The 46,621-nt window shown below is 69.2% G+C and carries 43 protein-coding genes; 25 read left to right on the top strand and 18 right to left on the bottom strand.

The genetic code is table 11. From position 1 onward, the window contains the following. Both AC6LJ9_RS18150 and lpdA read left to right on the top strand, forming a co-directional pair. Positions 1-764: 2-oxo acid dehydrogenase subunit E2 (locus tag AC6LJ9_RS18150; RefSeq protein WP_498148644.1), on the top strand; the 764-nt coding region annotated here is incomplete at its 5' end. Positions 765-772: 8 nt separating this feature from the next. Beyond that, positions 773-2,170 carry a dihydrolipoyl dehydrogenase gene (gene lpdA, locus AC6LJ9_RS18145; protein ID WP_498148643.1) on the top strand — a complete coding sequence of 466 codons (1,398 nt, stop codon included), beginning with the start codon at positions 773-775 and terminating at the stop codon, positions 2,168-2,170. Between the two features lie 144 nt (positions 2,171-2,314). Here the strand turns inward: lpdA and AC6LJ9_RS18140 are convergent, their stop codons facing one another. Continuing rightward, positions 2,315-3,148, bottom strand: a complete 834-nt coding sequence (locus tag AC6LJ9_RS18140) for an aldo/keto reductase (RefSeq protein WP_498148642.1) — start codon at positions 3,146-3,148, stop codon at positions 2,315-2,317. 103 nt (positions 3,149-3,251) lie between these two features. On the opposite strand from AC6LJ9_RS18140, the gene AC6LJ9_RS18135 reads away from it, so the two are divergent. Beyond that, a complete protein-coding gene (locus AC6LJ9_RS18135) occupies positions 3,252-4,133 on the top strand; it encodes a LysR family transcriptional regulator (RefSeq protein ID WP_212319312.1) in 882 nt (293 codons plus the stop codon). A 54-nt stretch (positions 4,134-4,187) separates the two neighbouring features. Here AC6LJ9_RS18135 and AC6LJ9_RS18130 read toward each other — a convergent pair whose 3' ends face one another. The 4 genes from AC6LJ9_RS18130 to AC6LJ9_RS18115 form a co-directional block, all read right to left on the bottom strand. Continuing rightward, complete coding sequence (locus AC6LJ9_RS18130; RefSeq protein WP_498148641.1) at positions 4,188-5,114, bottom strand: PLP-dependent cysteine synthase family protein; 927 nt, start codon at positions 5,112-5,114, stop codon at positions 4,188-4,190. Positions 5,115-5,189: 75 nt separating this feature from the next. Beyond that, on the bottom strand, positions 5,190-6,197 hold the full coding sequence (locus tag AC6LJ9_RS18125; protein WP_498148640.1) for an aldo/keto reductase: 1,008 nt from the start codon (positions 6,195-6,197) through the stop codon (positions 5,190-5,192). Positions 6,198-6,306: 109 nt separating this feature from the next. Further along, a complete protein-coding gene (locus AC6LJ9_RS18120) occupies positions 6,307-7,230 on the bottom strand; it encodes a LysR substrate-binding domain-containing protein (RefSeq protein ID WP_498148639.1) in 924 nt (307 codons plus the stop codon). Positions 7,231-7,252: 22 nt separating this feature from the next. Next, positions 7,253-8,248 (bottom strand): LysR substrate-binding domain-containing protein, encoded by a 996-nt coding sequence (locus AC6LJ9_RS18115; protein ID WP_498148638.1) that lies wholly within the window; start codon positions 8,246-8,248, stop codon positions 7,253-7,255. A gap of 128 nt (positions 8,249-8,376) precedes the next feature. On the opposite strand from AC6LJ9_RS18115, the gene AC6LJ9_RS18110 reads away from it, so the two are divergent. Beyond that, the gene (locus tag AC6LJ9_RS18110) at positions 8,377-9,003 is read left to right on the top strand and encodes a glutathione S-transferase family protein (protein WP_212322261.1); all 627 of its coding nucleotides are present in this window, start codon (positions 8,377-8,379) and stop codon (positions 9,001-9,003) included. Between the two features lie 124 nt (positions 9,004-9,127). Further along, on the top strand, positions 9,128-10,171 hold the full coding sequence (locus tag AC6LJ9_RS18105; RefSeq protein ID WP_498148637.1) for an LLM class oxidoreductase: 1,044 nt from the start codon (positions 9,128-9,130) through the stop codon (positions 10,169-10,171). Positions 10,172-10,821: 650 nt separating this feature from the next. Here the strand turns inward: AC6LJ9_RS18105 and ilvD are convergent. The 3 genes from ilvD to AC6LJ9_RS18090 form a co-directional block, all read right to left on the bottom strand. Beyond that, positions 10,822-12,684, bottom strand: coding sequence for a dihydroxy-acid dehydratase (gene ilvD / locus AC6LJ9_RS18100; RefSeq protein ID WP_498148636.1), 1,863 nt, complete (start codon positions 12,682-12,684; stop codon positions 10,822-10,824). Between the two features lie 133 nt (positions 12,685-12,817). Continuing rightward, positions 12,818-13,711 carry an AraC family transcriptional regulator gene (locus AC6LJ9_RS18095; RefSeq protein ID WP_249205363.1) on the bottom strand — a complete coding sequence of 298 codons (894 nt, stop codon included), beginning with the start codon at positions 13,709-13,711 and terminating at the stop codon, positions 12,818-12,820. Positions 13,712-13,745: 34 nt separating this feature from the next. Beyond that, complete coding sequence (locus AC6LJ9_RS18090; RefSeq protein WP_212320994.1) at positions 13,746-14,636, bottom strand: LysR family transcriptional regulator; 891 nt, start codon at positions 14,634-14,636, stop codon at positions 13,746-13,748. A 173-nt stretch (positions 14,637-14,809) separates the two neighbouring features. Here AC6LJ9_RS18090 and AC6LJ9_RS18085 point away from each other — a divergent pair, with 173 nt between their 5' ends. Together AC6LJ9_RS18085 and AC6LJ9_RS18080 are read left to right on the top strand one after the other, a co-directional pair. Further along, a complete protein-coding gene (locus AC6LJ9_RS18085; RefSeq protein ID WP_212320996.1) occupies positions 14,810-15,355 on the top strand; it encodes a GNAT family N-acetyltransferase in 546 nt (181 codons plus the stop codon). Between the two features lie 26 nt (positions 15,356-15,381). After that, positions 15,382-16,596, top strand: coding sequence for an MFS transporter (locus AC6LJ9_RS18080; RefSeq protein WP_498148645.1), 1,215 nt, complete (start codon positions 15,382-15,384; stop codon positions 16,594-16,596). Between the two features lie 100 nt (positions 16,597-16,696). Here the strand turns inward: AC6LJ9_RS18080 and queC are convergent, their stop codons facing one another. Continuing rightward, positions 16,697-17,416 (bottom strand): 7-cyano-7-deazaguanine synthase QueC, encoded by a 720-nt coding sequence (gene queC, locus AC6LJ9_RS18075; RefSeq protein WP_498148635.1) that lies wholly within the window; start codon positions 17,414-17,416, stop codon positions 16,697-16,699. Between the two features lie 252 nt (positions 17,417-17,668). On the opposite strand from queC, the gene ppc reads away from it, so the two are divergent. The 4 genes from ppc to AC6LJ9_RS18055 all read left to right on the top strand — a co-directional run bounded on the left by ppc (position 17,669) and on the right by AC6LJ9_RS18055 (position 24,726). Further along, entirely contained in the window at positions 17,669-20,524 is a 2,856-nt protein-coding gene (gene ppc / locus AC6LJ9_RS18070) for a phosphoenolpyruvate carboxylase (protein ID WP_498148634.1), read from the top strand. Between the two features lie 136 nt (positions 20,525-20,660). Then, the gene (locus tag AC6LJ9_RS18065; protein ID WP_498148633.1) at positions 20,661-21,185 is read left to right on the top strand and encodes a sigma-70 family RNA polymerase sigma factor; all 525 of its coding nucleotides are present in this window, start codon (positions 20,661-20,663) and stop codon (positions 21,183-21,185) included. 6 nt (positions 21,186-21,191) lie between these two features. Continuing rightward, positions 21,192-22,163, top strand: a complete 972-nt coding sequence (locus tag AC6LJ9_RS18060; RefSeq protein WP_498148632.1) for a FecR domain-containing protein — start codon at positions 21,192-21,194, stop codon at positions 22,161-22,163. A 106-nt stretch (positions 22,164-22,269) separates the two neighbouring features. Beyond that, on the top strand, positions 22,270-24,726 hold the full coding sequence (locus AC6LJ9_RS18055) for a TonB-dependent siderophore receptor (RefSeq protein WP_498148631.1): 2,457 nt from the start codon (positions 22,270-22,272) through the stop codon (positions 24,724-24,726). Between the two features lie 33 nt (positions 24,727-24,759). Here AC6LJ9_RS18055 and AC6LJ9_RS18050 read toward each other — a convergent pair whose 3' ends face one another. Further along, entirely contained in the window at positions 24,760-25,269 is a 510-nt protein-coding gene (locus tag AC6LJ9_RS18050) for a hypothetical protein (protein ID WP_498148630.1), read from the bottom strand. A 467-nt stretch (positions 25,270-25,736) separates the two neighbouring features. On the opposite strand from AC6LJ9_RS18050, the gene AC6LJ9_RS18045 reads away from it, so the two are divergent. The 3 genes from AC6LJ9_RS18045 to AC6LJ9_RS18035 all read left to right on the top strand — a co-directional run bounded on the left by AC6LJ9_RS18045 (position 25,737) and on the right by AC6LJ9_RS18035 (position 29,241). Continuing rightward, positions 25,737-26,672, top strand: a complete 936-nt coding sequence (locus AC6LJ9_RS18045; RefSeq protein WP_498148629.1) for a 3-hydroxyacyl-CoA dehydrogenase family protein — start codon at positions 25,737-25,739, stop codon at positions 26,670-26,672. Between the two features lie 179 nt (positions 26,673-26,851). Further along, complete coding sequence (locus AC6LJ9_RS18040; RefSeq protein WP_498148628.1) at positions 26,852-28,192, top strand: short-chain fatty acid transporter; 1,341 nt, start codon at positions 26,852-26,854, stop codon at positions 28,190-28,192. Positions 28,193-28,512: 320 nt separating this feature from the next. Continuing rightward, a complete protein-coding gene (locus AC6LJ9_RS18035) occupies positions 28,513-29,241 on the top strand; it encodes an SDR family NAD(P)-dependent oxidoreductase (RefSeq protein ID WP_498148627.1) in 729 nt (242 codons plus the stop codon). Positions 29,242-29,291: 50 nt separating this feature from the next. Here AC6LJ9_RS18035 and AC6LJ9_RS18030 read toward each other — a convergent pair whose 3' ends face one another. Beyond that, on the bottom strand, positions 29,292-30,074 hold the full coding sequence (locus AC6LJ9_RS18030) for an IclR family transcriptional regulator (RefSeq protein ID WP_212315562.1): 783 nt from the start codon (positions 30,072-30,074) through the stop codon (positions 29,292-29,294). Between the two features lie 148 nt (positions 30,075-30,222). On the opposite strand from AC6LJ9_RS18030, the gene AC6LJ9_RS18025 reads away from it, so the two are divergent. The 6 genes from AC6LJ9_RS18025 to AC6LJ9_RS18000 all read left to right on the top strand — a co-directional run bounded on the left by AC6LJ9_RS18025 (position 30,223) and on the right by AC6LJ9_RS18000 (position 34,171). Then, on the top strand, positions 30,223-30,912 hold the full coding sequence (locus tag AC6LJ9_RS18025) for a 3-oxoacid CoA-transferase subunit A (protein ID WP_498148626.1): 690 nt from the start codon (positions 30,223-30,225) through the stop codon (positions 30,910-30,912). Then, on the top strand, positions 30,909-31,556 hold the full coding sequence (locus tag AC6LJ9_RS18020; protein WP_212315558.1) for a 3-oxoacid CoA-transferase subunit B: 648 nt from the start codon (positions 30,909-30,911) through the stop codon (positions 31,554-31,556). The genes AC6LJ9_RS18025 and AC6LJ9_RS18020 overlap by 4 nt, the downstream gene beginning before the upstream one ends. 106 nt (positions 31,557-31,662) lie before the next feature. Beyond that, entirely contained in the window at positions 31,663-31,938 is a 276-nt protein-coding gene (gene catC / locus AC6LJ9_RS18015) for a muconolactone Delta-isomerase (RefSeq protein ID WP_212315556.1), read from the top strand. 12 nt (positions 31,939-31,950) lie between these two features. Next, positions 31,951-32,247 (top strand): YciI family protein, encoded by a 297-nt coding sequence (locus AC6LJ9_RS18010; protein WP_498148625.1) that lies wholly within the window; start codon positions 31,951-31,953, stop codon positions 32,245-32,247. An 83-nt stretch (positions 32,248-32,330) separates the two neighbouring features. After that, positions 32,331-33,113 carry a 3-oxoadipate enol-lactonase gene (gene pcaD / locus AC6LJ9_RS18005; protein ID WP_498148624.1) on the top strand — a complete coding sequence of 261 codons (783 nt, stop codon included), beginning with the start codon at positions 32,331-32,333 and terminating at the stop codon, positions 33,111-33,113. Between the two features lie 17 nt (positions 33,114-33,130). Next, a complete protein-coding gene (locus AC6LJ9_RS18000) occupies positions 33,131-34,171 on the top strand; it encodes a cyclase family protein (protein WP_498148623.1) in 1,041 nt (346 codons plus the stop codon). 114 nt (positions 34,172-34,285) lie between these two features. Here the strand turns inward: AC6LJ9_RS18000 and AC6LJ9_RS17995 are convergent, their stop codons facing one another. Then, entirely contained in the window at positions 34,286-34,627 is a 342-nt protein-coding gene (locus tag AC6LJ9_RS17995; RefSeq protein ID WP_103271335.1) for a PsiF family protein, read from the bottom strand. 444 nt (positions 34,628-35,071) lie between these two features. On the opposite strand from AC6LJ9_RS17995, the gene AC6LJ9_RS17990 reads away from it, so the two are divergent. Then, entirely contained in the window at positions 35,072-35,410 is a 339-nt protein-coding gene (locus AC6LJ9_RS17990) for an FxLYD domain-containing protein (protein ID WP_212315548.1), read from the top strand. 270 nt (positions 35,411-35,680) lie between these two features. Further along, positions 35,681-36,331 (top strand): carbonic anhydrase, encoded by a 651-nt coding sequence (locus AC6LJ9_RS17985; RefSeq protein WP_498148622.1) that lies wholly within the window; start codon positions 35,681-35,683, stop codon positions 36,329-36,331. 115 nt (positions 36,332-36,446) lie between these two features. Here AC6LJ9_RS17985 and AC6LJ9_RS17980 read toward each other — a convergent pair whose 3' ends face one another. The 5 genes from AC6LJ9_RS17980 to AC6LJ9_RS17960 form a co-directional block, all read right to left on the bottom strand. Continuing rightward, a complete protein-coding gene (locus AC6LJ9_RS17980; RefSeq protein ID WP_498148621.1) occupies positions 36,447-37,070 on the bottom strand; it encodes a hypothetical protein in 624 nt (207 codons plus the stop codon). A gap of 56 nt (positions 37,071-37,126) precedes the next feature. Further along, entirely contained in the window at positions 37,127-38,449 is a 1,323-nt protein-coding gene (locus AC6LJ9_RS17975) for a M48 family metallopeptidase (RefSeq protein ID WP_498148620.1), read from the bottom strand. Positions 38,450-38,825: 376 nt separating this feature from the next. Then, positions 38,826-40,325 carry a c-type cytochrome gene (locus tag AC6LJ9_RS17970; RefSeq protein WP_498148619.1) on the bottom strand — a complete coding sequence of 500 codons (1,500 nt, stop codon included), beginning with the start codon at positions 40,323-40,325 and terminating at the stop codon, positions 38,826-38,828. Next, positions 40,322-41,977, bottom strand: a complete 1,656-nt coding sequence (locus AC6LJ9_RS17965; protein WP_212319074.1) for a GMC family oxidoreductase — start codon at positions 41,975-41,977, stop codon at positions 40,322-40,324. Before AC6LJ9_RS17965 ends, AC6LJ9_RS17970 begins: the two co-directional genes overlap by 4 nt. Further along, positions 41,974-42,588, bottom strand: a complete 615-nt coding sequence (locus AC6LJ9_RS17960; protein ID WP_498148618.1) for a sugar dehydrogenase complex small subunit — start codon at positions 42,586-42,588, stop codon at positions 41,974-41,976. The genes AC6LJ9_RS17965 and AC6LJ9_RS17960 overlap by 4 nt, the downstream gene beginning before the upstream one ends. Before the next feature lie 170 nt (positions 42,589-42,758). Here AC6LJ9_RS17960 and AC6LJ9_RS17955 point away from each other — a divergent pair, with 170 nt between their 5' ends. Beyond that, complete coding sequence (locus tag AC6LJ9_RS17955) at positions 42,759-43,409, top strand: DsbA family oxidoreductase (RefSeq protein WP_498148617.1); 651 nt, start codon at positions 42,759-42,761, stop codon at positions 43,407-43,409. Between the two features lie 82 nt (positions 43,410-43,491). Here the strand turns inward: AC6LJ9_RS17955 and AC6LJ9_RS17950 are convergent, their stop codons facing one another. Beyond that, positions 43,492-44,199, bottom strand: coding sequence for a GntR family transcriptional regulator (locus tag AC6LJ9_RS17950; RefSeq protein ID WP_498148616.1), 708 nt, complete (start codon positions 44,197-44,199; stop codon positions 43,492-43,494). A 214-nt stretch (positions 44,200-44,413) separates the two neighbouring features. Between AC6LJ9_RS17950 and AC6LJ9_RS17945 the strand changes: the two genes are divergently transcribed. Both AC6LJ9_RS17945 and AC6LJ9_RS17940 read left to right on the top strand, forming a co-directional pair. Further along, positions 44,414-45,205 carry an SDR family NAD(P)-dependent oxidoreductase gene (locus tag AC6LJ9_RS17945; protein WP_212319080.1) on the top strand — a complete coding sequence of 264 codons (792 nt, stop codon included), beginning with the start codon at positions 44,414-44,416 and terminating at the stop codon, positions 45,203-45,205. A gap of 165 nt (positions 45,206-45,370) precedes the next feature. Then, on the top strand, positions 45,371-46,582 hold the full coding sequence (locus tag AC6LJ9_RS17940; RefSeq protein WP_498148615.1) for an ABC transporter substrate-binding protein: 1,212 nt from the start codon (positions 45,371-45,373) through the stop codon (positions 46,580-46,582). Positions 46,583-46,621 lie beyond the last annotated feature (39 nt).

Below are 46,621 nucleotides of genomic sequence, written 5' to 3'. Positions count from 1 at the left end.
GCCGCATCCTGCGCCGCGACGTGGAAGCGGCGCGCAACGCCACGCCGGCCGCCGGCCAGCCGCAAGCCGCCGCGCCGCGCGCCGCCGGCCGCCGCGTGCCGCACAGCGGCATGCGCCGCGCCATCGCCCGCCGCCTGAGCGAAAGCAAGCAGACCGTGCCGCACTTCTACCTGACGGTGGACTGCCGCATGGACGCGCTGCTGGCGCTGCGCGCGCAGGCCAACCAGGCCGGCACCATCAAGCTGTCGGTCAATGACTTCATCGTGCGCGCCGCCGCCCAGGCGCTGCGCGACGTGCCGGAAGTCAACGCCAGCTGGCAGGACGACGCCATCGAGTACCACGCCGGCGCCGACATCTCGGTGGCCGTGGCCACCGAGGGCGGGCTGGTGACGCCCATCGTGCGCGACGCCGACGACAAATCGCTGTCCGCCATCGCCGCCGAGATCGTCGAGCTGGCCGGCCGCGCCAAGGTCAACCGCCTGAAGCCCGAGGAATTCACCGGCGGCTCGCTCACGGTGAGCAACCTGGGCATGTACGGCATCAAGCAGTTCGCCGCCATCATCAATCCGCCGCAGGCCGCCATCCTGGCCGTGGGCGCGGCCGAGCGCCGCCCCGTGGTCGGCCCGAACGGCGAGCTGGAAGCCGCCACCGTCATGACGGTGACGCTGTCGGCCGACCACCGCGTGGTCGACGGCGCCGTCGGCGCGCAGTGGCTGGCCGCGTTCCGCGCCCGCATCGAAAACCCCGTCCGCATCCTGCTGTGAGCCACGCCATGACCAAGACGAGTTTCGATGTGGTGGTGGTGGGCGGCGGCCCCGGCGGCTACGTGGCCGCCATCCGCGCCGCTCAGCTGGGCTTGTCGGCCGCGCTGGTCGAGCGCGCCGAGCTGGGCGGCATCTGCCTGAACTGGGGCTGCATTCCGACCAAGGCGCTGCTGCACAGCGCCACCGTGCTGCGCGCCTGCCGCGAGGCCGCGCACTACGGCGTGGCCGGCGCCGACGCCGCGCGCCCGGACCTGCCCGCCATGGTGGCGCGTTCGCGCAAGGTGGCCGGCCGCCTGGGCCAGGGCGTGGCGCACCTGATGAAGAAGAACGGCGTGACGGTGATCCAGGCCAGCGCCCGGCTCGCCGGCGCGGGCAAGCTGGCGCTGGACAACGGCAGCACCCTGTCGGCGCGCCACATCATCCTGGCCACCGGCGCGCGCGCCCGCGAGCTGCCGGCGCTGCCGCTAGGCGAGCGCATCTGGGCCTATCGCCAGGCGCTGGTGCCCGAGGCCGCGCCCAGGTCGCTGCTGGTGGTGGGCGCCGGCGCCATCGGCGCGGAGTTCGCCAGCTTCTATCGCGCGATCGGCGTCGAGGTCACGTTGATCGACATGACCGCCGAGATCCTGCCGCAGGAAGACGCCGAGATCTCGCAGCTTGCGCGCAAGGCCTTCGAGAAACAAGGCATCCGCGTGCTGACGCAGTGCGCCGTCACGGCTTCCCGCCCCACCGCCACCGGCGTGCAGGTCACGCTGGAACAGCAAGGCAAGCGCAGCGAGCTGGAAGTCGAACGCGTCATCGTCGCGGCCGGCATCGTCGGCAACGTCGAGAACCTGGGCCTGGAAGGCACGCGCGTCAAGGTGGAAAAGAGCCACATCGTCACCGACGGCCTGTGCCGCACCGGCGAGCCGGGCGTCTACGCCATCGGCGACGTGGCCGGCGCGCCCTGGCTGGCGCACAAGGCCAGCCACGAGGGCGTGCTGTGCGTGGAAGCCATTGCCGGCAAGCCGGCGCACGCCATCGACCCGCTGCGCATTCCCGCCTGCACCTACTCGCACCCGCAAGTGGCCAGCATCGGCATGACCGAGGCGCGCGCGCGCGAGCATGCCGCCAGGCATGGCGGCGAGATCCGCGTGGGCAAGTTCACCTTCGCCGGCAACGGCAAGGCCATCGCCATGGGCGAGGACCAGGGCCTGGTCAAGACCGTGTTCGATGCGCGCTCCGGCGAGCTGCTGGGCGCGCACATCATCCACCCGGAAGCCTCGGAGCTGATCACCGGCTACGGCGTGGCGACCGCGCTGGAAGCCACCGAGGAAGACCTGATGCACGCCGTCTTCGCGCATCCGACGCTGTCGGAAACGCTGCACGAATCGGTGCTGGCGGCCTTCGGGCGGGCGCTGCACGGCTGAACGCGGCGCAACGCGCAAGATCAACGGGGAATGGCTCGCGCCATTCCCCGTTTGCCTTGCATGTCCCGGCGTTGCGCTCCGGCTTCAAACCCAGGTTTCAAGCCAGGGATTCAAACGCGGACGCGGCCGCCTGATGACACACGATCAATCCCAGTCAGGCGCCAGCCCGTCCGGCGACACCAGCCGGCCGTCCGGCCGCGCCAACGCGGCGATGCGCGCCATGTCGTCGGCGGACAGCGCGAAATCGAACACGCGCGCATTGGCTTCGGCGCGGTCGCGCTGCAAGGTCTTGGTCAGCGTCACCACGTTGTCCTGCTGCACCAGCCAGCGCAACGCGATCTGCGCCGGCGTCTTGCCCAGGCGCGCGGCGATCTCGCCGATCACGGGATCGGTCAGCACCTTGCCGTCGGCCATGCCGAAATAGGCCGTCACCGTCATGCCCAGCGCGGCCGCCTCGGCGCGCACCGCGTCCTGGTCCAGGTAGGGATGGAACTCGATCTGGTTGGTGACCAGCGGCGCGGCGCTCAGGGCGGCGGCCTCGCGCATCAGCTTGATGTTGAAGTTGCTGACGCCGATATGCCGCGCCCAGCCGCAAGACACGGTCTGGTTCAGCGCGTCGATCTGCTCGGCCAGCGGCGCCTTGTCGCCGGGCCAGTGCAGCAGCAGCAGGTCCACGTAATCGGTGCGCAGCCGCGTCAGGCTTTCCTCGACCGAGCGCAGCAGGTCGGGCGTCCGGTAGTGGTCCACCCAGACCTTGGTGGTCAGGAAGATCTGCTCGCGCGGCACGCCGGCCTCGGCCATGCCACGACCCACGTCGGCCTCGTTGCCATAGATCTGCGCGGTGTCGATGTGGCGGTAGCCCAGCTCCAGCGCGGTCCGGGTCATGCGGGCGGTGTCCTCGGCAGGCATGCGGAACACGCCCAGGCCCAGCGCGGGAATCTCGGCGCCGTCGCGGCCCAGGGGTTTGGTGGGGATCATTCGGTTTGCTCCAGCGGGTATCTCAATGGCCGCACATTCTGCGCGCGTGGATCATTGAGAAAAACACCGATAAACTCACAATACTTATGCCCTGGAGTCACGAATGTCCCTGAATTCCGACGCCCTGCGCCTGTTCCTGGCCGTGGTGGACGCGGGCACCATGAGCGCGGCCGCCGAGATGCTGGGCCAGACCGCTTCCGGCGTCAGCCGCGGCCTGTCGCGGCTGGAGGAAGACCTGGGCGTGACCCTGCTGACCCGCACCACGCGGCGCATGGAACTGACCGAGGAAGGCGCGCTGTTCCTGCAGAAGGCGCGCGGCATCGTCGCGTCGCTGGAAGAGGCCGAGGAATGCATGCGCATGGTGCACCAGCAGCCCGCCGGCCGGCTGCGCGTCGACGCCTCGGCGCCGGTCATGCTGCACTGCGTGGTGCCGCATGTGGCCGAGTTCCGCCGCGCCTATCCCGCGATCACGCTGGAGCTGACCAGCAACGACCGCATCGTCGACCTGATGGAACACCGCAGCGACGTGGCGCTGCGCGCCGGCCCGCTGACCGATTCCACGCTGCACGCCCGCCCGCTGCGCCCCGCGCCGCGCTGGCTGCTGGCCAGCCCCGACTACATCGCGCGCCGGGGCGAGCCGAAGGACGTGGACGAGCTGCTGCAACACGAGCTGCTGGGCTTCACGCAGCCGGAAAGCCTGAACGTCTGGCCGCTGCGCCACGCGGGCGGCTCCAGCTTCGCCATCACGCCCACGCTGGCCACCTCCAGCGGCGAGACCCAGTACCAGCTGGCGCTGCGCGGCGTGGGCATCGCCTGCCTGTCCGACTTCATGGTGCGCGACGAGCTGGCCGACGGCCGGCTGGTGAAGGTGATGGAACACGCGTACACCGACTACCTGCAGCCGCTGAACGCGGTGTACTACCGCAACACGCAGCTGTCGCGGCGCATCGCCTGCTTCCTGGATTTCATCGCGGCGCGGATGTAGGCGCGGAGCCGGGCACGAACGCAGGCGCGGATCCAGGCGAGGCTGGCGCGGCGCTCAATATTTCAGGCCCGTATCGCACAACACGGTGGCCACCACCGCATCCGCGCGCAGCCGGCCCGATTGCAGCAGCTTCACCGCCGCGCACACATTGGCGGCGGCGGAATAGCCCACGTACAGCCCTTCGCGCACGGCCAGCTTCCGGCGCCACGCCTCGGCTTCCTCGTCCGTCACGGCCAGGCTCAGGTCCATCAGCGACGCGTCCCAATGCGGCGGCACCGCGCCGTAGCTGGTGCCCTGGATCAGGTGCCGCGCCTTCGAGACCGGCTGGCCGGCCAGCACTTCGCAGCCCAGCGGCTCGACGGCCGCGCACACGGTCGCCGCGCTGGCGGCCTTCATGGCCCGCGCCACGCCCATGAAGGTGCAGCCCGTGCCCACCGCCGCGACCCAGCCATCGGCGGGCCGGCCCAGCTGTTCCAGGATCTCGCGGCCCGTGCCGGCCTCGTGCGCCGCGATGCACTCGACCGCGTTGAACTGGTCCACATAGAATCCGCCGCGCTCGCGCGCCAGCGCGGCGGCCATGTCCGCCGCCGCCTGCACGTCCGCGCCCGTGACCTGGCCGGGCGCGCCATCGACCTGCGGCACCAGGATCACCTCGGCGCCCAATCCTTCCAGCATGCGGGCGCGCGCCGGGCTGTTGCCGGCGGACATGGTGACCAGCAGCGGATGCCCCAGCGCCGCGCAGGCCACGGCCAGTCCCGCGCCCATGTTGCCGCTGGTCATCTCGACCACCGGCATGCCCGGTTTGAGCCGGCCATCCGCGCGCGCCGCCAGCAGGATGGCCTTGGCGGCGCGGTCCTTCACGCTGCCGCCGGGCTGCAGGAACTCGGCCTTGGCGACCAGCCGGCCGGGGCCGGCGTGGATCCGGTCCAACGAGATCAGGGGCGTGTTTCCTATCAAATCCAGCGCGGAGGTCGCGAGCATGTCCGTTCCAAGTGCGTGGCAGGCGCGGCGGGCCTGCTTCCAGGACAGAGATTGTAGGAAACGCCGGCGTCGGCGTCAGTCTCGCGGCGCCGCGCCGTCCACCGCCGCTTCGATCCGCGCCACCGCCGCCGCGTCCAGCCTGGGCAGCAGATCCAGCGCGCCCAGGTTCTCGCGCAGCTGCGCCACGCCGGACGCGCCCAGCAGCACCGTGCTCACGTCCGGATTGCGCAGCGCCCACGCAATCGCCAGCTGCGCGCGCGTGGCCCCCAACTCATCGGCCACGTCTCGCAAACGGCGCGCGGCGGCCTGCATCGCCTCCTGGCGGTCGGCGTAGACGAAGTCCCTGAGCCAGCCGAAACCCTCCGCCGCCAGCCGCGAATCCGCCGGCACGCCCTCGTCATACCGGCCGGCCAGCACGCCCGAGGCCAGCGGCGACCAGGTCGTCAGCCCCAGCCCTCGCCGCTCGACCAGCGGACGGTACTCGCGCTCCACGCGCTCGCGATGGAACAGGCTGTACTGCGGCTGCTCCAGCTGCGGCGGCACCAGGTTGTGGCGTTCGGCGAAGGCGCACAGCGTCTCGATATCGGCCGCCGGCCATTCCGAGGTGCCCCAGTACAAGATCTTGCCCTGCTGCACCAGCGTGTGCATGGTCCAGGCGATTTCCGGGATCGACATGTCCGGATCCGGGCGATGGCACAGGTACAGGTCCAGATAATCCAGCCCGAAGCGCCGCAGCGCCTGCTCGCAGGCCTCGACCAGGTGCTTGCGGCTCAGGCCCTGCTGCGTCGGGCGCGGCCCGCCTCCCGGCGCATGATTGTCGGCGGCGCCGTACAGCGCCTTGCTCGACACGCAATAGCCGTCGCGCGGCCAGCCCAGCGCCTTGATGGCGCGGCCCAGCATGCGCTCGGCCTCGCCGCCGAGATAGACCTCGGCGCTGTCGAAGAAATTGATGCCGTGGTCATAGGCGCAAGCCAGGCAGTCGCGCGCGGCGCGGTCGTCCAGCGTGGTGCCGAACGTGATCCAGCTGCCATAGGACAGCGCGGACAGTTTGAGGGCCGACTGGCCCAGGCGACGGTATTGCATGACGGTCTTCCTGATATCCCGTGGAAAACGTCATGGTGCGGCGCTCGCGGCCATCCGTAAAATATCGAATTCATGCGCCTGCGAGACGCGCCGGATATCGCCGTGACCGCTATGCGGCGTCGGCCTGGCCCACGGGCCGCGTCGCCTCGCGCAGCGCGGCGATCAGCGAATCCCGTATCGGCGATGCGTCACAAGCCCGCCAGGCCATCAGCAGATCCAGTCGCCGCAGCGCGTCCGGCGCTTCCACCGCGATCGGCCGGAACACCACATCGCCGCGCGGCTCCCGCGCCAGCGAGGCCGGTAGCAGGGCCGCGCCGAAACCCCCGGCCACCAGCGCCACCACCGTCTCCAGCCGCCTCGCTTCCTGCGCCACGCGCGGCGCGAAGCCCGCCGCCAGGCACAGCGACACCAGCTGGTCATGGAAACCCGGGCCGAGCGTGCGCGCCGATGCCACGAACGCATCTTCCCTGAGCGCGGCCAGTTCCACTACGTCGCAATCAGCCAGACGGTGCGAGGCCGGCAAGGCGATCAGCACCGGCTCGCTCAGCAAGGTCTCGAAATGCAGTCTCGGCGCGCTGGCGCCCGGATGGCGCATGAGGCCGATGTCGGCGCGCCCCAGTTCCAGCGCCTCGACCTGCTCGCGCGTGGTCGCCTCGCGCAGCGTGAATGACACGGCGGGATGCGCCGCACGAAAGCGCCGCAACCCGCGCAGCAGCGATTCATAGGGAGAAATATTGACGAAGGTCGCCGTCAGGTGGCCTTCCATGCCCTGCGCCACGCGCCGCGCCTGCGCCACCCCTTCGTCCAGCGCCGCCAGCATGCGTCGCGCCGTCTCCAGGAATGCCGCGCCCGCCGGCGTCAGCGCCACGCTGCGGTTGGTGCGCGCCAGCAAGGGCGCGCCCACCTGCGCCTCCAGCCGCTGGATCGCCTGGCTCAACGGCGGCTGCGCCATGTGCAGGCGCTGGGCCGCGCGGTTGAAATGCAGCTCTTCCGCCACCGCGATGAATTGCCGCAGCAAGCGCGTCTCGATCATGCCTGGCTCCCGCTCATGTGAATCAGCTCCTGCGCTTCGCGGCGCCGCTGGCCGCCGAAGGCCGCTTGCCGCGCGCCGGCGCGGCGGCATGCGCTACGCCTGGCGCCTTGTCCGCGCCTTCCCGCGCCGCATCGTCCAGCGCCGCCTCTTGCGCCACCCACTCCACAAAGGCCCGCACCTCCGGCCGTTCCAGCGCATCGGGCAGCGTCACCGCGTAATACGCGAAGCGCGCCGGCCAGGGCTTGTGCAGCACCTGCACCAGCCTGCCCGCCTCGATCTCGGCGCGCGCATGCTCCTGCGGCACCAGCGCCAGCCCCTGCCCCGCCTCGGCGGCGCGGATCAGCAGGAAGTCATCATCGAAGGACGAACCCTGCCGCGCGCGCGCATCGACCGCCACGTCATGCGCCGCCAGCCACAGCGGCCAGTCCGCGCGGTCGGCATCATGCAGCAGGGGATGGTCCAGGCAATCGGCGGGCGACTTCAAGCCCTTGCGTCGCCCCAGCAGCGCCGGACTCGCCACCGGCACCAGCACCGGCGCCATCAGCCACACCGCGCGCAGGCCGGGATAACGCCCGAGTCCGTGGCGCAGCGCCACGTCCACGCGGTCGCGGCGCAGATCCACCACCGACGACGAGGCCTCGACCCGCAGCTCGATGCGCGGATGTTGCGCGCGAAAACGCGCCAGCCGGGGCACCAGCCACGACGCCGCGAACGACGCCATCGTGCTCACCGTCACGGTCTGCCGCGACGGCGCCCGCGCCAGCATGTCCACCGCCGCCTCGATCTGCGAGAACGCCTGCCGCAGCAGCGGATGCGCCGCCGCGCCGTCCGCCGTCAGGCGCAAGCCCAGGCGCTCGCGCGTGAACAGCGCCACGCCCAGCCGGTCCTCCAGCAAGCGCACCTGCTGGCTGACCGCGCCTGGCGTCACATGCAGGGCCTCGGCGGCCGCCTTGATGCTGCCACGCCGGCCCACCTCGACGAAGGCGCGCAGCGCCGCCAGCGGAATCGAAGAGCTCATGAATATAGTTTTCCTAAATCCAGCGCGCAGAAATCATCGTTTCCCAATGCCGCTGTCACTGACGATGATAGCTCCTGAAAAGCTCAATACAAGTCGTGGCATCGCCGACAGAAATATAGGAAACCTTCATGCTAACGCTCTACACCGACAGCTCACCCAACGGCTTCAAGGCCACCATCGCCCTGGAAGAACTCGGCCTGCCCTACACCCTCAAGCACATCCACATCAACCAGGGAGAACACCGCCAGCCCGACTTCCTGCGGCTGAATCCGCATGGCCGCATCCCCGTCCTCACCGACGACGAGACCGGCATCACCCTGTTCGAATCCGCCGCCATCCTGCTCTACCTGGCCGAGAAAACCGGCCGCCTGCTGCCCGCCGACCCGCGCGCCCGCTGGCAAGCCACGCAATGGCTCATCTTCCACGCCGCCAGCGTCGGCCCGCTGATCGGCCAACGCGTCCACTTCGAAATCTTCGCCACCCACAAAGACCCCATCGCCATCGAACGCTACCGCCGCCTCACGCGCGAAGCCTACGCCACCCTGGACCAGCACCTGGCCAGCGGCCAGCCCCATTTCGCCGGCGACGAATACAGCATCGCCGACATCGCCCACTTCGGCTGGACCCACATCGCCCGCCTCATCGGCTTCGACTTCGACGCCTACCCGCACCTGAGCGACTGGCACGAACGCATCGCCCTCAGACCCGCCGTGCAGCGCGGCATCATGCTCCCGGAGCCTGCCACCGGGGCATGAGTAGGCCCACCCCCGAAGCGCTTGCGCGCTTCCCCCCCCAGGGGGCATGCCTGCGGACCGGCAAAGCCGGCTCCGCGGCATCCGGCTGGCGGATGCACTGATCATCATCATCATCATCATGAATATGAACGCGACTACTACCAACTCTATCGACATGCCGTCCGGCGCCTCCTGGCCCGCGCACGCCCGTCATCCCGGCTACCGCCGCATGTTCGCGCCCGACGCGCTGACGCTGGGCATCTTCCTGCCGCTGCGCTTCTACGAAGGCGACATGCGCGTGCTGGCCGGCCAGTCCCGCCTGGTCAGCGACATCGACGCCCGCGGCTTCGCCGCCGCCTGGGTTCGCGACATCCCGTTGTACGACCCGCGCTTCGGCGACGCCGGCCAGCTCTTCGACCCCTTTACCTACCTGGCCTACCTCGCCGCCAGGACGCAGCGCATTTCCCTGGTAACCGGCAGCGCCATCTTCTCGCTGCGCCACCCGATCGACCTCGCCAAATCCGCCGCCACCATCGACCAACTCTCCGGCGGCCGCCTCGTCATGGGCATCGCCTCCGGCGACCGTCCCATCGAATTCCCCGCCTACGGCCTGCAACACGACCAGCGCGCCGAGCGCTTCGCCCAGGCGGTCGCCGACTTCCGCCGCCTGCTCCAACCCGGCCGCCGCGCCCTGTCCTCGCCGCTCGGCCACATCACCGACGCCGAACTCCTGCCCAAGCCCGCCGCCGGCCCCATCCCCCTGCTCGTCACCGGCGCCAGCGGCCAATCCCCGGACTGGATCGCCGCACACGCCGACGGCTGGCTCACCTATCCCGGCTCGTCCGTCGTCCCCGCAGGCCCCAAGGCCCTGGGCCAGAAAATCCAGGCCTGGCGCGACCGCATCCCCGACGGCGGCTTCCGCCCTCACGCCACCAACGAATGGATAGACCTGGTCGACGACCCCACGCACCCGCCCACTCTGCTGCACGGCGGTTTCATCCTGCAGATCGGCCGCCACGCGCTCATCGATCTGCTCTCACAATGGCAGACTGCCGGCGTCAACCACGTCGCCCTGGGCATCCAGTTCTCGCGCCGCCCCGCCGCCGAAGCCATCCAGGAATTGGCGGAGGAAGTACTGCCGCGCTTCCCGTCGCATGAGGAGGTGCCGCCACTGGATATGGATTGGTAGGCGTGATTGCGAAAGCAGCGTGGGAACTGCTATACGCATGAACGGCGAACAGCAGGCCACGCAGCACACGCCAACACGCACTGCCAGGCAATGCACGCTCTCCCCGCCACACTAGGCAAGACCAGGAGAGGCAAGACAAGACAAGACAAGGCATGCCCCTCAAACAACCAACACCCCACGACGCAAGCCACCACGTAAGCAGAAACTGGCCGCCCGCGCGGCCGGTTTCTGCGGGCGACGCAAGCCTCGCCACCGACCACGGCTCCAGCAACGCCGCATCCTTCGAAACCCGTAGCTCCTCGGGCGGGGCGGCGCGGCTGCGAGCAACCTCGATGCGCCCGAGGGAATCCGAAGGCAGCCGCCGCAGGCGGCAACGAGGATGACAACGGGGAAGTCCGGAGCGAAGGCTCCGGACCGCAATCGTGGGCGCGAGCAGCCGCGACGCCCCGCCCGAGGGGCGGCCCACGAAGCGCCAGCACACAACGCTCAACCAAGCAGCAGCAGCAGCAGCAGTAGCAGTAGCAGTAGCAGCAGCAGCAGCAGCAGTGAAGACAACAGCCTCACAAACCGCCAACACTCAAGCCCTCCCCAAAAAAGACCCAAAAAAAAACGGCGCCACAAAGGCGCCGTCTTCTTCAAACCCAAAACCCTCAACGCTTCTGCTTGAGCTGCGAAAGATCCCGCACCGCCCCCCGATCCGCCGAAGTCGCCAGCGCCGCATAAGCCTGCAAGGCCAGCGACACCACCCGCTCCCGATCCACCGGCTCCCAGGCCTTCTCCCGCGCGTTCATCGCCTCGCGACGCCGCGCCAGCACCTCATCCGACACCGCCAGATGCATCTTGCGCTGCGGAATATCGATCTCGATCACATCGCCGTCTTCCACCAGCCCGATCGTGCCGCCCTCGGCCGCCTCCGGCGAAGCATGCCCGATCACCAGTCCCGACGAGCCACCCGAGAAACGCCCGTCCGTGAACAGCGCGCACACCTTGCCCAGCCCCTTGGACTTCAGATAGGACGTCGGATACAGCATCTCCTGCATCCCCGGCCCGCCCTTCGGCCCTTCGTAGCGGATCACCACGACATCGCCGGCGACGACCTTGTCGCCCAGGATGCCTTCCACCGCATCGTCCTGGCTCTCGAACACCCGCGCGCGTCCCGTGAACACCCACTGCGACTCATCCACGCCCGCGGTCTTCACGATGCAACCCTTCTCGGCCAGGTTGCCGTACAGCACCGCCAGCCCGCCGTCCTTCGAATACGCGTTTTCCTTGCTGCGGATGCAACCCGTCTTGCGGTCCGTGTCCAGCGTCAGGAACGTCGCGTCCTGGCTGAACGCCACCGTCGTCGGAATGCCGCCAGGCGCCGCCCGATAGAACTTCTGCGCCTCCTCGCCGGCATCGCCCGCCACGTCCCACTGCGCGATCGCATTGCCCAGCGTGCCGCTGTGCACATTGCCGCAGGACAGGTCCAGCAGATCCGCGCGCGCCAGCTCGCCCAGGATGCCCAGGATGCCGCCCGCGCGATGCACGTCTTCAATGTGGTACTTGTCGGTTGCCGGCGCCGCCTTGCACAGGCACGGCACCTTGCGCGAAATGCGGTCGATGTCGGCCATCGTGAAATCCACGCCCGCTTCCTGCGCCGCGGCCAGCAGGTGCAGCACCGTGTTGGTCGAGCCGCCCATCGCCACGTCCAGCGCCATCGCGTTCTCGAACGCGCTCTTGGTGGCGATGTTGCGCGGCAGGACCGACGCGTCCTCTTCCTGGTAATAGCGGCGGCACAGATCCACCACCAGGCGGCCGGCCTGCTCGAACAGGCCCTTGCGCCATGCGTGCGTGGCCACGATCGTGCCGTTGCCCGGCAGCGCCAGGCCGATGGCCTCGGTCAGACAGTTCATCGAGTTGGCGGTGAACATGCCGGAACAGGAACCGCAGGTCGGGCAGGCGCTGCGCTCGACCTCGGCCACGTCCGCGTCCGACACATTGGGATCGGCCGCCTTGATCATGGCGTCGATCAGGTCGATCTTGGCGATCACCGTGCCGTCCGTCGGCGACTTCACCTTGCCCGCTTCCATCGGGCCGCCCGACACGAACACCACCGGAATGTTCAGACGCATCGCGGCCATCAGCATTCCCGGCGTGATCTTGTCGCAGTTCGAGATGCAGACCATCGCGTCGGCGCAGTGCGCGTTCACCATGTACTCGACCGAGTCGGCGATCAGCTCGCGCGACGGCAGCGAATACAGCATGCCGCCGTGGCCCATGGCGATGCCGTCGTCCACGGCGATGGTGTTGAATTCCTTGGCGACGCCGCCGGCGGCCTCGATTTCCTTGGCGACCAGCGCGCCCAGGTCGCGCAGGTGCACGTGGCCCGGCACGAACTGCGTGAAGGAGTTGACCACCGCGATGATCGGCTTGCCGAAGTCTCCGTCCTTCATGCCGGTGGCGCGCCACAGGGCGCGGGCGCCGGCCATGTTGCGGCCGTGGGTCGAGGTGCGGGAACGGTAGTGCGGCATGATCTTTCTCAGGCGGTTAGCGGGCGGCGAAACGCTAAATAATACGCCGGTTCCGCGCCCGCGCGCCTGAGGACATGCCCGGGAGGCCGCCGTGCGGCGGGTTTGCGTCCGGCCCGCGCCCGGCAGGCGGCCGTCAGGCGGACGCCGCGCCGCGCGCCGCGAAGGCGCTGGGCGGCTCGCCCAGGGCCTTGCGGAACATGGCCGCGAAGGCGCTCGGACTCTCGTAGCCCAGGTCCAGCGCCACGTCCAGCACCCGCTCGCCGCGCGCCAGCCGCTCCATCGCCGCCAGCAGCCGCGCCTGCTGGCGCCAGCGGCCGAAGGTCATGCCGGTATGGCGCAGGAACAGGCGCTGCACCGTCTTGGGATCCACCCCCAATTCAAGGGCCCAGTCGGCCACGCCGTCCTGCCGCTCCGGATGCCGCACGATGGCGCGGCAGATGCGCGCCAGCCGGGGCTCGGCCGGCTGCGGCAAATGCAGCGGCAGCACCGGCTCCTGGCGCAACTCGTCCAGCAGCAGCATCATCAGGCGGCCGTCGCGCGTGCCCGGCTGCCAATCCAGCGGCACCTCGGTCGCCGCCGCCATCAGCTCGCGCAGCAGCGGCGAGATCGACAGCACGCAGCATTGCGTGGGCAGGTGCGCGGCCGCGCCCGGCTCGACGAACACCGTGCGCATGCGCGGCTCGCCGCTCATGCGGATGCCGTGCGCCACCCAGGCCGGCACCCACACGCCGCGCGTGGGCGGCACCACCCAGATGCCCGCCTCGGTCTCCACCACCATCACGCCCGAAATCGCGTAGAGCAGCTGCGCGCGGCGATGACGATGGCGGCGCACGCGGTGGCCGTCCTCGTAGTCCACCGCCAGTCCGGCCACGGGCCGCGCCGAGGCTTCGTAGGGGAACAGGTCCAGGTTCGCGGGCGTGCGCGGACCGTTGCGTGGCGCGTCGCCGGCACCGCTGGCGGCGGCGCGACTGCGCGCCGGCGCGGCGCTGGCGGCCGGCGGGGGGATGTCCGTTTTTCGACGATTCATGGATGGATGCCGTTGAACACCCCATTCTAGGCGTTCAGGCCCGCAAGCCCAGCAAAGCCTCGCGCAAGTGCCGCAGCCCGCGGCTGAGCGGCTTGTCGCCGCGCATGACGATGGCCAGCGTGCGCGCCAGGCGCGGTGCCAATGGCAACACGGTCAGCGCGTCGCGCCGGCCCGCGCCCGACACCGCCAGCCTGGGCAGCACGGCGCAGCCCAGGCCGGCGGCCACGATCTCCTTCATGGCCTCGGTGCTGCCCAGCTCCATCACCGGCTTGGCCGCCAGGCCGGCCTCCTCGAACCAGTCATCCACCAGCCGCCGCGTGCGTGCGCCCGGCTCGAACAGCACCAGCGGCAGCGCCGCCAGCGCCTGCGGCGTGGCGCTGGCCGGAATCGCGATCGGTCCGCGCGCCGGGAAGATCGCCACGAACTCGTCCTCCAGCAGCGGCTCGACCTGGAACATGCGGCCCGGCGCCGGCATCGTCACCAGGCCGATATCCAGCGTGTTGTTCTCCAGCCCGCGCAGCATGTCGGCCGTGTTGCCCGTGCTGGCCACGACCTCCAGCGCCGGGAAGCGCCGCCGCAGGTCCGCCAGCAGCGGCGGCAGCAGGTAGGTGCAAGCGGTGGCGCCCGTGCCCAGCCGCAACCGGCCGCTGACCTGCGAGGCATGCGCCGTCATGGCCTGCTCGGCCTGGGCCAGCGTCGCGTCGATGGCGCGGATGTGCGTGAGCAGTTCCAGCCCGGCCGCCGTCGGACGGGCGCGCCGGCCGACGCGCTCGACCAGCTTCAGCCCGTAGCGCCGCTCCAGCTGCCGCACCTGCAGGCTGACCGCCGGCTGCGTCACGCCGTTGCGCTCGGCGGCGGCGGAAAAGCTGCCCAGTTCCGCCACCTGCGCGAACATGCGCAAATGATCCAGGTTCAATCCACGCATGATCCCAAATCCAAAATTTTTCTTATGTAATTCATAATAGACCAAAGCTTTATTAATAGGTCTGCTTGCCTCACACTGACGGCTTATGGATTGCGCCGTCGGCCCGGATGCCGGCGGTCCTTGATCCGACGGCACTTCCTCCGCCGTTTTTTTATTCCTGCGTCGAGCCCTTCATGCCTGCCCCCGCCCCCGCCATCCTCGTTCGCGACAGCGTCGACGCCGACCTGCCCGCCATCAAGGCCATCTACGCCCATCACGTGCAGCACGGCACGGCCTCCTTCGAGCTGGATCCGCCGTCCATCGAGGAAATGCGCCAGCGCCGCGCCGCCGTGCTGGCCCAGGGCATGCCCTACCTGGCGGCCGAGATCGACGGCGAGGTGGTCGGCTATGCCTACGCCACGCCGTACCGCCCGCGCCCGGCCTACCGCCACACGGTGGAAGACTCGGTCTACGTGAAGACCGGCCGCGGCGGACTCGGCATCGGCGGCAAGCTGCTGGCCGCGCTGGTCGAGCGCTGCGCGGCCGAGGGCTGGCGCCAGATGCTGGCAGTGGTGGGCGACAGCCGCAACGCGGCCTCGCTGGCGCTGCACGCCAGCCAGGGCTTCCATCCCGTGGGCACGCTGCGGTCGGTCGGCCACAAGCATGGCGAATGGCGCGACACGGTGCTGATGCAGCGCGCGCTGGGCGACGGCGACGCCACGCCGCCGGGCCGGCCGTGAGCCCGCCCCGGGACGCGGCCGGCGGCCTGCCTGCCGTCGCTCCCGTCCGTCCGCCGGTCGGCGCCCGGGCCATCGTCTGCCTGGGCCTGTCTCAGCTGATCGGCTGGGGCGTCACCTTCTACCTGATCGGCGCGCTCGGTCCGGCGATCACCGCCGGCCTGGGCTGGAACTCGGCCGCCGTCTATGGCGGCTTCTCGGCCGCCATCGTGACCATGGCGCTGGTTTCGCCCATCGCCGGCGTGGCGGTGGATCGATGGGGCGGCCGCCGCGTGATGCCGGCCGGCGCGCTGCTCTCGGCGCTGGGCTGCGTGGCGCTGGCCTCGGCCCATGCGCTGCCGCACTATTACCTGGCCTGGGCCGTGCTGGGCACGGGCATGCGGCTGAGCCTGTACGACGCGGCCTTCGCCTCGCTGGCCCGCGCCGCCGGGCCGACCGCCCGCCGGCCCATGTCGCAGATCACCCTGTTCGGCGGGCTGGCGTCCACCGTGATGTGGCCGGTCGGGCACCTGCTCGCCGAATGGCTGGGCTGGCGCGGCGCGGTGCTGGCCTATGGCGCGCTGGCGCTGGCGACCGCGCCGCTGTTCCTGGCGCTGCCGCGCCAGCGCTACGCCGCGTCCGCGCCGCAGGCCGGCGCGGCGGCTGGCGGCCTGGCGCGCAGCCAGGGCGAGCGCCGGCTGGCCGGCGCCTTGTACGCGCTGATCGCGATGCTGACGAATTTCCTGGCGGCGGGCAACGCCGCCCATCTGATCTCCATCCTGACCGGCCTGGGACTGGCGGCGGCGGCGGCCGTGGGCGTGGCCGCGCTCTGGGGCGTGGGCCAGTTCTCCGGCCGGCTGGTCGATGTGGCGCTGGGCGGGCGGCTGCATCCGCTGACAATGACGCTGATCGTGTGCCTGCTGCTGCCGCTGTCCTTCGCGCTGGCGCTGGCCTCGGATGGCGACGTGGCCATGCTGGCGGTCTATGCGCTGGCTTACGGCGCCTGCAACGGTCTGCTGACCATCGCGCGCGGCACGCTGCCGCTGGCGCTGTTCGACTACCGCAGCTACGGCGCGGTGGTGGGCGGACTGCTGATCCCCAGCTTCCTGCTGACCGCCGCCGCGCCGGTGGCCTATGCGCAGATGGTCGAGCGTTATGGCGCGCGCGGCGCGATCGGCCTGTCGACCGCACTCGCGGCCGGCATCCTGGCCTGCGCCGCGGTCCTGCGCTGGCGCTTCATCGGCCGGGCCAGGCAAGGCGGCTGAGCCGCGTCACCGCGCGCGCCGGAAACACAGAGCGCCGGAAACACGGAATGCGCGTAATCCCTGGACCGCGCCGGCGCGCAAGCCCCGACGCGTCCGGACGTCAGCCGGCCTGGCGGCCGCCCGCGTCCCACTTGGCCCAGCCGGCCTTGCGCAGCTTGCAGGCCGGGCATTCGCCGCAGCCGTAGCCCCAGTCGTGGCGCGCGCCGCGCTCGCCCAGATAGCAGGTGTGGCTGTCCTCGACCACGATGTCCACCAGCGCGTCGCCGCCCAGCTTGCGGGCCAGCGCCCAGGTCTCGGACTTGTCGATCCACATCAGCGGCGTCTCGATGGTGACGCGCGCGCCCAGGCCCAGGCCCAGCGCCACCTGTTGCGCCTTGATGGTGTCGTCGCGGCAATCGGGATAGCCGGAAAAATCGGTTTCGCACATGCCGCCCACCAGCACGTCCAGCTGGCGGCGATAGCCCAGCGCGGCGGCCAGCGTCAGGAACAGCAGGTTGCGGCCCGGCACGAAGGTATTGGGCAGGCCATTGGCCTGCATCTCGATGGCGCGGTCGCTGGTCATGGCGGTGTCGCCCACCTGGCCCAGCACTTTCAAGTCCAGCAGATGGTCCTCGCCCAGGCGCGGCGCCCAGTCGGGAAAGCGGTCGCGGATGCGGGCCAGCACGGTCAGGCGCGCGTCCAGCTCGATACGGTGGCGCTGGCCGTAGTCGAACGCCACGGTTTCCACATGCGCATAGCGCTCCAGCGCCCAGGCCAGACAGGTGGTGGAATCCTGCCCGCCGGAAAACAGCACGAGCGCGCGACGTTGATGGTTTTGCATAAAGGGGGTTTATCGAATTACGAAGGGATCAGTCGCACTTTAACGCAGCGCCCGGCGTTTCCCGTAAGGATCGCTGCGTAAAATCGAAGCGCTTTTCCTTTCTGGTGTTGTTGCTCCACGCGTTTTTCGTCGCCGGGCCATCCCAAGACGAAAACCGCCGCCCCGCCGGGGCGGCAGGCGCACATGGCGCGCGGCGTGGAGCCCCGATCCCCCTCCCTGTTCCATCCACCCCGTCCGACGGATACCCGCCCGATGAATGCCAGCAGCAGCCGCCCGCAGTCCGATTCCGCTGAACCCTTGCGTCACGATATCCGGCTGTTGGGCCGGCTGTTGGGGACAGTCATCGCGGAATGCGAGGGCAAGCGGGTGTTCGACACCATCGAGACGCTGCGCCGCACCGCGGTGAAGTTCCGCCGCGAGGGCAACGACGCCGACGGCAAGCTGCTGCAGGAGCGCGTCAAGCGATTGCAGGGCAGCGACCCGAACTCGGTGGCGCGCGCCTTCAGCTACTTCCTGCACCTGTCCAACATCGCCGAGGACCGCGACCAGAACCGCCGCCAGCGCGCCCGCGCCCTGGCCGACCCGGCGCCGTCGCGCGGCAGCCTGCGCGAGACCGTGCAGACGCTGGGCCGCCACGGCGTCGGTCCGGCCCGCATCCGCCGCCTGCTGGCCGAGGCCTGCGTGATGCCGGTGCTGACCGCCCACCCCACCGAAGTGCAGCGCAAGAGCACGCTGGACGAACACCGCGAGATCGCCCAGGCGCTGGCCCACCGCGACGCCACGCTCACCCCCGAGGAGCTGGCCGAGATCGACGCCACGCTGCTGGGCCGCGTGGCCACGCTGTGGCAGACCCGCATGCTGCGCTACACCCGCCTGACGGTGGCCGACGAGATCGAGAACGCGCTGTCCTATTACCGCAGCACCTTCCTGCAGGCGATTCCGCGCCTGTACGGCGACCTGTCGCGCCTCTTGAACCGCGAATCGGCCAAGCCCTTCGCCGCGCCGCCCCCGCCGCTGGAGCCGTTCCTGCGCATGGGCAGCTGGATCGGCGGCGACCGCGACGGCAATCCCAACGTCGACGCCGGCACGCTGGAACGCGCGCTGCTGCGCCAGGCCACGGTGCTGTTCGAACACTATCTGCAGGAGGTCCACGCGCTGGGCGCGGACCTGTCCATGACCACGCTGCTGATCGCCGCCGACCCGGACCTGCAGGCGCTGGCCGACCATAGCGGCGACGACTCGCCGCACCGCGCCGACGAGCCCTACCGCCGCGCGCTGGTCGGCGTGTACGCCCGCCTGGCCGCCACCGCCCAGGCCCTGACCGGCCAGAACCTGGCCCGCCGCAGCACCGTGGCGGCCCAGGCCTATGACGGCCCCGAGGCCTTCGCCGCCGACCTGGCGCTGGTCGCCAAGTCGCTGGCCGCCCACCACGGCGCGCCCATCGTGCGGCTGCGCCTGGCCGGGCTGCTGCAGGCGGTGGAGGTGTTCGGCTTCCATCTGGCCACGGTGGACCTGCGCCAGAGTTCCGACGTGCACGAGCGCGCGCTGGCCGAGCTGTACACCCGCGCCGGCACCCAACACGAAGGCCAGCCGCTGGACTACCTGGCGCTGGACGAGGACGCGCGCGTGGCGCTGTTGCGCGCCGAGCTGGCGCAGGCGCGCCCGCTGGCCTCGCCCTGGATCGCCTACAGCGAGGACACCACCCGCGAGCTGGCGGTGCTGCGCGCCGCCGCGGCCGGCCGGGCGCGCTACGGCAAGCAGGCCGTGCGCCAGACCATCGTGTCCCACACCGAGACGCTGAGCGACCTGCTGGAAGTGATGGTGCTGCAGAAGGAAGCCGGCCTGATCGCGCCGGCCGGCGCGCCGATCCAGGACGACGACGGCCTCATGGTGGTGCCGCTGTTCGAGACCATCCCCGACCTGCAGCGCGGCGCGGCCATCATGGCGGCCTGGCTCGACCTGCCCGAGATCCGCGAACGCGTGAAGCGCGCGCAGCACGGCGCGCAGGAAGTCATGCTGGGCTATTCCGACAGCAACAAGGACGGCGGTTTCCTGACCTCGAACTGGTCGCTGTACCAGGCCGAGCGCGAGCTGGTGGACGTGTTCTCCGCGCGCCATGTGCGCCTGCGCCTGTTCCACGGCCGCGGCGGTTCGGTGGGACGCGGCGGCGGCTCCAGCTTCGACGCCATCCTGGCCCAGCCGCCGGGCACGGTGGCCGGCCAGCTGCGCCTGACCGAGCAGGGCGAAGTGATCCAGAGCAAGTACAAGGACGCCGAGATCGGCCGCTGGCACCTTGAGCTGCTGGTCGCGGCCACGCTCGAATCCAGCCTGGCGCCGCGCGCCGAGGCCGCCAGCGCCGAAGACGCGCACATGGCGCGCCACGGCCAGGCCATGTCCTTCATGTCCGAGACCGCGCAGCGCACCTATCGCGGCCTGGTCTACGAAACGCCGGGCTTCGCCGAATACTTCTTCGCGTCCACGCCCATCAGCGAAATCGCCGGCCTGAACATCGGCTCGCGCCCGGCCTCGCGCAAGAAGGGCCAGCGCATCGAGGACCTGCGCGCCATACCCTGGGGCTTCTCTTGGGCGCAATGCCGGCTGATGCTGACCGGCTGGTACGGCATGGGCTCGGCCATCGAGGCCTATCTGGAAACCGGCGCGCCGGGCGCCCCCGCCTCGCGCCGCGCGCGGCTGGCGCAGCTGCGCGAGATGGCGCGCGAGTGGCCGGCCTTCCGCACACTGCTGTCGAACATGGAAATGGTGCTGGCCAAGTCCGACCTGGCCATCGCCGCGCGCTACGCCCAGCTGGTGCCCAAGCGGGCGCTGCGCGAGCGCATCTTCGGCGCCATCAGCGCCGAGCACGGCCGCACGCTGGCCATGCTCAAGCTGCTGACCCAGCGCGAGCTGCTGGCCGACAATCCCATGCTGCAGGCCTCGCTGCGCGAACGCTTCGCCTACATCGATCCGCTGAACTACCTGCAGATCGAACTGATCCGCCGCCACCGCGCCGCCCAGCGCGAACCGGACGCGGCCGTGGACGAACGCGTGCAGCGCGCCATCCACCTGACCATCAACGGCATCGCGGCGGGGCTGCGCAACTCGGGTTGAGGCTCGCGCCCCTCGGCGGGCCCGCCTTCCGCGCGGCGGCGCCGGCATTGCCGGAGCCGCCACTCGCGCTATAGAATGAGGATTATTCTCATTTTCAGCGCAAGGCCCTCGGCGCCGCCGCGCCGGAGGCATCCCCATGTCGGTCCAAGAATCCGCCCTGCCGCGCCAGGGCATCGAAGGCCTGTATGCCGAACACCACGGCTGGCTGCGCGGCTGGTTGCGCAGCCGGCTGGGCAATGCCTTCGACGCCGCCGACCTGGCGCACGACACCTACCTTCGCATCCTGAGCAGCGGCCGCATGCCCGAGCCGCAGCAATCGCGCCAGCACCTGGCGCAGATCGCCAAGGGACTGGTGATCGACCTGTACCGCCGCCGCCAGATCGAGGCCGCCTACCTGGAAGCGCTGGCCCGGCTGCCGCAGCCGCTGGCGCCGTCCGCCGAGGATTGCGCGCTGGCGGTGCAGGCCCTGGTCGATATCGACGCCGTGCTGAACGGCCTGCCGCCCAAGGCGCGCGAGGCCCTGCTGCTGTGCAAGCTGGACGGCCTGAGCTACCGCGACATCGCCGCGCGCCTGCGCGTCTCGGTCTCGTCGGTGGAAAAGTACGTGGCGACCGCCCTGCTGGCCTGCTGTCAGGCCCAGCTGGCGCTGCCGCGCGACTAGCCGGCCATGCCCGCCGCCACGCTTGCTGTCGATCCCGCCATCGCCCGGCGCGCCGCCGAATGGATGGCCCGCCTGTGGTCGGATGACGCCAGCGAGCAGGACCGCGCCGACTGCGCGCGCTGGCGGGCGCAGCATCCCGATCATGAACGGGCCTGGCAAACCCTGTTGGCGTTCGAGGACAAGCTGGCGGGCGTGCAGCCGCAGGCGGGCGGCCATGCCTTGCGCCGCGCCGTATCCGGCACGGGACGGCGCCGCGCCATGCGCATGCTGGGGCTGGGCGCGCTGCTGGCGGGTTCCGGCTATGCCCTGCGCGGCACCGACGCCTGGCGCGGCGTCACGGCCGACTACCACAGCGGCACCGGGGAAATCCGCGCGCTGACGCTATCCGACGGTACGCGCCTCACGCTGTCCACCGGCACGGCGATCGACCTGCGCTTTGACGCGAACGAGCGCCTGGTGGTGCTGCTGGCGGGTGAAATCCTGGTCGCCACCGCGCCCGATCCCGCCGCCACGCCGAGGCCGTTCCGGGTGCGCAGCCGGCACGGCACCGTGCAGGCGCTGGGTACGCGCTTCACGGTCCGCGAATACGACGAGGATGCGCGCGTGGCGGTGTTCGAGGGAGCGGTTGAAATCCGCCCCGCCGGCGCGCCCGACGCCGCCATCCGCCTGGATGCGGGCCAGGGCTCGCGCTTTTCCCGCCACCGGGCCGACACGCCCGCCCCTGTCAGCGAGGACGCGGCATCCTGGAGCCAAGGCGTGCTGGTGGCCGACGCCTGGCGGCTGGACGACTTCCTGGCCGAGCTGGGCCGCTACCGGCCCGGCCTGCTGCGCTGCGACCCCGCCGTCGCGGACCTGCGCGTGAGCGGCGTCTTCCCGCTGCGCGATACCGACCGGGCGCTGCACAACCTGGAACGCGGCCTGCCCGTGACCGTGGTGTATCGGACGCGCTACTGGGTGACGCTGCGGCCGGCGGACTGAACGCGGCGGTTACAAAATTTCCGACGACCCGATTGAGGATCCGGCCATCTCGTCCGGGATACAGGGACTTCCCTCCACTTCCCGCACGCAAGCAAGGCACGGAACCATGTCCCCGCTATCTCCTCCCGCCCTTTCCCCCCAGGCCGCCCGGACGCGCCGCAAAGCGCCTCTCTCCCAGGATCTGGCGCGGGCCGCCGCCAGCCTGGCGCTGATCGCCGGCGCCGCGCTCGCCGCCGCGCCCGCGGCGGTCCTCGCCCAAACCACGGAAAGCCGGCGCGGCGTCGCGATCGCCGCCGGCCCGCTGGGCCAGGCGCTGAACGCCTACGCCAGCGCGGCCGGCGTCGAGCTGACCATGGACGCCAGCCTGCTGCAGGGCAAGCGCAGCGCCGGGCTGTCCGGCAGCTACACCGTGGCGGAAGGCTTCGCCGAACTGCTGCGCGGCCAGGGACTGCGCGCCGCGCGCGAAGCGAACGGCAGCTACACGCTCAAGCCCGCGCCGCCGCAGGACGCCGCCTTGCTGGAGCCCGTGACCGTCACCGGCGCCCAGGCGGAAACCGCCGCCGGCCCGTTCCCCGGCTATGCGGCACGCCTTAGCGCCACCGGCACCAAGACCGACACCCCCCTCATCGAAACGCCGCAATCGATCACCGTGATCGGCGCGCAGGAAATCGAAACGCTGAAGTCTCAAAGCATGCAGGACGCGCTGGGCTATGTGGCCGGCGTGAGTCGCGCCGAGGGCATCGACCGGACGACGGACAGCCTGTTCCTGCGGGGTTTTCGCTCGAACCAGGGCAGCTACTACCGCGACGGCTCGCTTTACACCGTGAACATCTACAACGGCAGGCAGGAACCCTACGGCCTGGAACGGATCGAGTTCCTGAAGGGCGCCTCGTCCGTGCTGTATGGCGCGATGCCGCCGGGCGGTGTCATCAATACGGTCAGCAAGCGTCCGACCGTCGAGCCGCTGCGCGAGCTCAATGTGGAAGCGGGCAGCTTCCGGCGCAGGCAGGTGTCCGCCGACTTCGGCGGCGCGCTGGATCAGGACGGCACCTGGTCCTATCGCCTGACCGCGCTCAGGCGCGACAGCGATACCTTCGTCGACCACGTGCCCGACGACCGGACCTACGTCGCGCCGGCCATCAAGTGGCAACCGAACGAGGCGACCTCGCTGACATTGCTGGCCGAATACCAGCAAGACCGGACCGTCTACGTCTATGGCCTGCCGGCGCAGGGTACGGTGCTGCCGAACCCCAACGGCCGCATCCCGCGCAACCGGTACACCGGCGAACCCGGATTGGACGAGTTCAAGATGAAGCGCTATTCGGTCGGCTACCTGTTCGAGCATGCGTTCTCCAGCCAGTTGAAGCTGCGGCACAACCTGCGCTACATCAACGCGAAGAGCGACTATGGCTCCACCGATATCTGGCAACTGATGCCGGACGGACGTCGCACCGCGGACCGCGGTTTCTCCCCGCGCGTGGATCGCTCATCGGCCGTGTCCACCGACACGTCGCTGCAATACCAGGCACGCACGGGCATCGTCGAACACACGCTGCTGGCCGGGCTGGACTATTCCACGCCCAGGCACGAAACCCGGCGCTATCTCCAGACGCTGGACAACCTGGATCTCTATGACCCGGTCTATGGCAGCCCGCTGGGACCCGTCACGCCCAACATCAACTCGTCGACAAAATCCGACACGAAGCGCCTGGGCATCTATCTCCAGGACCAGATGAAGATCGCCGACAAATGGGTCGTGCTGCTGGGCGGCCGCCAGGACTGGGTGCGCGCCAACGAGCGCAATCTGTTCACCGGCGAGCAATACGCGCAAGACGAGAAGAGCAAGGCCTTCACCGGCCGCGCCGGCCTGGTCTACCTGGCCGACAACGGCCTGGCGCCGTTCCTGAGCTACAGCCAGTCCTTCGAGCCGACCACCGGCCAGGACCGCCAGGGCAGCCGCTTCAAGCCCACCGAAGGCGAGCAATACGAAGCCGGCCTGCGCTACCAGCCGGCGGGCTCCGACACCATGCTGTCGGCCGCCGTGTACCAGCTGACGCGCAAGAACCTCACCGTGCCGGACCCCATGGACACGTCGTACCAGATCCAGGCCGGCAAGGCCCGTTCACGCGGGTTGGAGCTGGAAGCGCGCACCCGCGTCGGCCGCAACGCCAACCTGATCGCCGCCTACGCCTACACCGACGCGCGCACGCTCAAGGCCAGCCCCTTGCAGCCCGACGCCGAAGGCCGGCGCCTGGATTCGGTGCCCTTCAATCAGTTCTCGATCTGGGGGGATTACGGGTTCGGCGATTTCGGCCTGCCGGGCCTGCGCGTCGGCGCCGGCCTGCGCTATGTGGGCAGCACCCGCGGCATGGCGCATGGCACGGCGGTCGAGGTGCCGTCCTTCACGCTGCTCGACGCCATGGTCAGCTACACCACGGGACCGTGGCGCTTCGCGCTGAACGCCACCAACCTGGCCGACAAGACCTACATCGGCAGCTGCACCTACGGCTGCTTCTACGGCGAACCCCGCCGCATCATCGGCACCGCCACCTATCGCTGGTAGCGCACGCGGCGGGCCCGGAACGCCGGGTCCGCGTCAGGACGCCGGGCCGCGCGATTCCATCGCGGCCCGCCACGCGCCATTGACCAGGCGCGCGCGGTACACGTTGCCCTGCGCGCTCAGGTTGCCTTCGTAATAGCTGCCGCGAAAGCGGCAATCGGATTCCGACACGCAATCGATCAGGTCCAGGCCGAACAGCAGCGCCGGCTTGCCGCTGGCGCGGTCCACCACCCGTTCGCCGTTCTTGCCGGCGTCGCAGGCCGAGGCGGGCTTGACCCGCGCCTCATCGCGCAGCGCCTCCAGCACGGACTTGGCCGGATCGCGCAGGTTCCAGCCCACGCCAATGCCGACGCAGAAGGCGGCGGCTCCGCCCTGGATCGCCGAGCCGTTGTCCGCGAACATGGCCTGATAGACCGCGGCGCGGGCGCCAGCTGGCGCCGATGCCGTGGGCGGGCGCTTGGCCATCGAACTGGAGCAGCCCGCGAACGTCAGCGCGGCCGCCAGGATGGCGCAACGCCAAGGCATGGATTGATGTGGGGAATGCATGATGCCCTCCTTTCTGTAGTGCCCGGATCCGGCCGAAGCCGGAAGCGGGCTCGCGCGCAGGCCGGGTCCAGCGCGGCCAGGTCCGCAAGCGCCTCAGCTTACACAGCCACGCGGCTCGCTCCAAGAATATTGACCGGCCTGCACGGCCTGCGGTCCGCGCCTGAATGTGCCGGCAAGGACCGGCTTGGTCGCGGCGACCACGGGCGTGAACGATCTGCGGACCGCTCGGCATCTCCTGATCCCGCCTCCAGACTGTCCACTTGATGAACGCTTGAAAAAGCCGATTTGTCCACCTGCCGCCACTTTTAGTACTATCTTCGACAGAAATTCTATATACGCACAAATGTTCGTATATAGAACAAAAGATTTTTCTGGCCGCGCGCACAGGAAGACGCCACGGAAGAGACAGTCCCAGGTTCCGCGCGCGTCCGCCTCACAGCCGGTCGCCAGCAAGGCAGCGAACCATCATGAATACTCCCCTCAAGCATCTGGCCGTGGTCGGCGCGGGCGGCATGGGCAGCGGCATCGCCGCGCTGTTCGCCGCGCGCGGCGCGCAAGTCGTGCTGATCGACCCGGTGGACGGGGCGCTGGACCGGGCCCGCGCCAGCATCGCGCGCCAGCTTGGCGTGTATGCCGCCGGCGGCGAGGGCGAGGCGATGGCGCGCATCCGCATGTCGCCCGACCTGGAAGCGGCCGCCGATTGCGATCTGGTGATCGAGGCGGTGCCGGAAAACCTGGAACTCAAGCGCGGCATTTTCGCGAAGCTGGACGCCATCTGCGCGCCCGGCGCGATCTTCGCCACCAATACCTCCGGCCTGTCGATCAACGCCCTGGCCAGCGCCGTGACGCGCCGCGAACGCTTCGTCGGCACGCACTTCTTCACGCCCGCCGACGTGATCCCGCTGGTGGAAGTGGTGCGCAACGACGACACCTCGGAAGCCACCGTCGCCGCCGTGATGGACGCGCTGCGCGCCGTCGGCAAGCGGCCCGTGCTGGTGCGCCGCGACATCCCCGGCTTCATCGCCAACCGCATCCAGCACGCGCTGGCGCGCGAAGCGATCTCGCTGCTGGAAAAGGGCGTGGCCAGCGCCGAGGACATCGACGAGGTGGTCAAGTGGAGCCTGGGCATCCGCCTGGCGCTGTCGGGTCCGCTGGAACAGCGCGACATGAACGGCATCGACGTGCACCACGCGATCGCCAGCTATCTGTACCAGGATCTGGAAAACCGCCAGGAGCCGTCCGAGCTGCTGCGCGGCAAGGTCGAGCGCGGCGAGCTGGGCGCCAAGAGCGGCCAGGGCTTCTATGCCTGGAGCCCCGAACGCCGCGAACGCGTGCTGCGCGAGAAGAGCGAGGCGCTGGCCGAACTGGCCTCCTGGCTCGAACGCAAGGCCGGCGGCGGCTGACCGCAGCCGCCACGGCCGCACCGAATATCCACATATAAGGCGCAGGGCACCGACCACTGCCGCCACCGGGCCACGAGTCCGACCACACAAAGAAGACCGCTGTCCCGTCGCCAGGCGCATGCGCCCGGCGTTGGAAACGGCACAGAACCACGCCCTACCCGGAGTTTGCTGGAGGCAACATGAATAAATTGGCGTCCTTTTTCACGGAGCTGATGCGCAAGTATCTGCCCGACCCCTTCGTCTTCGCGATCGCGCTGACGCTGCTCACCGTGCTGCTGGCCATCGGCGTCGAGGGCAAGAGCCTGACGGCCATGACCACGGCCTGGGGCAAGGGCTTCTGGAGCCTGCTGGCCTTCACCACGCAGATGGCCGTGATCCTGGCGATGGGCTACGTGCTGGCCACCGCGCCGCAGACCGACCGCCTGCTGGACCGCATCGTCAGCCACGTGCATCAGCCGCGTACCGCCATCATCGTCGCCACGCTGGTCGGCGGCATCGGCAGCTACCTGAACTGGGGCTTCGGCCTGGTGATCGGCGGCGTGGTCGCCAAGAAGCTGGCGCTGAAGGTCAAGGGCGTGCACTACCCGCTGATCATCGCAGCAGCCTATAGCGGCTTCACCATGTACGGCCTGGGCCTGTCGGCCAGCATCCCCGTGCTGGTCGCCACGCCGGGCCATCCGACTTCCGGCCAGATGGGCGTGATCCCGCTGACCGAAACCATTTTCTCGGTACCCATGCTGATCACCAGCCTGGTCATCATCGTGACGCTGCCGCTGCTGAACGCCTGGCTGCATCCCAAGCTGGGCGACAAGGTCGTGGAAGTGGATCCCGCCATCGACCGCGACGCGACGCAGGCCGGCAGCGCCGACGACATGCTGGAAAAGAACACCATCGCCACCCGCCTGAACAACAGCCGCATCCTGAGCCTGCTGATCGGCCTGATGGGCGTGGGCTACGTGGTGCTGCACTTCACGGGCGGCGGTTCGCTGGACCTGAACCTGATCAACTTCATCATCCTGTTCCTGGGCATCATCCTGCTGGGCACGCCGGCCGCCTACGTGGCCAAGCTGACCGAAGGCATCAAGACCATCTCCGGGATCATCCTGCAATACCCGTTCTACGCCGGCATCATGGCCATCATGGCGGCCTCGGGCCTGGTGACCACCATTTCGAAGATCTTCGTCGACGTGGCCACGCCCGAGACGCTGCCCTTCTGGGGCCTGATCAGCTCCTTCGTCATCAACTTCTTCGCGCCGTCCGCCGGCGGCCACTGGGTGATCCAGGGTCCGTTCATGATCGACGCCGCCAAGGAAATCGGCAGCGCGCTGAACCAGACCACCATGGCCGTGATGCTGGGCAACGCCTGGAACGACCTGGTGCAGCCCTTCTGGATCCTGCCGGCGCTGGCGCTGTCCAAGCTCAAGCTGCGCGACGTGATGGGCTACACGGTGATCATGATGTTGTGGGTGGGCGTGATTCACATCGCCGCCGTCCTGCTTTGGGGCTACGCCACGCATTAGGCCCCCCCGTACGCGCTACGCGCGCCCCCCAGGGGGCGTCACCTACAGACCGGCGGAGCCGGATCTGGTGGTGACCCCGCTTGGGGAGGGTGGCTCGAAATGGAAAGGCCGGTTCTTGCGGAGGATAGGCCCGCCCTACGCGCTCACGCGCGCTCCCCAAGGGCGTCACCTACAGACCGGCGGAGCCGGATCTGGTGGTGACCCCGCTTGGGGAGGGTGGCTCAGATTGGAAGGGCTGGTTCTTGCGAAGTACCAAACGGCCCGAGCAGATTGGCGTGATGCGTTTGCGGGATTTTTGAACTGAAGATATGGGAGCGGATATGAGCAAACCACGGGCTTACCTCGTCACCGGCGGCAGCGCCGGGATCGGGGCGGCGATTGTCCGCATGTTGCTGGATGCGGGCCACGCGGTGGTGAACATCGATTACCGGCTGCCGGACGCGCCGCCGGCGGGGCTGGTGTCTTACCAGGCCGACCTGACCGATGAGGCGCGCACGAAGGAAGTGGCGCGCGAGGTGACGGCGGCGTATGACATCGTGGGGCTGGTGAACAACGCGGGCGCGACGCGGCCGGGCACGGCCGACACGGCGACGCTGGAAGACCTGGACTACGTGGTCAACCTGCATCTGCGCACCGCGCTGATCCTGGTGCAGGCGGCGCTGCCGGCCATGCGCGCGGCGGGCTTCGGCCGCATCGTCAACATGTCGTCGCGCGCGGCGCTGGGCAAGCCCGACCGCGTGGTCTATTCGGCCACCAAGGCCGGGCTGGTGGGCCTGACGCGCACGCTGGCCATGGAACTGGGCGGCGACGGCATCACGGTCAACGCCATCGGCCCCGGCCCCATCGCCACGGACCTGTTCACGAAGAGCAATCCGGCGGGCGCGCCGCAGACCGAGCGCATCATCAACAGCATCGTGGTCAAGCGCCTGGGCACGCCCGAGGACGTGGCGCGCGCGGCGATCTTCTTCCTGTCGCCCGACAACGGCTTCGTCACCGGACAGATGCTGTACGTGTGCGGCGGCACCACGCTGGGCGTGGCGCCGATCTGAGTTCCATCATGATGCCCGCCGTCTTCCGCAACCCGACCCGCCCGCGCCGCCTAGCGGCGCAGCAGCGCGTGGTTGATCTGGTCGGCGGCGCGGCGCAGGGGCGGCAGGAAGGCTTCCAGCATCGCCTCGCGCGTGTAGCGGTTGGCGTGGCCGCTGACATTCATGGCCGCGATCACGCGGCCGCTGCGGTCGACGATGGGCACGGCCACCGATTGCAGCCCCGGTTCCAGTTCCTGCGCCACGCAGGCGTAGCCGTCGGCGCGTACGCCGTCCAGCAGGCGCCTGAGTTCCGCCACGTCGGTGACGGTGTGCGGCGTGTAGGCCTGGATCTGGCTCATGGCCAGCACGCGGTCGCGTTCGGCGGCGGGCAGGCCGGCCAGCAGCACGCGGCCCATGGACGTGACCCAGGCCGGCAGGCGACTGCCCACGGCCAGGTTGATGGTCATGACCTTGTGCGTGGACAGGCGCAGGATGTAGACCACGTCGGCGCCTTCCAGCACCGACACGGAACAGGACTCGCGCGTCTGCTCGGCCACTTCCTCCATGTACGGCAGCGCCAGGTTCCACAGCGGCGTGGCGGACAGGTAGGCGTAGCCCAGCTCCAGGATGCGCGGCGTGAGCGCGAACCTGCGGTCCTCGACGGTGACGTAGCCCAGGTGCTCCAGCGTCAGCAGGATGCGGCGCGCGCCGGCGCGCGTCAGGCCGGTCACGGCCGCGACTTCGGACAGCGTCATCTGCGCGCGGTCGGGGCCGAACGCCCGGATCACGGACAGCCCGCGCGCGAAGGATTGCACGTAGCTGTCGCTGGGTTGCTGGGCGTCCTGCTCGGCCATCGGTCTGCTGCCACCTATGAAAATCCTGGGGACGACGCCGTGCCGGCTCGCCTTGACGCTCGCGTCGGCCCCATGAAACGATGTTCTTCAGAAGAACGAATGTTCTATAGAAGAACAAATTATGACATGCCACCTATGAGCGAATACCATGATCTCTAAGCTTGTTGCCAACGCGGCGGCCGCCCTGGCGGACGTACCCGACGGCGCGACCGTCATGATCGGCGGCTTCGGCACGGCCGGCCAGCCGATGGAGCTGATCGACGCGCTGCTCGAACAGGGCGCCAAGGACCTGGTCATCATCAACAACAACGCCGGCAACGGCACCGCCGGCCTGGCCGCGCTGCTGGGCGCGAACCGCGTGCGCAAGATCATCTGCTCGTTCCCGAGGCAGGTGGACTCGCAGATCTTCGACGGCCTGTACCGTAGCGGCAAGATCGAGCTGGAGCTGGTGCCGCAGGGCAACCTGGCCGAACGCATCCGCGCCGCCGGCGCCGGCATCGGCGCCTTCTTCACGCCCACGGGCTACGGCACGCCGCTGGCCGAGGGCAAGGAAACCCGCGAGATCAACGGCCGCCAGTACGTGCTGGAATACCCGCTGCACGCCGACTACGCGCTGATCAAGGCCGAGCGCGGCGACCGCTGGGGCAACCTGGTGTACCGCAAGACCGCGCGCAACTTCGGCCCCATCATGGCCAGCGCGGCGCGCGTGGCCGTGGCGCAGGTGCGCGAGATCGTCGAACTGGGCGAGCTCGATCCCGAGAACGTGGTCACCCCCGGTATCTTCGTGCAACGCGTGGTGCGGGTCGACGCCGCCCCGGCCGCCAAGGAACAGCAATGAGCCAGAACAAACTGAGCCGCGACGAGATCGCCGCGCGCGTCGCCCGCGACATCCCCGAGGGCGCCTACGTGAACCTGGGCATCGGCCTGCCGACCCTGGTCGCCAACCACCTGCCGGCCGACCGCGAAGTCATCCTGCACACCGAGAACGGCATGCTGGGCATGGGCCCGGCGCCGGCCAAGGGCGAAGAGGACTACGACCTGATCAACGCCGGCAAGCAGCCCGTGACCGAGCTGCCCGGCTGCGCCTTCTTCCACCATGCCGATTCCTTCGCCATGATGCGCGGCGGCCATCTGGACATCTGCGTGCTGGGCGCCTTCCAGGTGTCGCAGCACGGCGACCTGGCCAACTGGCACACGGGCGCCCCCGACGCGATTCCCGCGGTGGGCGGCGCGATGGACCTGGCCATCGGCGCCAAGGACGTGTTCGTCATGATGGAACTGCTGACGCGCGAAGGCCAGAGCAAGCTGGTGCAGGCTTGCACCTACCCGCTGACCGGCGTGCGCTGCGTGTCACGCGTGTACACCGACGTGGCGGTGTTCGACATCCGCGCCGACGGCGTCACCGTGACCGACCTGTTCGGCGGCGTCACGCCCGACGAGCTGCTGCGCCTGACCGGCCTGCCGCTGAAGTTCGCGAACTGAACCCGGGCCGGGCCGCTGCGCCCGCGCCCCTTATCGACACCCCGGGCCGCGCCGCGCGGCCCGACCAGGCTCCGCGATGCCGGGGCCGCAACCCGGAGAGTCCATCATGTTGTTCATGGTTCAAATGCAAGTCAATCTGCCCGTCGACATGCCGGCCGAGCGCGCCGACAAGCTCAAGGCCGACGAGAAGGCCCTGGCGCAACAGCTGCAGCGCGACGGCAAGTGGAAGAGCCTGTGGCGCGTGGTCGGCCGCTACGCCAACGTCAGCATCTTCGACGTGGAAAGCAACGACGAGCTGCACACCCTGCTGGCCTCGCTGCCGCTGTTCCCGTACATGGACATCCAGGTGACGGCGCTGGCGCGCCATCCCTCGGCCATCTGAGGCGAGGCCGCCATGCCCTACATCATCGAAACCTTCGACAAGCCCGGCCACCAGGCCGTGCGCCAGCAGCAGCGCGCCGCGCACCTGGAATACCTGGACGCCAACAAGGGCCTGCTGCTGGCCTGCGGCGCCAAGCTGCAGGACGACGGCACGGATGCCGGCGGCGGCCTGTACCTGGTCGACCTGGACACGCGCGAAGCCGCGCAGCAGTTCATCGACGCCGATCCCTTCGCCCAGGCCGGCCTGTTCGAGCGCGTGGCCATCACGCGCTGGCGCAAGGCCTACGTCAACGGCGTCTGCCACCTGTAAGCCCGCCGCCCGCCCGCGCGGCGCGGCCACCCCATGCGCCGGACGGCATCGCCGCCGTCCGGCTTCACCCTCGAGGAACATCCATGTCTTATGCCGATCTCAGCCAGGCCCGGCTGTACTACGTCATCGACGGCCCCGCCGACGCGCCCGTGCTGGTGCTGTCCAATTCGCTGGGCACCTGCGCCGACATGTGGGCGCGCCAGGTGCCTGAGCTGAGCAAGCATTTCCGCGTGCTGCGCTACGACACGCGCGGACACGGCAAGTCCTCGATCCCCGACGGCGAATACCGCTTCGAACAGCTGGCCGGCGACGTCGCCGAACTGCTGGACGGCCTGGGCATTACGCGCGCCCACTTCTGCGGCCTGTCCATGGGCGGCCCCACCGGCATCGCGCTGGCGCTGGCCCGCCCGGAACTGGTCGACGGCCTGATCCTGTGCAACACCGCCGCCCGCATCGGCTCGGCCGAAGGCTGGACCACGCGCATCAACGCCGTGGCTGAACAGACGCTGGAAAAAATGGCGCCGGCCCTGGTCGAGCGCTGGCTGACCGACGGCTACCGCGCCGCCGAGCCGGGCCTGTCGCAGGTGCTGGTGGACATGCTGCGCCGCACGTCGGACGCCGGCTACTCGCGCAACTGCGCCGCGCTGCGCGACGCCGACTACCGCGACCGCGTCGCCGCCATCCGCGCGCGCACGCTGGTCATCTCCAGCACCCACGACCTGGCCGCCACGCCGGCCCAGGGCCGCGAGCTGGCGGCCGCCATCCCCGGCGCGCGCTACGTCGAACTGGACACGTCACACATCTCCAACTGGGAACGGCCCGAGGAATTCAACCGCGCCGTGCTCGGCTTCCTGCTGGCCCAGTGAATCCGGGAGGACACCGCATGCAACGCTGGAAACACCGGCCCGAGGGCTCGAACTGGGGCGACTTCGGCCCCGACGACCAACTCGGCCGCCTCAACCTCATCACCGACGAACAGGTGCTCAAGGGCGCCCGCGAGATCCGCGCCGGCAAGACCTTCTGCCTGTCGCTGCCGCTGGACCTGCCCGGCGGCAACGTGCTCAACCCGCGTCGCCATCCGCCGCAGCTGAGTCCGACGCGGCTGCGCGACACGCCCTACCTGAACTTCCCGCTGCGCAACATCAATCCCGACGCGCTGGACGTGCTGAGCGACGACCAGGTGCTGCTGTCCATGCAGTACTCCACGCAATGGGACGCGCTGGCCCACGTCGGCGCGCTGTTCGACGCCGACGGCGACGGCGTGCCCGAGCTGCGCTACTACAACGGCTATGCCGCCGGCGTGGACGTGATCGGTCCTGCCGACGGCAGCCACGCGGGCTGCGGCTGCGACAGCGGCGGCCCGTCGGCCGCGCTGAAGCTGGGCATCGAGCACCTGGCGCAGAAAGGCATGCAGGGACGCGGCGTGCTGGTCGACCTGGAACGTCATTACGGCACCGGTCGCACGCTGATCGGCCACGCCGAGCTGATGCGCGTGATCGAGGCCGACGGCATCGAGATCGAGCCGGGCGACATGCTGGTGCTGCGCACCGGCTACGCCGAGGCCGTGGTCGCCATGAACGGCCAGCCCGACGCCGATACGCTGCACAGCTACGGCGCCGCGCTGGACGGCACCGACGAGGCGCTGCTGCGGTGGATCACCGACAGCGGCATCGCCGCCATCTGCGCCGACAACTACGCGGTGGAAGCCTATCCCGCGCGCGAGCGCAGCGGTCCGCGAGCCATGCTGCCGCTGCACCACCACTGCCTGTTCAAGCTGGGCCTGCCGCTGGCCGAGCTGTGGTACCTGAAGGACCTGGCCGACTGGCTGCGCGCCAACGGCCGTCACCGCTTCATGCTGACCGCGCCGCCGCTGCGCCTGCCGCACGCCATCGGCTCGCCGGTGACGCCGATCGCCACGGTCTGAGGCGGCGCGTCCTTCCGGCTCGGACACCCGCAAGACAGCGCGCCGGATCGGAATGGACCGCCACAAACACGCCGGGCCGCTTGCGCGGCCCGGTTGCGTTTGAAGCGCAGGCGCTCAGCCCTTCAAGCAGGTGCTCATGAAGGTCTTGCGCTTGTCGCCGGTGAGCTTCTGCTCGCCGGCCTTGGCGTTGCAGTCCTTCATCTTCTGCTGCTGCGGCGTGAGCTGCTTGGCAGGCGCCGGCTGCTCGCCCTTCAGGCAGGCGCTCATGTAGGTCTTGCGATCGTCGCCCTTCTTGCCCTCGGCCGACTTGTTGCAATCGGCCATGCGCTGCTGCTGCGGCGTGGGGGTCTTGGCGGGCTGGGCGGCGGCGGGCGCGGCGGTCTGCGCGAACGCGGCCCCGGCGAAGCAGGCGGAAAGGACTAAGGCCGAAGCCAGCTGGCTGGTACGGGAAAACATGGATTCCTCCCTTTGAGCGCCCGGGACGCCTGTGGGGCGCGGGATCGGGCCGCACGGTCCGCCGGACAAGGCGCCGGCGTGCTCATCATCGGGCAAACACCAGGGCTTCGCAAGAGCGGAAAAAGTTAAAAAACGCTAAGGCGCCAGGGTCGCCGGCCAGCTGTCTGGCAGCTGAAAAACAAGCGCCACGCGTCCGTCTGACCATAGACAAACGCGGCGGGCCCGGACCATCGCCGCGACGCGCCGGCGACGCTAGAATGCCCGCAAGCTGGAGACATTCGGATGCAGCCGCGCCATCCCCTGTCGAATCTGGGTGCAACCCTCGCAACCTGTTACCCATTGCCCCTCGCCACCCGTTGTGCGCCGGGGCGTAAAGGTGTGAGATAGAAGCGCCGCGACACAGCGCGCCTTGCCCGCCGCGGCGAGCCCCGAAAGGAGACGACCATGAAAACCGCCCTAGCCTCCCTTGCCGTGCTGGCCTGCCTGGCCGGCGGCGGCGCGTCGGCGCAAAGCCTGGCCTACGGCGTCACGCTGGGCAACGTGCAGACGGTGCGCGACGCCCAGAACGGCTCCACCATCACCGGCTCGCTCGCCAACCAGTCCGCCCGCCCCATCAACAGCGTCATGCTGACCTTCGTGCTGTACGACGAGCAAAACCGCGAGATCGGCCGAGTGCAGGACGGCGTGACGGGGCCGCTGGCGCCCGGACAGATCCGGCTGGTGCGGGCGGTGACGCCGCTGCCGGCGGCGCGGGTGACGGCGCTGGACGTACAGGCCTGGTAGCCCATGCGTCAATGCGACCCTTTTATTTTGCAGGCATCGGCAACCGCGCCCGCCACGTAGCGCGGCCCCCCAAGCCAGGCCGCGCGGGTCCGGCTCCGCCGGTCCGCAGCGGCGCCCCCTCGGGGGGAGCGCCAAAGGCGCTTCGGGGGGAACCCAACTTATGGGAAAATTCGTGTTGCCGACTCGATGACAGGGGCTTCCGCGCGAAGCCCCTTCTTGCGTCTGTCGGCTCGCCAGTCTCCCTGGCCCAGTTATTAGGATGTGAAAACCATGTTCCCCAAAAGACTCGCCGAAGGCTATCAATCCTTCCTCGACGGCCGCTTCCCCGCCGAGCGTTCGCGCTACCAGAAGCTGGCGGAAACCGGGCAAAACCCGGAAATCCTGATCATTGGCTGCTGCGACTCCCGCGTGGCCCCGGAACTGATTTTCGACGCCGGACCGGGCGAGATGTTCGTGGTGCGCAACGTGGCCAACCTGGTGCCGCCCTGTGACCCGGACACCGAATCGTCCTACCACGGCACCAGCGCCGCCATCGAATTCGCGGTCAACGGCCTGAACGTCAAGCACATCGTGGTGTTGGGCCACGCGTCCTGCGGCGGCGTGCGCGCGTTCTACGACGACGCCAAGCCGCTGAGCCGCGGCGATTTCATCCGCAAGTGGATGACCCAGATCGAGCCCGTGGCCGAAGGCCTGGGCGAATCCACCGGCGACCGCAACGCCGATCTCAAACGCCTGGAACTGGCGGTGATCAAGCAGAGCCTGAACAATCTGCTGACCTTCCCCTTCATCCGCCGCCGCGTCGAAAGCGGCGAGCTGGAACTGCACGGCACCTACTTCGGCGTCGCCACCGGCGTGCTGTTCCTGCTGGACAAGGAAAGCGGCGAATTCCACCCCTGCGTGGAAAACGACGTCACGAAGTAGCCTTCGTGGTCGCGGGCGGCGGCGCCGGACCGGCCCCGCCGCGCCGTGGGGGCAGGCCGCGGCGATCGCGGCGCCTTGCGGCGCGCCTGCCGGGTCCGCCAGTGTTCCCTGTCGATCAGCCCAGGCGCGCCAGTTCGGCGCGCGCATGCGCCGCCGCGTAGAAGTCGTTGATGCGCTCGGTGAGCTGCGCCACGCTCATGCCCTTGGGGCCGGTGTACAGCGTCAGGTCGGTCACGTACTCGCCCGTCTTGCGGTTGTGGCGCGTCACGCCGACCGAGAACGGATGCCTGAGCGGCGGCGGCGTGAAACCCGCCTCGTAGTTCAGCACCAGCGCAACGGAAATGGGCAGGAAGGAGTAGCGGGTCTCATTGACGCTCCAGTCCGAAATGCTGTCCCAGGGCGTCAGGTCGCCGCCGCGCACCCGTATGCCTTCCTCGCACAAGGTATAGCAAGGCTTGCGCGGGCCGAACATCATCCACAGGCTGGACAACAGCGCCAGGCCCAGCAGCGAGAACAGCAGGACTTCCATCGTCGTCAGATGGCGGGAGGACAGCGCGCCATACAGCACTGCGGCGCCCGCGCCGCCGCACAGTATCGGCAGCCCGACGGAATGCGGCGTGATCTCCACGCTGCCGCGTCCGGCCGCCTCCAGCCGCTTCAGCTCGGCGACATACGCGTCGCGGTCCGCTTGCGCATGCGTGGAGAATTCTTGTTCCAGCGAGGATGCGATGTCACTCATGACGTCTCCAGAAGGGATAGGCAATACGAAACCTGCGCGGCGCGGGTTGCCGGCGCTCAAGCCGATACGGCGGATTCCAGCCCCAGCTCGACCAGCAGCGCGGCGTCGCGCGGATCGCGCGCGCGGGCCAGCAACTCGGGCGTGATGGCCACGCCCAGCGCGTCCAGGCGCTGCTTGAGCGGCGGATGGGTGTCCAGCGGATGCGCCTGCTGATCCTGCAGGCGCTCTTGCGGATCGTCCAGGCCATGCTCGGCGACCAGCCGGCGCACCATCTTCAGCACGCCGCCGCGCTCCTCTGCCGGCGCCTGCTGATTGTGCGCCAGCGCCGCGTCCACGATTCGATGCAGCCCGGAAATGCGCAGCAGCGCCAGCGCCGATGATTCCGTGCCGGCGATGCGGCTGCCGAACGCGTCGGCCGCCAGTTCGCGCTCACGGCTCCAGTGATGCATGGCTTCCTCGAAACTCGCGAGGAACCATTTTCCATACAGCGTGATCGGCGCGGCGACCCAGGCGCGCGAGCCGTCGTCCTTCTCGTCGTGCTCGTTGGTGATGGCGAAGATGCTGTCCAGGAAGCTGCGGTAAATGGGCGCGAAACGCAGGCTGTAGCCCGTGTCCTCGCCGGTGAAATGGCCAAGCTCGTGCGCGATCACCGCGGACACCTGGGCACGGTCCAGGAAAGCCATGTAGGGCAAGGGCAGGTACAGCACGCGACCGTCCGGCACCGGCTGGCCGCTGACCAGCGCCACCGGATGCTCGGTGACGAAGAAGCCTTCGTTCAGGCCGACGACGACCGCGTCGGGCGCGCGCGCGTCTGTCCGCTTGGCGATCTCGCGCACAAACTCCCACAGGCGCGGCGCCTGGTGCGGCGCCAGCGACTGGCCCATGAGCAGGATGGGTTCGGATGCGCCCTGGCGTCCGGACAGGCGCAGCGCGCCATACAGCATCTTGAAGCCATACCAGGCCAGCGCCAGCGCGACCATGGCGAGGAACACGCCCAGCTTGACGCCGCCGTCCGACACGCCCGGCCGGCTCAGGATGATGATGGCTTCGAAACTCAACAGGGAGATCAGGCCGCCGAACACCAGCACGGTCTGTGACAGCATGAACTTCGGCAGCCAGCGGCGGCCGTTCTCGAAGGCCTGCATCAGCGCGTCGCGCGACTGCATGGCCTGCGCCGTGGCGCGGCGGATCGCCACCAGCGCCGCGCAGAACGACGCGGTCGCCAGAAGGCCCAGCAACAGCGTCAAGGGCGCCAGCAGCGCCAGCGCGTCATGTACCCACGGGCTGCGCTGGCCGTAGTAACGCAAGGATGTCACCGGCACCGTCGGCAAGGCGTCAACGCGCTGCCATTGCCATAGCGCGATGATTGTCATGGCCATTGGCACGCCAAGGCCTAGGACAAAAACCATGCGGCGTATGCGAGCCGAATACGGCACTACGTCGTTCACGATTCTTATTCATTTTTGTGGCGGTGGCCGAGTATATAGCCCGAACGACGGTGACTATCAACGATTTTGTCTGGGAGATATCTCAATATCTCGTGAATGCTTGAGCAAACAAGAATTCAAAAATAAAAATATCGAATTCTTGCGTTCGATATCGCTATCACGGTCGCGGCGCCCGGAACGGATTCGTTATCGTCAGGTCATCCTCGAGGATCTGCCCGTGGCTCATATCTTCACTGTAAAGCGTACGGCAACCTGCTCCGACCGCCGCCGCAGCGATGCTGGCATCGTAGAAGGACAACCGGCCCTCCTAGCGCGACCGACGCCTGCATGCCCGCCGCCACGCCAGCAGCAGAAGCAGCAGCACCACCAGGACGGCAACGCCGCCCGGCACCAGATACGGCTGGGCCTTCGCCAGCAGCGGCACGGGGCCGCCATCGCGGGACTGCTGCACGTCCGCGGGCGTGACCCGCAGATCCGGATTGCCGTAGCTCGCCAGCACGTAATTGGAAATGTCCGCCACCTGCTGGTTGGTCAGCGGATTGACGTAGGACTTCTGATCGAAGCGCGGCATCAGCACGTGCTGATCGCCGACATTGCGGTCGATGCCGTACAGGATGGTCGCGACCAGGTTGGCCGCCGTGCCCGCGCCGGTAGCCGTGTTGTGGAACAGCGAGGGATAGGCCTGGTTGGCGCTGCCCGCGCCGCTGGACTGGTGACAGCTGGCGCAATAGCCGCTGAACAGCGCGGCGCCGGACTTCAGGCTGGCGGTGGCGGTCTGGCTGTCCATGCCGCGCCGCCGCGCCTCGTCGCTGGCCGCGCGGCCCTGGCCATAGGCGGTCCCGGCCGGGCGCCTGCTGTCCGCCGCGGACTCGGGGCCGACCGGCGGGGTGCTCTTCAGGTAGGCCGCGATCGCCCGAAGGTCCGTCTCGGGCATGTGCTGGAAACTGTTCTCGACCGCCTCGGCCATCATGCCGCCGGCCTGGGCTTTGCCGGCGACGCGACCGGTGCGCAGGTACTGCACCAGTTCGTCCTCCGACCAGCCTCCGATGCCGGCAACAGGATCCGAGCTGATGTTCGGCGCGTACCACGGCCCGACGGGGCCGCCGCCCAGCGCGCGGCCGGCGTCCTCTGCCATGAGCGCGTTGCGCGGCGTATGGCAGCTGCTGCAATGCGCCAGCGCATTGGCCAGATAGGCGCCACGGTTGATCTGCTCGCTCTTGGACGGATCCGGGGCGTAGCGCCGGTTGTCCAGGAATAGCAGGTTCCATCCCAGCATCGAGGCCCGCACGCTGAACGGGAACGGCAGCTGCGTGACCGGAGCGGGCTGGTCCACCGGCGCCACGCCCTTCATGAAATAGGCGTACAGCGCCTTCATGTCCTCGTCGGTGATCAGGGTGTAGGACGTGTAGGGCATGGCCGGATACAGCCGCGCGCCGTCCTTGCGCACGCCCTCGCGCAGCGCGCGGGCAAAATCCGCCTCGCTGTAGTCGCCGATGCCCGCCGTCCTGGACGGCGTAATGTTGCTGGCGTAGATGACGCCCAGCGGACTGTTGATGGGATAGCCGCCGGCATATGGCTTGCCGCCGCCGGCCTGCGTGTGACAGGCCAGGCAGTCGGCGGCGATGGCCAGCGAGCGGCCACGCTCGAGCAGGCGCGCGTCGGCCTCGGCCGGCGCCTGCGCCTGCGCGGCGGCGCCGGCGGCCAGCCCCAGCCACAGCGCCGCGCCCAGGCCCAGGCGCAGCCAGGCGCGCGGGCGCGGGGAACCCGGATCGGAAACGGCATGCGCGGAGCGGGTGGCGGGCATCATGCGGCGGCATCCATCTGTTTGGCGATGGCCGCCGCGGCCTTCAGGCCCAGGGCGGCCATGCTCAAGGTGCTGTTCACCACGCTGGCCGAGGGCATCGCGCCGCCGCCCGGCAGCCAGAGATTGTCGTGGTCGTGCGCGCGGCAGTCGCCGTCCACCACCGAGTCCTTGGGATTGGCGCCCATGATGACGCTGCCCATCATGTGGTTGTTGGCGTTGAGCTGCGTCGTGATGCGGAATTCGGTGGCCTGGAACAGCGTGCCGATATGCCGCAGCTGCGCGTGGGCGGCCTCGGCGCCCTTGCGCACGTAGTCGCCCACGTCGTAGTTGACGTCCGGACAGGGCAGCCCCAGCGGATCCATCCGCGTCTTGCTCAAGGTCAGGCGGTTGTTGGGGTCCGGCAGCGGCTCCAGGCTGATCGACAGGTCCACGCCATGCGCGGCGCGGCGGCGGATCTCGGCATCCAGCGCCTTGCCGGCCAGTCCCATGTCCATGGCGGCCTGCGTGGCCGACGCGACCTGGGTGATGTTGTTCAGGATCATCTTGTTGGCCGAATAGGCCGAACGAAAGGCGCCGTCGCGCGGCCCCACCAGGCAGCTGCTCTGCGCGGGGCCGCGTCCCGGCCAGAGCGGTTCGCTGGCCAGGAAGAAGCAGTGGAAGCCCGAGTGGTCCATGATGTTGCGGCCCACCTGGTCGGACGAGTTGGCGATGCCGGCGGGGTTGCGTTCATTGGCGGCCATGAGCAGCAGGCGCGGGGTTTCCAGCGCGTTGCAGGCCAGCACGAAATGCCGGCCGGTGGCCTTGTGCGATTTGCGCGCCTGGTCGTACCAGTGCACGGCGGTGACGCGGTTGTTCTCGTCCGTGTCGATCTTGTAGACCACGGCCTGCGGCAGCACGATGGCGCCCTTCTCCTCGGCCGCCTGGACATGATGGATGCCGTTGTACATGGCGCCGACCGGACAGATCGGCTGGCAGTTGTTGTTGCCGCAACAGGTGGGACGGCCGCGCCAGGGCCGCGTGCTGCGGCCCTGAGGAATGGGCACCGAGCGATAGCCATGCGGGTTCACCACGTCGGCGAAACGCTGGTCGCCATAGGCCCACGGCACCATGTCCATCGGGTAGGGGCCGCTGCGCTCGACCGGCGATTGCTGCGCGGGATCGTTGGGACCAGCCACGCCCATCTCGTTCTCGGCCTGCAGGTAGTAGGGCTCCAGAGCCTCGTACGAGATCGGCCAGTCGCGGCCCACGCCGTAGGCCGATTGCATGCGCAGGTCCACCGGCAGGTGGCGCCAACAGGATGCCGCCCAATGCCAGGTGGTGCCGCCCACGGTGCGCAGATAGCCCTGTTTGAAGCCGCTGCCGCTGGGGCCGGTCAGGTGGACGTAGTTGTTTTCCGGGAAGTACAGCGGCGCGGGCGCCAGCGGGGACTGTGGATACAGGCCCTGGAAATCGGATCCCAGGCGATTGGCGAAGGGCATGTTGCGCCAGTTTTCCACGGCCTGGGCGCGCTCGATGCGCAGGCCGGCCTCCAGGATCAGCACGGAGTGGCCGCGGGCGCTCAGCTGGTCCGCGATCATCGCGCCCACGACGCCTGAGCCGACGACGACGATGTCCGCGCGCGCATCGCCGTCGGCGGAGAATTCTGCTTGTCTCATAGGGTTGCGCCAGGTGAAGCGATCAGGGGAGGCTCGGGCGGCATGGCCGCCGGATCCGGCGGCGCCGCCGTCCACCAGAGCGGGCCATAGCTGCAATAGGTGGGCACGGTGAGCGCGTCGCGCACGGGCTGGTACATCAGCGCGTCTTCATAGGCGACGACGACGGCGGCCGGCCCGCGCCCCACGGTGCCCGTGTACCAGGCGGCGACGATGTCGCTGGCCAGGTCCTGCAGCCCGGCCTGCCTGGCCGCGGCCATCAGCGCGTCGGCGGTGGGATGGCTGGCCGCCAGCGCGGCCAGCCTGGGCCAGTCGCCGGCCTGGCGCACGCCGGAACGTTCCAGCGCATCGCGCATGCGGCGCGCGGTGACGGGATTCAGGTGGGCGTGGTCGGTCAGCGCGCGCGACAGCGCCAGAAACCCGTCGTCGGCCACGGGCGCGGCCGACGGTTGCGCGGCGGGTTGAGCACAGAGCAGGGAGGGATAGGCGAGCAGTCCGGCTTCAAGCGCGAGGCCGGCCAGGCCCAGCATGAGCGCGCGGCGGCGCGGCAGCGCGGCCTGCGTGTCGGTCTCGGAAGGATCCGGGGCCGGGTTGCCTGAGGAGGGCGATTCCACGGTGATCTGTCCTTTCCAGTAAAACACTGCGGTTTACTTTATCGGATGCACCTGACAGGAAGGTGTACTGTACTCCTCTGCCCCATGGGCAACAATTTTCCATTTTCCGCATTGCCGCGCGGCGGGTTTCATGCCCGGCCGCGCCAAGCCCATATTTCCCGGAGCGTTCCATGGCAAAGATAAGCATCGATTTCGTCTCGGACGTGGCCTGCCCGTGGTGCGCGGTGGGCCTGGGCGGCCTGCTGGCCGCGATCGAGCGGCTGCGCGGCGAGGCCGAGGTCGAACTGCATTTCCGGCCCTTCGAGCTGAACCCCGACATGCCCAAGGGCGGACAGAACACCATCGAGCGCCTGATGGCCAAGTACGGCTACGACCGCGAGCGCATCCAGGCCAACCGCAAGGTGATCAGCGAGCGCGCGGCCGCCGTCGGCATGCCGATGCGCATGGCCGACGACAACCGCTCCTACAACACCTTCGACGCGCATCGGCTGCTGCATTGGGCCGGGCTGCAGGATCCCGCCCTGCAGGTCGCGCTGAAGAAGCGCCTGCTGGCGGTCTATCACGACGACAACCTGGACACGAGCGACGCCGAGGTGCTGGCGCGCGCGGCGGCCGACGCCGGCCTGGACGAGGCTCAGGCGCGCGAGGTGCTGGCGTCCGGCCGCCATGCTGACGAGGTCAGGACCGAGGAAGCGCAATGGCGCGATCGCGGCATCACGTCTGTTCCATCGGTGATTCTCAACGGCAAGTACCTGGTGTCCGGCGGACAGCCGCCAGACGTGTTCGAGCAGGCGCTGCGCCAGGTGGCGCAGGAAGGCTAGCCCCCCGATCCGGGGCTTGCCATCGCGGGGCCCGACATACCGGGATGCGGCGTATCGAGACGCGGCGTGCCGGTCCCAGGGCTCAGACCCGTCCGCCCAGCTGCGCCAGGCCCGGCTTGGCCCCGGCCGGCCCCAGCTTCTCGTAGTTGTTCTTCAGGATGATGCCGGCGTAGTACACATGCTCGCGCATCAGGTCCTCGGCGCGCGCGCCGTCGCGCCCGATGATGGCGTTGACGATGCGGTGGTGGTCGTCGTGCGAGCGCAGGATGATGCCGTGGTCTTCCCACAGGATGATGCGGTCCGACGCATAGGGTATGGCCTGGGCCTGCGTGGCGAAGCGCCTGACCCAGGGATTGCCGGCGGCTTCCAGGATGCTGTTGTGCAGCGTGATGTTCACCTGCTGGTACGGCATGTGGTCATCGGGCAGCAGCACGCCCTTGCCCAGGATGCGATCGCCTTCGTCCAGGCAATTGCGCAGGGTCGCGACCGCGTCGTTCGACAGGCCACGCATGGCTGCCTGGCGACAGGCCAGCCCTTCCAGCGCCGCCCGCACCTCGTAGGCCGCCACGATCTCGCCGATGTCATAGGCCCGCACGGTATAGCCGCGCTTGGGCAGGTGTTCGAGCAGGCCCTCGTTACCCAGGGTCGCCAGGGCGGCGCGCACCGGCGTGCGCGACACGCCCAGCTTCTCGGCCAGCGGGATTTCCTCCAGGCGCGCGCCTGGGCTGAACTTGCCGTGCAGCACCCAGTCCCGCAGCGTGTCGGTCACGTGTTGAGATAGCGTATCCATGCGGCATTGTATACATGAAGAATACATACGTTCCCGCAGCTCGCCTCGCATCAGGGCTTTCCCCAGTCGTTTTCCCAATGAAGACTGATTTCCATCAAAGCGAGATCAGGGAAAGCCCTTATATATGCGCGACCTGCATGTATACATAATCGCAAAAAATTTAAAGCAGCCGTCGCCGTTTCCCAGGCGGGCGGCGCGATCGCCAGGAGACAGCATGTCCAATGTATCCACGCCCGCCGCGGGCGCCGCCTCCCGTCTTGCCCTGGTCACGGGCGGCGGCGGCGGCATCGGCGCCACCATCTGCCAGGAGCTGGCGCAGGCCGGCTACCGGGTCGTGGTGTCGGACGTGGATGCCGGCCGCGCGCGCCGCGTGGCCGACGAACTGGGCGCGCCGCACGATGCGCGCGCCTTCGACGTCAGCGACGAAGCCTCGGTCATGGCGGCCTTCGACGACATCGAGACGCGCCACGGCCCGATCTCGGTGCTGGTCAGCGCCGCCGGCCTGCTGCTGTTCCAGGACAACGGCGAACGCCCGCTGATCAAGGACACCACGCTGGATATCTGGGAACGCAGCTTCGCCGTGAACGCGCGCGGCGTGTTCCTGTGCGGACGCGAATTCCTGCGCCGCCGCGAAGCCGCGCCGGTGCCGCACGGCCGCGTCGTCACCTTCAGCTCGGTGGCCGCGCAGCTGGGCGGCTACCGCTCCAGCGCCTCGTACATCGCCGCCAAGTCCGCCGTGCTGGGCCTGACCAAGGCCATGGCGCGCGAATCCGCGCACCTGGGCATCACCGTCAACGGCATCGCCCCGGGCCTGATCGACACCGACATGCTGCGCAGCACCGTCACCAGCAGCGGCGCGCTCGCCGCCGCCGCGCAAGCCATCCCGCTGGGCCGCATCGGCACCGTGCAGGACGTGGCCGCCGCAGTCCGCTTCCTGGCCTCGGAAGACGCCGCCTACATCACGGGCAGCATCATCGATGTCAACGGCGGCTACCGCATGCAGTAGCAACACCCAGCCGTTCCAAGCAGTCGTTCGAATCCGGCGGCATGTCCGCCCAGTACCCAGCCCAGCGCCAGTCCCGGTCCGCTTCGCACCATGCCCGCCGCACAGGGCAGCATCCGGCGCGGACGGTCCTGACGGCAAAAAAATGATCAGCAACGGGAGACAACCATGAAGACCAGCAGTCGCTTCGCCGCCGCCGCGCTTTGCGCGTGGGCGGTCGCCGCCGGCGCCCAGGCCCAGCAAGAGCCCGGCATCACCGACAAGACCATCAAGATCGGCGTGTTCGCGCCGCTGTCCGGCGCCGGCATGGCCTACGGCTTCGACGTGATGAACGCGGCCAAGATGTATTACGCCAAGATCAACAAGGAAGGCGGCATCCATGGCCGCCAGCTGGAGCTGGTGATCGAAGACGATCGCTGCAATGCCAACGACCTGGTCGCGGCCGTGAAGAAGCTGACCGAACAGGACAAGGTCTTCATGCTGAACGGCGGCTCCTGCTCGGCCGCCGTGGTGGCCGCGCGCGAATACGTCGAGCGCGAGAAGATCCCGCTGCTGATGCTGAACGCCTCGGGCGACGGCGCGCTGTATCCGCCGTCCAAGTACATCTACGGCGCGTTCTCGATCTCGCAGCACGCCGTGGGCGGCTCGATGGTGCAGTTCGCCTCGGAACACCTGAAGGCCAGGAAGGTCGGCTACATCAACCACGATGACGCCTACGGCGGCTGGAACCTGGAGGCCGCGCGCGCCCAGGCCAAGCAGCTGGGCGGCGTGGACCTGCAGGTGCAGTCGGTGAACCCGAACATCACCGACGTGACCGCGCCCATGCTGAAGATCCGCGCGGCCAATCCCGACGTGCTGCTGCTGACCACCTACGCCCGTCCGGCCGCGCTGATCATCAAGAAGGCGCAGGAACTGGGCTGGAACAAGCCCATCGTGCTGGCCGTCAACGGCACCGCCGACCTGAAGCAGCTGGTGGAGAACGTCGGCAACAAGGACGCCTTCAAGAACGTCTACATCCAGGACGTGCTGTCCGACCTGCCCGGCGGCCCCAAGCTGACCTGGGTCTACGACATGTACAAGCAGGCCTATCCCGACCTGGCCGCCAAGCCCGGCCATCCGCAGACCTACATGCCCTACGGCATCCCGCCGGCGATGGCGGTGGTCAACGCGCTCAAGGCCGCGGGTCCGCAGCCCACCCGCGAGAAGGTGCTGGCCGCGCTGGAAACCATGAAGTTCGATTCCGGCGTGATGGCCGGCCCGATCGAGTTCGGCCCGAATGACCGCGCCGCGCAGGAATCGGCCATCTACATCAAGTTTGACGGCACCAGCATGTCGCTGGTCCCGGGCGCCTTCAAGAGCGTCTGGCAGTACCAGCCTTAATCACACGGGCAGCGCCCGCGCGATGGCGCAGCATCGCGC

The sequence above is a fragment of the Achromobacter sp. 1011811831 genome (genome assembly GCF_059760905.1).
Note: the sequence above shows the minus strand (reverse complement) of the source record. Positions and strands in the feature narration are given on the sequence as shown.

Excerpts from the sequence above, each read along its gene's own strand:
- lpdA (WP_498148643.1), top strand. The coding sequence starts at position 773 with ATGACCAAGACGAGTTTCGATGTGGTGGTGGTGGGCGGCGGCCCCGGC.
- AC6LJ9_RS18140 (WP_498148642.1), bottom strand. The coding sequence starts at position 3,148 with ATGATCCCCACCAAACCCCTGGGCCGCGACGGCGCCGAGATTCCCGCG.
- AC6LJ9_RS18135 (WP_212319312.1), top strand. The coding sequence starts at position 3,252 with ATGTCCCTGAATTCCGACGCCCTGCGCCTGTTCCTGGCCGTGGTGGAC.
- AC6LJ9_RS18130 (WP_498148641.1), bottom strand. The coding sequence starts at position 5,114 with ATGCTCGCGACCTCCGCGCTGGATTTGATAGGAAACACGCCCCTGATC.
- AC6LJ9_RS18125 (WP_498148640.1), bottom strand. The coding sequence starts at position 6,197 with ATGCAATACCGTCGCCTGGGCCAGTCGGCCCTCAAACTGTCCGCGCTG.
- AC6LJ9_RS18120 (WP_498148639.1), bottom strand. The coding sequence starts at position 7,230 with ATGATCGAGACGCGCTTGCTGCGGCAATTCATCGCGGTGGCGGAAGAG.
- AC6LJ9_RS18115 (WP_498148638.1), bottom strand. The coding sequence starts at position 8,248 with ATGAGCTCTTCGATTCCGCTGGCGGCGCTGCGCGCCTTCGTCGAGGTG.
- AC6LJ9_RS18110 (WP_212322261.1), top strand. The coding sequence starts at position 8,377 with ATGCTAACGCTCTACACCGACAGCTCACCCAACGGCTTCAAGGCCACC.
- AC6LJ9_RS18105 (WP_498148637.1), top strand. The coding sequence starts at position 9,128 with ATGAACGCGACTACTACCAACTCTATCGACATGCCGTCCGGCGCCTCC.
- ilvD (WP_498148636.1), bottom strand. The coding sequence starts at position 12,684 with ATGCCGCACTACCGTTCCCGCACCTCGACCCACGGCCGCAACATGGCC.
- AC6LJ9_RS18095 (WP_249205363.1), bottom strand. The coding sequence starts at position 13,711 with ATGAATCGTCGAAAAACGGACATCCCCCCGCCGGCCGCCAGCGCCGCG.
- AC6LJ9_RS18090 (WP_212320994.1), bottom strand. The coding sequence starts at position 14,636 with ATGCGTGGATTGAACCTGGATCATTTGCGCATGTTCGCGCAGGTGGCG.
- AC6LJ9_RS18085 (WP_212320996.1), top strand. The coding sequence starts at position 14,810 with ATGCCTGCCCCCGCCCCCGCCATCCTCGTTCGCGACAGCGTCGACGCC.
- queC (WP_498148635.1), bottom strand. The coding sequence starts at position 17,416 with ATGCAAAACCATCAACGTCGCGCGCTCGTGCTGTTTTCCGGCGGGCAG.
- ppc (WP_498148634.1), top strand. The coding sequence starts at position 17,669 with ATGAATGCCAGCAGCAGCCGCCCGCAGTCCGATTCCGCTGAACCCTTG.
- AC6LJ9_RS18065 (WP_498148633.1), top strand. The coding sequence starts at position 20,661 with ATGTCGGTCCAAGAATCCGCCCTGCCGCGCCAGGGCATCGAAGGCCTG.
- AC6LJ9_RS18060 (WP_498148632.1), top strand. The coding sequence starts at position 21,192 with ATGCCCGCCGCCACGCTTGCTGTCGATCCCGCCATCGCCCGGCGCGCC.
- AC6LJ9_RS18055 (WP_498148631.1), top strand. The coding sequence starts at position 22,270 with ATGTCCCCGCTATCTCCTCCCGCCCTTTCCCCCCAGGCCGCCCGGACG.
- AC6LJ9_RS18050 (WP_498148630.1), bottom strand. The coding sequence starts at position 25,269 with ATGCATTCCCCACATCAATCCATGCCTTGGCGTTGCGCCATCCTGGCG.
- AC6LJ9_RS18045 (WP_498148629.1), top strand. The coding sequence starts at position 25,737 with ATGAATACTCCCCTCAAGCATCTGGCCGTGGTCGGCGCGGGCGGCATG.
- AC6LJ9_RS18040 (WP_498148628.1), top strand. The coding sequence starts at position 26,852 with ATGAATAAATTGGCGTCCTTTTTCACGGAGCTGATGCGCAAGTATCTG.
- AC6LJ9_RS18035 (WP_498148627.1), top strand. The coding sequence starts at position 28,513 with ATGAGCAAACCACGGGCTTACCTCGTCACCGGCGGCAGCGCCGGGATC.
- AC6LJ9_RS18030 (WP_212315562.1), bottom strand. The coding sequence starts at position 30,074 with ATGGCCGAGCAGGACGCCCAGCAACCCAGCGACAGCTACGTGCAATCC.
- AC6LJ9_RS18025 (WP_498148626.1), top strand. The coding sequence starts at position 30,223 with ATGATCTCTAAGCTTGTTGCCAACGCGGCGGCCGCCCTGGCGGACGTA.
- AC6LJ9_RS18020 (WP_212315558.1), top strand. The coding sequence starts at position 30,909 with ATGAGCCAGAACAAACTGAGCCGCGACGAGATCGCCGCGCGCGTCGCC.
- catC (WP_212315556.1), top strand. The coding sequence starts at position 31,663 with ATGTTGTTCATGGTTCAAATGCAAGTCAATCTGCCCGTCGACATGCCG.
- AC6LJ9_RS18010 (WP_498148625.1), top strand. The coding sequence starts at position 31,951 with ATGCCCTACATCATCGAAACCTTCGACAAGCCCGGCCACCAGGCCGTG.
- pcaD (WP_498148624.1), top strand. The coding sequence starts at position 32,331 with ATGTCTTATGCCGATCTCAGCCAGGCCCGGCTGTACTACGTCATCGAC.
- AC6LJ9_RS18000 (WP_498148623.1), top strand. The coding sequence starts at position 33,131 with ATGCAACGCTGGAAACACCGGCCCGAGGGCTCGAACTGGGGCGACTTC.
- AC6LJ9_RS17995 (WP_103271335.1), bottom strand. The coding sequence starts at position 34,627 with ATGTTTTCCCGTACCAGCCAGCTGGCTTCGGCCTTAGTCCTTTCCGCC.
- AC6LJ9_RS17990 (WP_212315548.1), top strand. The coding sequence starts at position 35,072 with ATGAAAACCGCCCTAGCCTCCCTTGCCGTGCTGGCCTGCCTGGCCGGC.
- AC6LJ9_RS17985 (WP_498148622.1), top strand. The coding sequence starts at position 35,681 with ATGTTCCCCAAAAGACTCGCCGAAGGCTATCAATCCTTCCTCGACGGC.
- AC6LJ9_RS17980 (WP_498148621.1), bottom strand. The coding sequence starts at position 37,070 with ATGAGTGACATCGCATCCTCGCTGGAACAAGAATTCTCCACGCATGCG.
- AC6LJ9_RS17975 (WP_498148620.1), bottom strand. The coding sequence starts at position 38,449 with ATGGCCATGACAATCATCGCGCTATGGCAATGGCAGCGCGTTGACGCC.
- AC6LJ9_RS17970 (WP_498148619.1), bottom strand. The coding sequence starts at position 40,325 with ATGATGCCCGCCACCCGCTCCGCGCATGCCGTTTCCGATCCGGGTTCC.
- AC6LJ9_RS17965 (WP_212319074.1), bottom strand. The coding sequence starts at position 41,977 with ATGAGACAAGCAGAATTCTCCGCCGACGGCGATGCGCGCGCGGACATC.
- AC6LJ9_RS17955 (WP_498148617.1), top strand. The coding sequence starts at position 42,759 with ATGGCAAAGATAAGCATCGATTTCGTCTCGGACGTGGCCTGCCCGTGG.
- AC6LJ9_RS17950 (WP_498148616.1), bottom strand. The coding sequence starts at position 44,199 with ATGGATACGCTATCTCAACACGTGACCGACACGCTGCGGGACTGGGTG.
- AC6LJ9_RS17945 (WP_212319080.1), top strand. The coding sequence starts at position 44,414 with ATGTCCAATGTATCCACGCCCGCCGCGGGCGCCGCCTCCCGTCTTGCC.
- AC6LJ9_RS17940 (WP_498148615.1), top strand. The coding sequence starts at position 45,371 with ATGAAGACCAGCAGTCGCTTCGCCGCCGCCGCGCTTTGCGCGTGGGCG.